Annotated in this window: 45 protein-coding genes and 4 tRNA genes (1 of these 49 cut by a window edge); 11 read left to right on the forward strand and 38 right to left on the reverse strand. The window is 65.1% G+C overall.

The genetic code is table 11. The annotated features are described in order from the left end of the window. A protein-coding gene (gene map / locus L286_RS33045; protein ID WP_020819199.1) for a type I methionyl aminopeptidase crosses the window boundary here: on the reverse strand, nucleotides 1-4 show its beginning. The gene continues 827 nt to the left of window position 1, outside the view; the window shows 4 of its 831 coding nt (coding positions 1-4); the start codon lies at nucleotides 2-4; the stop codon falls past the left edge of the window. 80 nt (nucleotides 5-84) lie between these two features. Between map and L286_RS33050 the strand changes: the two genes are divergently transcribed. The 3 genes from L286_RS33050 to L286_RS33060 all read left to right on the forward strand — a co-directional run bounded on the left by L286_RS33050 (nucleotide 85) and on the right by L286_RS33060 (nucleotide 4,203). Beyond that, nucleotides 85-846, forward strand: coding sequence for a competence/damage-inducible protein A (locus L286_RS33050; RefSeq protein WP_020819198.1), 762 nt, complete (start codon nucleotides 85-87; stop codon nucleotides 844-846). Nucleotides 847-1,204: 358 nt separating this feature from the next. After that, a complete protein-coding gene (locus L286_RS33055) occupies nucleotides 1,205-2,548 on the forward strand; it encodes a UDP-glucose dehydrogenase family protein (protein WP_013040238.1) in 1,344 nt (447 codons plus the stop codon). A 305-nt stretch (nucleotides 2,549-2,853) separates the two neighbouring features. Then, nucleotides 2,854-4,203 (forward strand): glycoside hydrolase family 16 protein, encoded by a 1,350-nt coding sequence (locus tag L286_RS33060; RefSeq protein ID WP_021223313.1) that lies wholly within the window; start codon nucleotides 2,854-2,856, stop codon nucleotides 4,201-4,203. Here the strand turns inward: L286_RS33060 and L286_RS33065 are convergent. From L286_RS33065 to L286_RS33140, 18 genes are all read right to left on the reverse strand, one after another. Next, the gene (locus L286_RS33065) at nucleotides 4,188-5,108 is read right to left on the reverse strand and encodes a glycosyltransferase family 2 protein (protein ID WP_020819195.1); all 921 of its coding nucleotides are present in this window, start codon (nucleotides 5,106-5,108) and stop codon (nucleotides 4,188-4,190) included. The two genes, L286_RS33060 and L286_RS33065, sit on opposite strands and share 16 nt — an antisense overlap. Next, entirely contained in the window at nucleotides 5,108-6,193 is a 1,086-nt protein-coding gene (locus L286_RS33070; RefSeq protein ID WP_020819194.1) for an acyltransferase family protein, read from the reverse strand. The genes L286_RS33065 and L286_RS33070 overlap by 1 nt, the downstream gene beginning before the upstream one ends. Then, nucleotides 6,190-7,317 carry an endo-1,4-beta-xylanase gene (locus L286_RS33075; RefSeq protein WP_020819193.1) on the reverse strand — a complete coding sequence of 376 codons (1,128 nt, stop codon included), beginning with the start codon at nucleotides 7,315-7,317 and terminating at the stop codon, nucleotides 6,190-6,192. The genes L286_RS33070 and L286_RS33075 overlap by 4 nt, the downstream gene beginning before the upstream one ends. Beyond that, nucleotides 7,314-8,282: a glycosyltransferase family 2 protein gene (locus L286_RS33080; RefSeq protein ID WP_020819192.1), complete on the reverse strand. Its 969-nt coding sequence runs from the start codon at nucleotides 8,280-8,282 to the stop codon at nucleotides 7,314-7,316. The genes L286_RS33075 and L286_RS33080 overlap by 4 nt, the downstream gene beginning before the upstream one ends. Then, entirely contained in the window at nucleotides 8,282-9,238 is a 957-nt protein-coding gene (locus L286_RS33085) for a glycosyltransferase family 2 protein (protein WP_007685656.1), read from the reverse strand. The genes L286_RS33080 and L286_RS33085 overlap by 1 nt, the downstream gene beginning before the upstream one ends. Further along, nucleotides 9,235-10,164, reverse strand: coding sequence for a glycosyltransferase family 2 protein (locus tag L286_RS33090; protein ID WP_020819191.1), 930 nt, complete (start codon nucleotides 10,162-10,164; stop codon nucleotides 9,235-9,237). The genes L286_RS33085 and L286_RS33090 overlap by 4 nt, the downstream gene beginning before the upstream one ends. Next, on the reverse strand, nucleotides 10,157-11,554 hold the full coding sequence (locus L286_RS33095) for an O-antigen ligase family protein (protein ID WP_020819190.1): 1,398 nt from the start codon (nucleotides 11,552-11,554) through the stop codon (nucleotides 10,157-10,159). Before L286_RS33095 ends, L286_RS33090 begins: the two co-directional genes overlap by 8 nt. Further along, nucleotides 11,524-12,813: a polysaccharide biosynthesis protein gene (locus L286_RS33100; protein WP_020819189.1), complete on the reverse strand. Its 1,290-nt coding sequence runs from the start codon at nucleotides 12,811-12,813 to the stop codon at nucleotides 11,524-11,526. Before L286_RS33100 ends, L286_RS33095 begins: the two co-directional genes overlap by 31 nt. Continuing rightward, nucleotides 12,806-13,630 carry a WecB/TagA/CpsF family glycosyltransferase gene (locus L286_RS33105; RefSeq protein ID WP_020819188.1) on the reverse strand — a complete coding sequence of 275 codons (825 nt, stop codon included), beginning with the start codon at nucleotides 13,628-13,630 and terminating at the stop codon, nucleotides 12,806-12,808. The genes L286_RS33100 and L286_RS33105 overlap by 8 nt, the downstream gene beginning before the upstream one ends. Continuing rightward, a complete protein-coding gene (locus L286_RS33110) occupies nucleotides 13,627-14,544 on the reverse strand; it encodes a capsular polysaccharide biosynthesis protein (protein ID WP_013040228.1) in 918 nt (305 codons plus the stop codon). The genes L286_RS33105 and L286_RS33110 overlap by 4 nt, the downstream gene beginning before the upstream one ends. Beyond that, the gene (locus L286_RS33115; RefSeq protein WP_013040227.1) at nucleotides 14,541-15,899 is read right to left on the reverse strand and encodes a GNVR domain-containing protein; all 1,359 of its coding nucleotides are present in this window, start codon (nucleotides 15,897-15,899) and stop codon (nucleotides 14,541-14,543) included. Before L286_RS33115 ends, L286_RS33110 begins: the two co-directional genes overlap by 4 nt. Further along, complete coding sequence (locus L286_RS33120; protein WP_013040226.1) at nucleotides 15,896-17,323, reverse strand: ATP-binding protein; 1,428 nt, start codon at nucleotides 17,321-17,323, stop codon at nucleotides 15,896-15,898. The genes L286_RS33115 and L286_RS33120 overlap by 4 nt, the downstream gene beginning before the upstream one ends. Further along, entirely contained in the window at nucleotides 17,320-18,144 is an 825-nt protein-coding gene (locus L286_RS33125) for a polysaccharide biosynthesis/export family protein (protein WP_020819187.1), read from the reverse strand. Before L286_RS33125 ends, L286_RS33120 begins: the two co-directional genes overlap by 4 nt. Nucleotides 18,145-18,171: 27 nt before the next feature. Then, nucleotides 18,172-19,347 (reverse strand): hypothetical protein, encoded by a 1,176-nt coding sequence (locus L286_RS33130; RefSeq protein WP_020819186.1) that lies wholly within the window; start codon nucleotides 19,345-19,347, stop codon nucleotides 18,172-18,174. Between the two features lie 301 nt (nucleotides 19,348-19,648). After that, nucleotides 19,649-19,846 (reverse strand): hypothetical protein, encoded by a 198-nt coding sequence (locus L286_RS48445; RefSeq protein WP_125445785.1) that lies wholly within the window; start codon nucleotides 19,844-19,846, stop codon nucleotides 19,649-19,651. 288 nt (nucleotides 19,847-20,134) lie between these two features. After that, on the reverse strand, nucleotides 20,135-21,526 hold the full coding sequence (locus tag L286_RS49260; protein WP_025160733.1) for a sugar transferase: 1,392 nt from the start codon (nucleotides 21,524-21,526) through the stop codon (nucleotides 20,135-20,137). 12 nt (nucleotides 21,527-21,538) lie between these two features. After that, the gene (locus tag L286_RS48450; RefSeq protein ID WP_013040222.1) at nucleotides 21,539-21,799 is read right to left on the reverse strand and encodes a hypothetical protein; all 261 of its coding nucleotides are present in this window, start codon (nucleotides 21,797-21,799) and stop codon (nucleotides 21,539-21,541) included. Nucleotides 21,800-21,807: 8 nt separating this feature from the next. Beyond that, on the reverse strand, nucleotides 21,808-22,041 hold the full coding sequence (locus L286_RS33140) for a hypothetical protein (RefSeq protein WP_013040221.1): 234 nt from the start codon (nucleotides 22,039-22,041) through the stop codon (nucleotides 21,808-21,810). Nucleotides 22,042-22,199: 158 nt separating this feature from the next. On the opposite strand from L286_RS33140, the gene L286_RS33145 reads away from it, so the two are divergent. Further along, nucleotides 22,200-22,670: an Lrp/AsnC family transcriptional regulator gene (locus L286_RS33145; protein WP_007685689.1), complete on the forward strand. Its 471-nt coding sequence runs from the start codon at nucleotides 22,200-22,202 to the stop codon at nucleotides 22,668-22,670. A 136-nt stretch (nucleotides 22,671-22,806) separates the two neighbouring features. Here the strand turns inward: L286_RS33145 and L286_RS33150 are convergent. From L286_RS33150 to L286_RS33180, 7 genes are all read right to left on the reverse strand, one after another. Beyond that, nucleotides 22,807-22,882: transfer RNA gene (locus L286_RS33150), tRNA-Lys, on the reverse strand. 37 nt (nucleotides 22,883-22,919) lie between these two features. Then, nucleotides 22,920-22,995: transfer RNA gene (locus L286_RS33155), tRNA-Lys, on the reverse strand. 125 nt (nucleotides 22,996-23,120) lie between these two features. After that, on the reverse strand, nucleotides 23,121-24,233 hold the full coding sequence (rodA, locus tag L286_RS33160) for a rod shape-determining protein RodA (RefSeq protein ID WP_007685691.1): 1,113 nt from the start codon (nucleotides 24,231-24,233) through the stop codon (nucleotides 23,121-23,123). Then, nucleotides 24,230-26,299, reverse strand: coding sequence for a penicillin-binding protein 2 (mrdA, locus tag L286_RS33165; protein WP_013040114.1), 2,070 nt, complete (start codon nucleotides 26,297-26,299; stop codon nucleotides 24,230-24,232). Before mrdA ends, rodA begins: the two co-directional genes overlap by 4 nt. Beyond that, nucleotides 26,296-26,823, reverse strand: a complete 528-nt coding sequence (locus tag L286_RS33170; RefSeq protein ID WP_007685696.1) for a hypothetical protein — start codon at nucleotides 26,821-26,823, stop codon at nucleotides 26,296-26,298. The genes mrdA and L286_RS33170 overlap by 4 nt, the downstream gene beginning before the upstream one ends. Then, entirely contained in the window at nucleotides 26,820-27,737 is a 918-nt protein-coding gene (gene mreC, locus L286_RS33175; RefSeq protein WP_020820703.1) for a rod shape-determining protein MreC, read from the reverse strand. Before mreC ends, L286_RS33170 begins: the two co-directional genes overlap by 4 nt. 12 nt (nucleotides 27,738-27,749) lie before the next feature. Continuing rightward, a complete protein-coding gene (locus L286_RS33180) occupies nucleotides 27,750-28,796 on the reverse strand; it encodes a rod shape-determining protein (protein ID WP_007685698.1) in 1,047 nt (348 codons plus the stop codon). Nucleotides 28,797-28,945: 149 nt separating this feature from the next. Between L286_RS33180 and mutL the strand changes: the two genes are divergently transcribed. Then, nucleotides 28,946-30,718, forward strand: a complete 1,773-nt coding sequence (gene mutL, locus L286_RS33185) for a DNA mismatch repair endonuclease MutL (protein WP_020820704.1) — start codon at nucleotides 28,946-28,948, stop codon at nucleotides 30,716-30,718. An 82-nt stretch (nucleotides 30,719-30,800) separates the two neighbouring features. Next, a complete protein-coding gene (locus tag L286_RS33190; RefSeq protein WP_020820705.1) occupies nucleotides 30,801-31,313 on the forward strand; it encodes a hypothetical protein in 513 nt (170 codons plus the stop codon). Nucleotides 31,314-31,315: 2 nt separating this feature from the next. On the opposite strand, the gene L286_RS33195 is transcribed toward L286_RS33190, so the two are convergent. From L286_RS33195 to L286_RS33240, 10 genes are all read right to left on the reverse strand, one after another. Beyond that, complete coding sequence (locus L286_RS33195; RefSeq protein WP_020820706.1) at nucleotides 31,316-31,780, reverse strand: MaoC family dehydratase; 465 nt, start codon at nucleotides 31,778-31,780, stop codon at nucleotides 31,316-31,318. 51 nt (nucleotides 31,781-31,831) lie between these two features. Continuing rightward, nucleotides 31,832-33,103 carry an alkaline phosphatase family protein gene (locus L286_RS33200; protein WP_020820707.1) on the reverse strand — a complete coding sequence of 424 codons (1,272 nt, stop codon included), beginning with the start codon at nucleotides 33,101-33,103 and terminating at the stop codon, nucleotides 31,832-31,834. Between the two features lie 46 nt (nucleotides 33,104-33,149). Continuing rightward, nucleotides 33,150-33,674 (reverse strand): DNA-deoxyinosine glycosylase, encoded by a 525-nt coding sequence (locus L286_RS33205; RefSeq protein ID WP_020820708.1) that lies wholly within the window; start codon nucleotides 33,672-33,674, stop codon nucleotides 33,150-33,152. 6 nt (nucleotides 33,675-33,680) lie between these two features. After that, on the reverse strand, nucleotides 33,681-34,781 hold the full coding sequence (gene ychF, locus L286_RS33210; protein WP_007685704.1) for a redox-regulated ATPase YchF: 1,101 nt from the start codon (nucleotides 34,779-34,781) through the stop codon (nucleotides 33,681-33,683). Between the two features lie 77 nt (nucleotides 34,782-34,858). After that, nucleotides 34,859-35,536: a DUF2490 domain-containing protein gene (locus L286_RS33215; protein ID WP_020820709.1), complete on the reverse strand. Its 678-nt coding sequence runs from the start codon at nucleotides 35,534-35,536 to the stop codon at nucleotides 34,859-34,861. A gap of 203 nt (nucleotides 35,537-35,739) precedes the next feature. Next, nucleotides 35,740-37,368 (reverse strand): alpha-D-glucose phosphate-specific phosphoglucomutase, encoded by a 1,629-nt coding sequence (locus L286_RS33220; protein ID WP_020820711.1) that lies wholly within the window; start codon nucleotides 37,366-37,368, stop codon nucleotides 35,740-35,742. A 335-nt stretch (nucleotides 37,369-37,703) separates the two neighbouring features. After that, nucleotides 37,704-38,273: an aminoacyl-tRNA hydrolase gene (gene pth, locus L286_RS33225; RefSeq protein ID WP_020820712.1), complete on the reverse strand. Its 570-nt coding sequence runs from the start codon at nucleotides 38,271-38,273 to the stop codon at nucleotides 37,704-37,706. 143 nt (nucleotides 38,274-38,416) lie between these two features. Further along, the gene (locus L286_RS33230; RefSeq protein WP_007685708.1) at nucleotides 38,417-39,031 is read right to left on the reverse strand and encodes a 50S ribosomal protein L25/general stress protein Ctc; all 615 of its coding nucleotides are present in this window, start codon (nucleotides 39,029-39,031) and stop codon (nucleotides 38,417-38,419) included. Nucleotides 39,032-39,153: 122 nt separating this feature from the next. Then, complete coding sequence (locus tag L286_RS33235) at nucleotides 39,154-40,038, reverse strand: TraB/GumN family protein (RefSeq protein WP_021223314.1); 885 nt, start codon at nucleotides 40,036-40,038, stop codon at nucleotides 39,154-39,156. A 1-nt stretch (nucleotide 40,039) separates the two neighbouring features. Next, complete coding sequence (locus L286_RS33240; protein ID WP_007685712.1) at nucleotides 40,040-40,954, reverse strand: TraB/GumN family protein; 915 nt, start codon at nucleotides 40,952-40,954, stop codon at nucleotides 40,040-40,042. Between the two features lie 175 nt (nucleotides 40,955-41,129). On the opposite strand from L286_RS33240, the gene L286_RS33245 reads away from it, so the two are divergent. The 3 genes from L286_RS33245 to ppdK all read left to right on the forward strand — a co-directional run bounded on the left by L286_RS33245 (nucleotide 41,130) and on the right by ppdK (nucleotide 47,071). Further along, nucleotides 41,130-42,017 carry a glycine--tRNA ligase subunit alpha gene (locus L286_RS33245; protein ID WP_020820714.1) on the forward strand — a complete coding sequence of 296 codons (888 nt, stop codon included), beginning with the start codon at nucleotides 41,130-41,132 and terminating at the stop codon, nucleotides 42,015-42,017. A 130-nt stretch (nucleotides 42,018-42,147) separates the two neighbouring features. Next, complete coding sequence (glyS, locus tag L286_RS33250; protein WP_020820716.1) at nucleotides 42,148-44,226, forward strand: glycine--tRNA ligase subunit beta; 2,079 nt, start codon at nucleotides 42,148-42,150, stop codon at nucleotides 44,224-44,226. A gap of 142 nt (nucleotides 44,227-44,368) precedes the next feature. Then, nucleotides 44,369-47,071, forward strand: a complete 2,703-nt coding sequence (gene ppdK, locus L286_RS33255) for a pyruvate, phosphate dikinase (protein WP_025160734.1) — start codon at nucleotides 44,369-44,371, stop codon at nucleotides 47,069-47,071. A gap of 34 nt (nucleotides 47,072-47,105) precedes the next feature. On the opposite strand, the gene L286_RS33260 is transcribed toward ppdK, so the two are convergent. Further along, on the reverse strand, nucleotides 47,106-47,606 hold the full coding sequence (locus L286_RS33260; RefSeq protein ID WP_020820719.1) for a hypothetical protein: 501 nt from the start codon (nucleotides 47,604-47,606) through the stop codon (nucleotides 47,106-47,108). 139 nt (nucleotides 47,607-47,745) lie between these two features. Between L286_RS33260 and L286_RS33265 the strand changes: the two genes are divergently transcribed. Further along, nucleotides 47,746-47,822, forward strand: a tRNA-Arg gene (locus L286_RS33265). A gap of 143 nt (nucleotides 47,823-47,965) precedes the next feature. Then, nucleotides 47,966-48,042: transfer RNA gene (locus L286_RS33270), tRNA-Arg, on the forward strand. A 28-nt stretch (nucleotides 48,043-48,070) separates the two neighbouring features. Here the strand turns inward: L286_RS33270 and L286_RS33275 are convergent. Beyond that, on the reverse strand, nucleotides 48,071-48,813 hold a 743-nt coding region (locus L286_RS33275; protein ID WP_052033846.1), incomplete at its 5' end, for an endo alpha-1,4 polygalactosaminidase.

Consider the following 48,813-nt stretch of genomic DNA (forward strand, 5'->3'; position numbering starts at 1 on the left):
TCATGGACGTGATTATAGGCGGGGATGCCGCATAATGCGAGGGGGCGGCTAGGCAGGGGGCGCGGCAGAGGCTATGGCCAGCCCATGGCCGACCCGACCCGCATATGGACCGCAGCGCTGATCGTGATCGGCGACGAGATTCTTTCGGGCAGGACGCAGGACAGGAATGTGTCGCAGATTGCGACATGGCTGAACGTGCAGGGCATCCGCCTGCGCGAAGTCCGGGTGGTCGCGGACGACAGCGACGCCATCGCAGAAGCGGTGAACGCCCTTCGGGCGCGGAACGACTATCTGTTCACCACCGGCGGCATCGGGCCGACGCATGACGACATCACCGTGGACGCCATTGCCGCGGCGCTGGGCGTTGCCGTGGAAATCCACCCAGAAGCGCGGGCCATGCTCCTCGCCTATTACGAGACGCGGGGCGGCTTGACCGAGGCGCGGCTGCGCATGGCCCGCGCGCCTGCGGGATCGAGCCTGATCGAAAACCGCATGTCGGGCGCTCCCGGCCTGCGGCACGGCAATGTCTTCATCATGGCCGGCGTGCCGCATATCACCGCCGGAATGCTGGACAGCCTGACGGGAAAGCTGGAAGGCGGCCTCCCGGTGCTGTCAGCCACCATCGGTTGCTGGGTGGCGGAAAGCGAGATTGCGGACCTGCTCGGCGCGACAGAGCGGGCGCATGACGGGTGCCAGATCGGCAGCTATCCCTTCTTTCGCGAGGGGAAGACCGGCGCGAATTTCGTGATCCGCTCGGTCGATGCGGAGGCGCTGGATCGCTGCGTTGCGGATCTGAGCGCCGGACTGGAACGGGGCGGCTGGCCGGTGGTGGCTGGAGGGATCTGAGACGGTCCCATCGATTGGGTCGGTGGGAACGGACATCGGTCCCCTGGTCGGACGGCCCGGTGAAGTGCCGGAGCTTTCGCAAAACTTCAGCCGCACGATGCTCTAAGCGCCTGATCCGCGCCCATATGTGTCCGTAGAGCGGCGGGCTGCGTTGCATCCATGCCGCGCAGGGCGGTATGCTGCGCTGCGTCAATCGCCGGCTGGTTCCGGCCAAGGGGCATCGGGCTCGCTCGCCCGGCGCCCAACCCATGATGAGGGATGAGGGTCCGTGCATCCGGGGTTTCCCGGAATGGATTCGCGCGTCCTTTCATGATCGGTTGGCTGTCGGTCGAAAGCCGTTTGAAGAAGGAGAATAGTGATGCGGATCGTTATGACCGGCTCTGGCTATGTCGGCCTGGTATCCGGCGCGTGTCTCGCGGATTTCGGCCATGATGTCATCTGCGTGGACAAGGATGCGCGCAAGATCGAGTTGTTGCAGGGCGGCGGCGTGCCGATCTACGAGCCCGGCCTTGCCGACCTGATCGCCCGCAACGTGAAGGCGGGGCGCCTGACATTCACCACCGACCTGGCCGGATCGGTCAGCCAGGCCGATGTGGTGTTCATCGCCGTCGGCACGCCCGCGCGGCGAGGCGACGGTCATGCCGACCTCAGCTATGTCTATGCCGCCGCGCAGGAGATCGCATCCAACCTCAGCGGCTTCACCGTCATCGTCACCAAGTCCACCGTCCCGGTCGGCACGGGAGACGAGGTCGACCGCATTGTCCGCGAAACCAATCCCGACGCGCAGTTCGCCGTCGCCTCCAACCCCGAATTCCTGCGCGAAGGCGCGGCCATCCAGGATTTCAAGCGGCCCGACCGCATCGTTGTCGGCATAGAGGACGAACGCGCCCGCCCGGTGATGGAGGAGGTCTATCGTCCCCTCTACCTCAACCAGGCGCCGATCCAGTTCACGGGCCGCCGGACCAGCGAACTCATCAAATATGCCGCCAACGCCTTCCTGGCGATGAAGATCACCTATATCAACGAGATGGCCGACCTGTGCGAGAATGTCGGCGCCGACGTTCAGCAGGTGGCGCGCGGCATCGGCCTGGATAATCGCATCGGTTCGAAATTCCTTCATGCCGGGCCGGGCTATGGCGGCTCCTGCTTCCCCAAGGACACGCTGGCGCTGGTCAAGACGGCGGAGGATGCGGGAGCGCCGATCCGCCTCATCGAAACCACCGTGGCCATCAACGAAAGCCGCAAGCGGGCCATGGCACGCAAGGTGGTCGCGGTCTGCAACGGGTCGGTGCGCGGCAAGACGATCGCCGTGCTGGGCCTGACCTTCAAGCCCAATACCGACGACATGCGCGACGCGCCGTCGATCGCCATCATCCAGGCCCTGCAGGATGGCGGCGCGCAAGTGCGGGCCTATGATCCGGAGGGGATGGACGCCGCCCGCGCCATGATGAGCGGCGTGGAATTCTGCGACAATCCCTATGTCGCGGCGCAAGGAGCCGCCGCGGTCGTCATCGTCACGGAATGGGACGCGCTGCGGGCGCTCGATCTGCCGCGCCTCAAGGGGATCATGAGCGGCGATGGCCTGGTCGACCTGCGCAACATCTATCGCCCGGCTGATGCGGAGGCTGCCGGCTTCGTCTATGTCAGCGTGGGCCGCGGCGCCGCGCCGGAGATCGAGGAACTGGTGCAGGCGGCGGAGTAGGCCGCGACCCAAATCCCATCTCGCGTGCGGGATGGGATTGAGCAGGGCGCTCCCGGCCTTGGGTCGGGGGCGCCCTTTCATTTCCGGCGCAGTCCCTTTCGCGATCATATCGATTCTGAAAACATGGCCGGGTTGAGCCAGTTCCGGCGCGCCCAGCAACAACTCGTCGCAAATTCCCAAAGGATACGACGAGTCGTCGTTGACCCCAGCTTTTTGTTAACCTTCTTGGAAGACCCTACAGGGGATAACTTCGGGGGTCGCAAACCATGTCTGTCAAAATGACTGGCTCCATTTTTGGAGCCGGAATGCTTTGTATTTTCGCGGCGGGAGCCGCAACGATCATGACCAGCCTGTCGACATCAAGCATGATGTCGACCGCAACAACGACCGGATCGCAGCTTGTTTCCGCCACGACTTCGACCACGATAACGTCGTCGACGACCAGCGGTTCCGCGACGACGAGCACAGTATCCGATTTTTCCGACTTCGACTTCGCCAATGGGACGAAGCTGCCGGCAAAGGCGACTCTGTCGCTGGGCAATGCCAGCTTTCGTCCGGGCAGCAGCGTGGCCCATGTGCCCGTGACGCTGGACCGGCCGACGCCCAATACGGTGATTGCGCGGATCATCACGGTCAACGGATCGGGCATCTATCGCGCGCTGTCGGGCTATAATTACCAGACGGTCGACACGGTGGTGATCTTCCGCCCCGGCGATCCGCTGGTGCAGACCGTCGCGGTGCCGATCATCGGCGCCACGGAAGGGCAGCAGTTCCAGGTCAAGCTGCGGGAGGCGCCCTGGGGTGGCCTCCAGGGGCAATCGACCGCGACGATCACGGCCAGCAGCACGGCCATGGCGACGGCCAGGGCGACGGGCACGTTCCGCGTCCCGCGCAGCTTCGCGGCGACCGGCACGCTTCAGTTCGAACTGCGCAAGGACACCCATAGGCGGTCACCCGACGGCGGCTGGGACCGCTGGGCGACTTCGCTTGCCCATGGGCGGACGCAGGTCGCCAATGGGGAAACCGGGCTCTACCTCGATTCCAGCATTTTCCCCGGCATCGAAGGGCCGGTCTATTGGGGCGCAAACGGGCTCGTCCTGCATACGCAGAAGCTGAAGACGCCGATCAGCTATGACGGCCAGAGCTGGTATTACGGTTCGTCGGTGCTGGACGGCCGCAATTTCCTGGCGACGCAGATCGGTTATGGCCAATATGAATGGGAAGCGAAAATGCCCAGCCGGCGCGGGTCATGGCCCGCCTTCTGGCTGGTGTCGACCAGCGGCTGGCCGCCCGAAATCGATATTTACGAGGGGTTCGGCTATCAGAGCTATTGGGATTTCGACCGTCATGTCGCCCATACCCTGCATATCGGCGCCAACAGCACCCGCTACGATCAGCGGGGAGTCACGATCCAGACGCAGCAGGCCTATGGCCTCAGCGGCTATTCCCAGGGCTTTCACCGCTTCGCCGTCGACATCCAGCGGGATTACATCACCTGGTTCGTGGATGGCGTGGAAACCTATCAGTCGGTCAACCCCTTCCGGGGCTTCCGCTTCTATCCGATCATGGACGTCGCGGTGAAGACCAACGGCGCCTATGACGACGGGTCGGGCGACATGGTCATCAAGAGCTTCAAAATCTACAGCGCGCCATAATGATCCTGGGCGCCCCCCGCCAGGGCATAGAGGCGCCCCCAGCTCTTGACCCACTGCCCGGCGATGTCCACCCGACGCGCGCCGGGCAGCAGCAGGGCCGCCAGGCCGGCCGTCCGCAATCCCAATATGGCGACAGACCGGACCAGCAGCTTCGCGGCGCCGATGCGGCCGGGCAGGGCCTTGCGCCGCGCCATGGTCTCGGTGCAGCCGATGCGCCACATGCGTTTCAGCACCCATGAAAGGCGCGCCCGCTCAGCCGAAACCCATTCGCCGACCCGCGCATCGGGCGACCAGCCGAAGCGGGCACCCGCATCATGCAGCCGGGCCAGGAAGTCCAGATCCTCCCCGCCGCTGCGGTTGAAGCGCGGATCGAAGAAGGGCTCTCCGATCATGGCAAAGGCGCGTCGGCTGACCAGCAGATTGTTGCTCGCCCATAGCATGCCGGTCGCGCCCCATGGCCGTTCCTCGGCGCGGAAGACCAGCGTTTTGCGCGCCCATCGCGGCGGCTGCCCCACGAAGCGGCTATCCACCGGGCCGGCGACCACGTCCGCGCCCACCTGCGCCTGGCAAATCAGCAGCGCGTCGAGCCAGCCGGGCTGGGGCCATTCGTCATCGTCGATCATCGCCACGAAACGCATCGCCGGATCGTCCAGCGCTGCGGCGGCGATGGCATTGCGGACCGCGCAAAGCCCCGGCTGGGCCACCGACAGCAGCGTCACGGGCAGGCCATAACCCTCCACCAGCATGGCGCGGACCACGGCTGCCCCCTCCTGCCTGACGGGATCGTTGTCGGCCACCAGCACCTTCACGTCATGGCGGCCGGTCACGCCCGGCAGCGTCTCCAGCAGGTGACGGAGCTGATCGGGCCGGCGGAAGGTGGGAATGGCGATCCAGACCGCGGGCATCAGACGGCGGCCTCCACCACCGGCTTGCGGCTGCGTCCGCCGCGCTGGAGCCATTTTATGAGCCGATGCCCGCGCACTTCCACCAGCGCATAGCTTGCCCAGCAGAGCAGCCAGGTCGCCGCCAGCATGGCGAGGACGATCAACCCGTCGAAGCCGTTGACGCCATGCCTGTGCGCCACGCTCATGCCGCGGGCGAACACGTCCCGCACCAGCGGATGCCAGAGATAGATGGAATAGCTGATGAGACCCAGATGGAAGCTGACCGGATTGGCCATCACCGCCCGCGCCGCCGCGCCGTTATAATAGCAGCTCAGCACCAGCGCCGGCATCAGGCAGACCACCAGCAGGTCGACCTTTCCCGGTAGCAGCAGCGCGAGCGCGATGAGCCCGCAGATCATTACGAATGCGCCCGTCCGGTCGATCAGCCGGCGGCACCACGCCTTTTCTGCGCAGCGATAGCTGAGAACGCCCAGCGAGAAACCGGCGAGGCAGCGCAGCAGCGTCAGCACGCTGTCGCTGTCATTGACGTCCAGCGGTCCGCTGGAACCCCGGCCGGACAGCGCCACCAGGCCCAAAATGCCGACGCACAGCAAGGCCTGCGCCCATGCCCATCGCGAAAAGGCGATGATGGCGATCAAGGGATAGATGAGATAGGCCGCGACCTCCGTGCTGACGGACCAGCTATTGCCCGCGATCGGCTCCGTTCCCCAACCCCAGCTCTGCACCATCAGCAGGTTGGTGACGATGTTCGGCGCGTCGAGCGCAATCGCCTGGCTGCCGGAGATGTTGAGGACGATGCGCGCCATGAACACCAGCGTCACGATCAGGTGCAGCGGCCATACCCGCGCCATGCGGTTGACGAGGAAGTCGACATAGCTCGCCCGCCCCAGATGGTTCACCACCCGGTCGTGATAGCCGAAGGAGATGACGAAGCCGCTCAGGATGAAGAACAGGTCGACCGCCAGATAGGCGCGGGAGAAAAGCGGCAGGCGAAACGCCTCGAACGCCGGGTTGTGCGGGATGTGGTACAGCAGCACCGACACCGCCGCCACGCCGCGAAGGCCGGTCAGCGAGGAAATTCTCATGCGCCTGCGCTCCTTATGGCGGGGGCCGCGTCGAAGGCGGCGGCTATGGCGTCCCACAACGGCTTGCGGCGCATCCCGCCGTCAAGCGGCAGGCCGCGCGACAACTGGCCGTCGGGCCACTTGTAATCCTTGAAATTGGACAGCCAGCTATAGCGGTCCGACAGCCCCCAGCAGAGCACCGACCGCATGGCCGGATTGTCCAGCGCCACGTCCAGAAAGGCCTTGGCGACGGAGGCGATCTCCTTGTCCCGCTTTTCCGGATTGGGCGGCCCGCCCCGGTCCGCGACGTCGAACTCCGTGATGGAAAGGGCCAGCCCATAGCCGCTGAGCTGATCCAGAAAGCGCGCGAACCGGGCCTGGTTGAATCCCTCCCTATAGGGCTTCAAATGCCCCTGTATGCCGATGGCGTCCACCGGCACGTTGCGCGCCATCAGCCGGTCGAGCAGCTTCAGCATGGCGGTGCGGCGACGCTCGCAGCGGGGGGAGTCATGCTCTATCCCGAAATCGGTCAGGAACCGCATGGGCCGGGGGTCGACCTCCCGCGCGCGGTGGAAGGCGATGTCGACATAATCCTCTCCCAGCGCGTCCATCCACATGCTTTTGGCGCGCATGCCGTCGGCGCGGCCGTCATTCGGCTCGATGGCTTCGTTGACGACGTCCCATTCGCGGATTTTGCCCGCGTAACGGCGCATGGCGGTGTCGATATAGCTGGTCATCAGCGTTTCGCGTTCGGCACGGCCGGCGGCCTTCAGCGCTGGCTCCAGCCAGGGCGGCTGCGCGGCATACCATACCAGCGCATGGCCCCTTGCGCGCATGCCGTGCCGCTGCGCGAAGGCGATGATCTGGTCCGCGCCGCTGAAATCATATCGGCCGGGCTTCGGCTCCGTCGTGCCGCGCTTCAGTTCATATTCCTGGACGACCATGTCGCATTCGCGGGCGACGGCGGCCGTGAAATCGGGGTCTTCGCGCAACTGGCGCGACTTGATCGCGGCGCCGAAATAGCGGCCAGACTTGCGGGCATGGGCGGCAAGGCCCGCCGTGCCGCCGACCTGCGCGGCGCTCGGCTGGATGGGGGAGCATGCGGAAAGCGCCGCCGCGCCCGCCAGGAATTCGCGCCGTCTCACAGCCTTTGCCCCTTGCCGGCGAACATGTGGGACAGGTCGATCCAGCGGTCGGAAATGCGGCGATAGACCGGATCAGGCATCACGATCTGCAACAGCACCGTCGCCGCCAGCCGCGGCCCGAACGCCCCCCGGCAGACCGCGCCCAGATAATAGCGCATCGCCCTCCGCCTGCTGGTCGGCCAGATGCTTTTCGCGGCGTGCCAGCCCATATAGGCGGAAAAGGCGCGCGGGCTGATATGGGGGCGCAGGTCCCGCAGCCAGGTCAGGCTGCCGATGCTGCCGCGCACCTGGGAAAGCCGGTCGTCGGCATCCCGGTCCGCCCATATGGTGCCGGGCCGCTCCGTCATCAGGAAGCGCGCGCCGGCCAGCGACAGGCGCAGGGCGAAATCGGTATCGTCGCCGAACCTCACATCCTCGCGGTAGCGGACCTTCCCCGCCAGCGTACGGCTGAGCGCCATGCTGCTGGTCTGGATGAAGCCGCGGTCGCACATCAGATAGCGGTCCATGGTCTCGCCATGCGCGATGGCGCGCGGCGGCTTCAGGAAATTGCGTCCCGCGCCCCGGTCGGCCAGCACCTGGCCATAGGCGACGATGTCCTCGCTCTCCTGCAACAGCGGCAGCAGGTCGGCGAGGTGATGGGGCAGGAAGCGGTCGTCGCAGTCGAGAAAGGCGATATAGCGTCCGCGGGCATGGTCTATGCCCTTGTTGCGCGCCGCCGCCGCGCCGCGATTTTCCTGCACGATGACCTTGAGGCGCGGATCGTTGATCGCGCCCAGAGCAACCTCCGTCCCGTCGGTCGACCCGTCCACCACCACGATCACCTCGATGATCGCGACGGTCTGTTCCAGGGCGGACATGACGGCAGCGACCGCCGCGTCGCGCCGCTGATAGGTCGGGATCACCACGGAAAACAGCGGCGCGGCGGCCGCCGCCTTCAGGCTGGATGGAGGTTGCCAGGCGGTCATCACGAACCGGCTCCACTTGTCGCGGGCTCGGCCTTGCCGAAGCGCAGGACGAAGCCGTTGACCAGCGAACGGTAGAGCGGCTTGGGCAGGTAGGACCGCAGCACCTGCCGCGCGATCACGCGGGGAGGAACGCCGCCGGCCACCATGCCGACCGCCAGATCCTTGATCGCCGCCACCGGCCTGATCGGCGCCATGTGATAGGCGAGCACGGTCGCGCGATAGCCCCGCCGCGCCCGGTTGGTGAGCATGTGGCCGCAGCGGTCCAGCCAGTCGAGCGAGGTCTCATACCCCTTAACATAGGAAGTCCGCCCGGCCTCGGTCGCGTCGAGCCATATGGTCAGCGGCTGGTCGATCATCCGGAACCGCGCCCCTGCGCCCTGGAGCCGGACGCAGAAGTCCAGATCCTGCCCCTTCTTCAGCGCCGGGTCGAACAGCACATGCTGCGCCATGCCGGTCGGCACGACCATGGTGCTGGTCTGCATGAACTGGTTGGCGCAGAACAGATATTCCCCGACATCCTCGCCCTCGCGAATGCCCCGGTCGGGCCTGATCCAGTAGCGGTCGACGCCCCGGTCCACCTTCATCCGGGAATAGAGCACCGTTCGCCCGTCGTCTCCCGCCAGCGCCTTCGCCATGATGGAAAGCTTGCCGGGCAGGAACAGGTCGTCGGAGTCCAGAAAGGCGATATAGCGCCCGTCCGACGCCATGATCCCGGCATTGCGCGCCGCGCCGCCGCCGGCATTGTCCTGTCGGATATAACGGACGCGAGGATCGCCTATCGCGTCGATGACCGGGCCGGGATTGTCCCGCGACCCGTCGTCGATCACGACGATCTCGAAATCCCGCCAGTCCTGCGCCAGCACGGACCGGATGGTGTCCCCGACGATTTCCGCCCGGTTGTAGAGCGGGATGACGACGGAGAAAAAGGGTTGCTTGCCCAGCGCGGCATCGCTCATGCGCCATGCACCTTTCGATATTCTTCATAGTGGAATCCGGCGAGGCCGGCGATCTTGCCGGCCGCGCGATACAGCTTGCCCAGCCGCTCGACCCGCTTCCCCTGGTCGAGCGTGGCGACCGCGCCCAGCGATCCGACGAGGAAGCCCGCGGCGATGCGCGGCGCCTCCCCCAGGGAGGCGCGCAGCCTGCCCTTGTGGAACCGCTCCACCATCATGTCGGTCATGCCGACGCGATAGCCGCGCATCAGCAGCCATCGGGCGGTGACGCGGCTGGCGGGGATGAGTTCGGTCACGACCGCCTCCTCCGACCAGGCGAAGCGGAAACCGGCACGCTGCATGCGGGTGAAAAGCTGCTTGTCCGACCCGCCGGTCAGCGCCATGCGCTCGTCGAAGGGGCGCTCCCCCATGGCGCGCAGGGCCGTGGCGGCGATCAGCACATTGGCGGTGCTGTCCACCAGCGCAACCGGGCCGGACTGCCCGCGCCGCTTGGGGGCGAGCAGGGGATGGCGGGCAGCCCAGGGGGCGACGGCGCTGTCCATTTCCCGCAGCACGGCGCCGCCGACCACGTCCGCGTCCCAGCGTTGCGCCGTATCGGCCATGGCGTCGATCCAGCCGGGGGAGGCGGCCTCGTCATCGTCCAGCATGGCGACATGGGTCGCGCCGGGCCGCGCCAGCGCGGCGGCGACGAGCGCGTTGCGCACCAGCGGAATGCCGCGCTCCGCCACCAGCACGGCTTCGATCGGCCAGCGATAGCCCTTGGAAGCAAGCTGCTCGACCACCGCCAGCCCTTCCTGCCGGGCGGCGTCATTGTCGGCCACCAGCACTTCCAGATTGTGCCGCGTTTGCTGCGCAGCAAGGGATTCCAGGGTCCGCCGCAATCCCTGCGGACGGTTGCAGGTGGCGATGCAGACGATGATATTAGCCATGGACGCTCTCCTGCCGGAGGTGATGGCGCCGGGTCCATTGCGGGCGCGGCTTGGCCTTGAAGGTGGCGTGCGCGGCCGCGATGGCCGCGAGGAAGATCACCCAGACTTGGCGATCCTTGTCGAAGAAGCTGGTTTCCAGCAGATTCTGGTACATGACGAACACCCAGATCGCGAAGGCCGGCACCATCAGCGCCTGGTTCTCCCTGGTCGAGCCGGTCAGGAACCAGTAGGCGGGCAAGGCAAGAAAGCTGACCAGCAGCATGGCGAGGCCCAGCGGCCCGGTCGTCACCAGGATTTCCAGATAGCCGTCATGCGAATGGGCGGTCAGCATCTGGAATTGCTGGTTGAGATAGTCATGCGCCGGGCTGTTCACGCCGACCTGCCAGAAGCCGCCGAAGCCCGCGCCCAGATAGGGATGATCGGCCAGATAGTCGAACACCACCTGCCAGATCGACACGCGGCCGGTGAAGCTGGTCGGATCGGCGAACAGCCGCTCGATGGTCGGCTGGTAAGCGATGTAGAGCGCCAGGAAGCCGACCATGCCGAACCCCAGCATCAGCAGCAATATCGCGCGTTTCTGCGTGTTGTCGCTCAGCGCCCGATAGATGTTGCTGATCGCCAGCATGCCGACGCACAGCGCGAGTGAGGTCTTGCTCTTGGTTCCGATCACGAAGACGAAGGCCATGACCGCGAACAGCGCATAATACCATTTGCGTCGGTCGATCCATGCATTGCCGCAGACGATGAAGGTCAGCGCCATGACGGCGCCCGCGATATTCTTGTGGAAGAAGAAGCCGCGCCACGCGCCGATCAGCGCCTTGTCGCTTTCGGTCGGCGGATGGACGGCGGCGGGCGTCAGCGGCAGCGACGCCCAGCAGATGATCAGCGAGAGGATCAGCGCCGCGCGCAGCGCGTCGAACAGCCGCTGCGGCCCCATCAGGGAGAGCGCGCAGAAGGTGATGTAGATCACGATGAGCTGCTGCATCGCCCGCTTGAAGGACACGAACGGGTCCACGCCCCAGGTGCAGGAAATGAAGAACCAGGCCAGCATGATCGCCAGCGGCCAGAAGGTGAACCTGTATTGCAGCGGATGCTTGCGGATGATCTGCACGCCGGTCAGCAGCAGGGCGAAGCCGATGAACAGCATCTGCTTGAACAGGTCCGACCCGTCATTTTCCTGCGCCATCGCCACCAGTTCGTCCTGGGTGCGGGAGGCGAAGGGCTGCTGCCCGATGAAGACCATCATCAGGAAGACGAAATAGAAGATCTGGGTGATCCAGATCATGCGCATGCTCTGGCCGCCGCCGGTCTGGGCGGGGAGGGCGGCCGCGCCGCCGCGATGCCAGCTTGTCGCCATGGTCAGGCGGCTCCCTGCCGGTCGCGCCGCCATTTGCGGTCGAGTTGCCATATGCCGAGCATCATGACGAGCTGCGACAGCACGACCCCGCCGATGGAGAAGACGGGTGCGGTGCCCAGCACCAACAGCGTCACGGCGACCAGCCCGACGCCGCAACTGCGCATGCTCTGCGCCGCGAGCGGGCGGAAGGCCTTTCGCGCCTGGGTCATCACGCTCATCGGCGTCTGCACGCACTGGACGAGGGAGAGGAGGGCGCACAGGCCCACGGCGATCATCACCAGCCGATGGTCCAGCGTGGGCTTCAGGATCAGGCCGGGAAAGGCATGGAGGGCAATCGCCGCCACGACGCAGGTCGCCAGCCACAGCATGACCAGCGCGGCCATGAAGACCCGTTCCGACCTGATCGCCGAGTCATGATCGCCCCGCGCCACGGCGCGCGTCATGCGGGGACGCTCTAACTGGGTGAGGGCGGTGATGCAGACATTGACCGGGCGGAAGAACAGCATCCCTACCGCAATCGGCGCGAAGGCGGTCGGTCCGGCGAGCAGCGTCACGATATAGCTGTGCGAGTTGGAGGTGGCCTCCGTCGACAGTACGCCGACCAGCGTCCAGGCCGACTGCTCCTTCCAGATCGGGCGATAGGCGCCCAGCGCCCGGCCGGGTGCCATGGCGAAGTGCCGCCGCAGATAGGCGATGCCGAAGGGCAGCAGTCCAACCAGGCTGGCGGCCACCAGCATGCCGCCGATGGCAGGCAGGTCAGCCCCGGTCCGCATCGCGATCAGCAGGCCCGCCAGGATCGTTCCGGCATAGGCGAGGTCGGACCGCGCCGCGCTGGCCGGGGCGTGATGCGCATAGGCATTGGAGCGCCCGAACCAGCGGATCAGCGACAGCATGCCCGCCAGCCCGAACAGCGAAGCGGCTGCCGGAGAGGCGGTCGCCCAGGCGATGGCGGCGCAGATCAGCCCCTGGCTGGCCGCCAGCATCAGGTTGACCGGGAAAAAGAAGTCGAAGCTTCGGGCATCGGCATCGTCCCCCTGGTTCACCGCGATGGTGTAGGGCGTCGACACCAGCGCATTGGACAGGCCATAGCCGAACTGGATGATCACCAGCAGGAAGGCCAGCGTGCCGATGGCCGCCGTTTCCAGATGATGGATGGAAAAGAGCTGGACCAGCAGATGGCTGACCGAGACGATGGCCGACGACAGGCTTGCCAGGCCGAAGCGGCCGAACAGGCTGCCAAGGCGCTGGACCCGGCCTGCGGGGAGATTTTCAGCCGCCTGGGCCTCAGCCATGGCGATGTTTCCAGATCAGCCAGAGCGCGTGCGGATTGGTGGTGATGTAGCGCCAGGCCAGTTCCTTGGGCCGCGTCGCCATGCGGTGCAGCCATTCGAAACCGGACTTCTGCATCCAGAGCGGGGCGCGCGGATAGTCGCCGGTGATATAGTTGAACAGGCCCCCGCAGGTAACGATCCAGCCCGCCTTGATCCGGTCGCGATTGCGCACGCAAAAGGCCTGTTCGCGGGGCTTGCCGGTGCCGACCCAAAGGACGTCGGGCGCGGCCGCGTTGATCGCGTCGATCACCGCATCCTCCTCCTCCGGCTTCCAGAAGCCGTTGCGCCGTCCGGCGAGCTGAAGGCCCGGCGCGAGCGCGAGAATCTCCTTCGCGCAGGCGGCGTTCACCTTCTCCTCTCCGCCGAGCAGATAATAGCTGACCTGGGCATCCGCCGCCGGTTTCAGGCTGTCGATGAACATGTCCGTCGTGCTGGAACGGTCCGCGATGGGCGGTCCGCCGAACCAGCGGGATGCCGCCACGACGATCTGTCCGTCGGCATGGATCAGGTCCGCCTGCGCCAGATTGGCCCGGAATTCGGGATCGGTGGCGTTCATCGACAGGCCCTGGCCGTTGGCGTCGAACACCAGGAGGGGACGTTGGTCCAGGCCCTTGCGCAGCGGCGCTTCCACCAGCATCTTGGCGATCAGCGCATCCAGCGACAGGGTGGACACCGGCAGGCCGCCGACATGCGCCACGGGGGCTTCATTCCCTATGCCCGGACCGATGCCGGGCGAAGGAAGGGGCTGGCGATGCGCCAGCGCTTGTTCGACGCTCATGCAATCACCGTCCCGGCGATGGGCACGCCATGGCGGTCGAGATCGTCGATGACCCGGCGCATGTCGGCAATGGCGGTATCCCCGCGCCGGGCCACGATCACCACCGCGTCGAAGCCCGCCAATATGCTGCCATAGGGCGTCTGGTCGCCCTTGCGCTCCGCGAGGTAGAACAGCATCGACGTGTCGCGCAGGCCCCAGCCATTGGCCGTTTCCGCCAGAGGACCACGCGTCACCAGGCTCGCCGCGCTGCCCGATGCGCGGCCGGCGGTCATCAGCCAGAGGCCCTCCACCGCCGTCTTGGCCGCAGGCAGCAGCGCCGCGCTGCCCATCAGTTGTTCGGCCAGCCCGGCCTTGTTGGCGATGCGGAACAGCCGGTCGAGCGAGGGCCGGCCCATGTCGACGTCGATCAGCATCGTCTGCCCGTCCATCTGCGCCAGCACGACGGCAAGGTTCGCCGCCATGATCGCCGCTTCGTCGCCCGCCTCTATGGCCAGCACCGCCAGCCGCAGGGCGGCAGGGTCGCCCTCCTTGGCGACGGCGCGCATCTTGGCGCGGATCGTCCGCACCTTGGCGGCATAGGCGTCGGCGGGGTCGAAGGCCGCGATCACCAGCGGATCGACCCGCTGGTCGCCCTCCGGCAGCAGGGCGAAGCCGCCCTGCAACGCCGCGAGCATGCCCGCATCTTCCGGGTCCAGCAGCCCCAGGTCGACCGCCGCATCATGCAGCGCCAGCCCCTGGGATCGGGCATGCGCCTCGACCTTGTGCACTTCGGCTTCGGCCAGGAAGCCATGCTCTACCGCCAGCCGGGCGAAATTATGGCTGTCGCGGGCGCGGGGACGCAGCGCGGCGCCGCCGCCTGCCATGCCGCCCGATGCCAGTTGATGCGGGGCGCCCGCCGTGGAACGCAGTCTCATGCGGCCTCCTGCTGCTTGAAGAACTTGGCCTGGCGCGCGGGGACCGGCACCAATTCGGTGATGACGTCGACTTCGGTGGCGCGGGCCACGCCGGCCGCCGAACGAACGCGGGGATGGACGATCTCCATCAGGATGACCGCAGCCACGCCGCCGACCAGGCCAAGCGCGATCCCGCCGATCAGCCACAGCATGATATTGGGTTTGGCCGGCAGCAGGGGCACGGTCGCCTCGTCCAGAGGGCTGGCATTGGGTTGCGAGATCTGGCTCTTGAGGACCGCTTCGTTAAAACGCTGGCGCACCGTGTCATAGGTCTGTCGCGCCGCGTCGACGTCGCGCTGGAGGACCATGAGCTGGTCCTGCACGTCCGACATGCGGATCATGCGATCCTCCTGCCCCGCCATGTTGGACTTGAGGTCGCCCTCGCGCCGGCTGGCCGCCACGCTGTTGGCGCTGACCGCGCCGGCCTGGCTGGCGCGCGCCGCCGCCAGCTTCGATTGAAGCTCGGACAATTGGGCGGTGGCAGCCGCCATGGTCGGATGATTGGGGCCCAGCGTCTTTTGCAGTTCGGACACCCTGGCGGACTGCGCCGCCACCTGTTCCTGCAAATTCTGGACGATCAGCGATCCTTCGATGTCGGAAACGCTGCCCGCACCGGCCTTGGACCGCGCAGCCGCCGCCTCCGCCTGCGCCTGGGTAAGCTGGTAGGACAGATTCTTGAGCTTCTCCGCCTCAAGGTCCATGCGGTTGATGCCGATGATGTCATGCGCCCGCTGGAAATCCGACAGCTTCTTCTGCGCGATCTCGTAGCGACGGCGCACTTCCTCCGTCTGCTCGTCGAACCATTTTGCCGATCCGCGAGCGGGTGAGGCGCGCAGTTCCACTTGTTCGCGCATGTAGATCCTGGCGATCAGATTGGCGACCTTCGCGGCGACCTGCGGATCGGCGTTCAGATACTGGATCTGGAGCACGTTGCTCTGCCGCCCGGTGGTGATGGTCATGTTCTTCGAAAGCATGGCGGCCGCCGCCTGCACCCGCGCGTCGGCGGGCATGTCCGTCGGCATCGCGTCGACGAAACCCGCTTCCCTCGCCACCGCGTTCATCACCTTGCCGCTGCGGATGATGTCCGTCTGCGTGCCCAGGATGGATTCCGTGTCCGGCTTGGTCCCCTGCGCGCTGTTGGTGTCGGTCGGGTCGGTCTGCGACAGGTCGAGCAGCAGCGAGGCCGTGCCCATATATTGCCGCGGTTGCAGAAAGGCGGTGATCGCGACGAGCAGGAACAATATGCCCCCGATCATCGCCGCCGTGCGCCAGCGCGCCTGAAGCGCCGCCAGCAAATCCATCGGGTTCATGGTCATAGCCCGTCCACTCCCTTGAGCAGCGCGCGCATTTCCTCCGCGGGCGATTGCACAGGCGGCGCGCTTTGCACCGGCTGCTTGGCCATCAGCAGCAGGAATTGCGGCGCCAGCGTATCCTCGAACATCCACAGTTCGCCATTGGGCGTTGCCACCAGGGCGGGTTGCAGCCGCACCATGGCGTCGCGCGCCTGGCTTTCGTTGATGGACCCGCCGCCCAGCACCTCATGGCCGAGCTTCACCAGCCGCTCATAGCTGATGGCGGACATTTGGGAGGCCACCACGGCGGCAAGAGCGATCATCCGGCGCGTCGAACCGGCTTCCCAGAGGATGCGGCGGAACAGCGCATGGGTCTGGCCGCTCATCTCCTCCCAGTCCTCCAGCGCGGAAATCAGTCCCTGCTCGACATCGGAAAGCAGCATCCGGTCGCGCGCGGCCGCTTCCGTCACCAGGGCGGCCGACATGCCGAACAGCCGGGCATGATAGGGCGAACCCATGGCCGCGCTCGCCAGCGCGTCCAGCGCATCCTCGTCGATGGAAAGCCGCGCATTGCCCGCGCAGGACAGCAGCAGCCGCTCCAGTTCCGGCTTGGGGATCGGCGCGACCCGCTGCGGCACCAGATGGCGGCGCAGCGAGGGGTGGGCGGCGATCAGCCCGTCAATGTCGCTGGCGATGCCAACCAGCACGACCTGGACCGGCGAGTGGATGTCGGTCAGCAGCTTCAGCAGCGTCGCCACATCCTGCTTGGCCGTTTCGGACTGCACCCGGTCATATTCGTCGATGATCAGGATGGACCGTTCCCGCACCTCCTCCACCAGCAGGGCGGAGAGGCGCGACACGTCCAGCGGCTCGCCCATCATCTTGCGCGCCCGTTCCTGTCCGGCGCTGCTCATCGGCAGTTCCGTCAGGAAGGGGCGGAAGAGGGAGTCGAAATCCGCCTCCCCATTGGCGGAGGCATAGAGCGCGACGCATCCCGCCTCGTCCGCCAGGTCGCCGAACACGCGGGCGAGCGATGTCTTGCCCGATCCCCGCGTGCCGAAGATCACGGCATGCTTGCGCTGCACGACGATCGCCTCGACCAGCTTTTCCAGTTCGCTGTTGCGCCCGGCCAGGCCGTGGCGGTCCGTCACCGGCATGGCGGTGTTGAACGCCGCATAGATGCTGTCGCGGCGCAGGCTGATCGGCTTGATCGGCGCGGCCATGGCGCTCATCGATAGCGGGCGGTGCGACGGTTCCTCCGGCTGCGCTTCGGGCGCCTCATGGCGGAAACCGGGCAAGGCCGGCACGTCGAGGTGCAGCGGCACGTCGTCGGGAATGGTGCGCTCATTGCGCCTCTCACCGTTTCGGGCGAGGGACAGGAAGCGATCGAAAATACCGGATTTCTGGCCGGATCGTGGTTGCGCGAAGCCTTGATCGAGGGTCGTCAAAACAGCTTCTCCCGGATGATGAGGACGTCTTCAGGCTTCACTGGATCGTCCAGCTTGGCCTGTATTTCCTTCCCCTCCCGCCGGACTTTTATCCTTTTCGTGGAACCCGCCAGGGTCGGCCCGCCCGCCAACGCCAATGCCTGCCGGAAGCTTTGCCCCGGCACATAGGAAAAGGCGCCGGGCTGCTGGACCTGGCCATAGACATAGACTTTCTCCGCCGGCGGCACGAACAGCGTGTCGCCTGCCTTCAACGGCCGCATCGCGCCTGCGCCCATGTCGGCCAGCGAAATGCGCACCGGCCCGCTGCCGTCGGCGGGCGTCAGGATGACGGCATTGGCGCCGTCCTTGGTCGATCCGCCCGCCTTGGCGAGCATCGACGCGACCGTATAATCCCGGTCGAGCGGATAATTGCCCGCTTCGGGCACATTGCCGAGCACGGTGACGAACCGGCTGACATAGTTGCTGACCTCCACGCTGACGGACGGCTTGGTGAGATAGCCGCCGCTGGCGTATCCCGCGGCGATGTCCTGCGCCAGTTGAGTGGTCGTCTTGCCCTTGGCCGAAACCGGGCCGACCAGCGCGAGCAGGACGGTGCCGTCCTCCTTGATGCGCGTCGTGGTCGACAGGTCCGGCTGACCGAAGACGGAGATTTTCAGCTCGTCATTGGGACCGAGCTGATAGCCCGCGCTCGCCGTCTGCGCGGCGGGAGCGGCGGTTGCGGTCGCCGCCGCGTTTCCGGCGGCGGTCTGGGCAGTCGCGGTCATCGGACCTGCAATGATGAGCAGGGTCGAGATGGATTTCAGGAGAGTATCGGCTTTCACAGCTCATGCTCCCAATATATTGAGGATCTAGAAATGCAGGGCAGCGCCCAGCGTTACTTGCGTGCCGCTATAGTTCGATATGCTGGTATCTGTTCTGCGGGTGTAATGCTGGGCATCCAGCGTAAGATCGAAACGATCCGAAAGTTTCCTTTTGAGCAGGCCGCCGAACCGACGATTGCGGTCGGCCGTTATCGAATAGGGACGAAGCGCCGCATCCTGCCGGAACTTTCTGCGGTCCCATTCCGCATAAAGGCCCGCGGACGTGAGTTCCGAGATCGAAAATTCACCCTGTATGCGGTAGCTGGTGTCGATGGCGAAGCCGCTCGCGATCAGGCTGTCGTTGATGATGGCCCGCTCGGTCGTCGCGGTCAGCTTCAGGCGCGGAATGGCCTGCGTCGACAGGCTGACCTTCCAGCCCAGCCCGTCATAGCCGCCGACCGCCGCGCTGTCGCTGCTGACGTCCAGCCAGCGGACATCCGCGTCGATCTGCGTGATCGGCGTCACCGCGCGCTGGAACCGCAGGCCATAGCTGTTGATGCGGTTCTCTATGCCCAGCGTGTCGCGCTTGCTGTTCACCCGCTCATAATAAGCGGTCAGCGTGCCCAGGCTGGGCATGGCATAGCCGATCCCGCCCATGAACAAGTCGCTGGTCTGGTCGGCATAGTCGAACTGGTCGGCGTTGCGCGTGGTGTCATGCTCGTAGCTCGCCACCGGGAACAGCCCCGGCCGTTCGCAGGTGAAATCCGCGCCGATGGTGGCGAATTTCTGGAGATTTTCGGTCGCCGAATTGATGTCGCCATAATCGGCGCGCTGCTGGCGATAGGCGGCGCGCGGGGTGATCAGGCAGGTCGCGCCGAAGCGGACATTGGCCTTCGCTTCCGTGTCGAGGCGCAGCTTGCTTCGCTGCCCTTCGGAAACGAAACGGTCATAGCCGATCTTGCCGCGCAGCAATATGTCGTGCCGGCCCACAGGCATGCCGTAGGTCGCCTCCAGGGAGGGCGTGACGATCAGGTCATCGGTCGGGTTTTCGACGCGGTCGTCCACGCGATAGACATTGTCGTCATAAAGTAGATCGAGACCGGCCGTCAGATGAAGGCCGTAATCGTTGATGCGCCTCTGTTCCGTTGCATTGTTGACGCGCTTCGGATCAGTCGATCCGTCATTATCCTGCGCGCGCAAGACTGTGGGCGTGGCCACCAGCATTACGGCACCACTCAGCGCCGCAGCGAAGCAGTTGCGGGACCGGGAAGTCTGTCGATCGAAAGGCGCAAAAATACAGCCCCGCAATCGCGGATTATTATATTCGTTCAAAATCAATCGACCCTTATTGCATTGCAGCAATCAGGGCATGCTAGAAGTATTTTTACGTAAAACCACTGCCCGGAAAGCAGCTTGTCGCGTCAAAACAACGGCTCGGTTCATCGCAAGGAGGGCGCGGCGGGACCAGTCCCGGCGCACCCTGTCGCTGTTAATCTGAGAGAAAGATTGGGCTTTGCGAGTCCGGTCAGAAGATCAACCAGGCAATGGCGGCAACAGTGCCGACAAAGGCCAGGATACCGGCCCAACGCGACAGGATCTGCACGCCGCTTTCGGCGCGATCGGCAAAGGTCTTGCCCTCTACGCGTACGGGGAAATCACGGCGCACCTCCGCCGTTTCGATCAATGATGGTGCCGTCGCAACTGCTGCAAATTCTTCCGCCACGTCGATATTCCCGCCGCCCGATTGGTGATGACGTTAATATCCGATTTTGCGGTTAACAAATAGTTGGGAAGGGGGACGTACTGACATCCATTCGTCGCATATGACGATGATTCAGCGCCTCATTTCTAATCTGGATCAAATTTTTTTGCGATGAAGCGTTTTGCGCAACGCTTCGCCGCAAATTTTATTTTTCTCCCGGAACCTTTTTCGTCCTTTTGCGTGTTGGGCGCTCGCCCGATTCGCCATCCCAATTCAGTCCTCCCCCAGCAGGAAGATGGACGCTGAACCCTAATAAGCGTTCTTGTGGACCAGCACGTTGAGCGTGCCCAACAGGATCGCGATATCGCGCATCAGGCTCCAGCCATGCAGATATTCCAGGTCCGCCTCCACCCGGTTCAATATGTCGCGGCGCGTTTCCGTCGCGCCCCGAAAGCCGCGGATCTGCGCCAGGCCGGTGATCCCCGGCTTCAGCGCATGGCGGTGCCAATATTGCCGGTCGACCTGCCAGAATAGCTGTTCCTCAGCTGTCGATCCCAGGGCGTGGGGGCGCGGCCCCACCAGGCTCATCTCGCCCAGCAGCACGTTGATGAGCTGCGGCAGTTCATCGATGCTGGTCTTGCGGATGAAGGCCCCGACCCGCGTGATGCGATTGTCGTCCCGCTGCGTCGAAGTCGCGCCCGCGCTGTCGCACTGCTCCACCTTCATGCTGCGGAATTTCAGGATGTGAAACAGCATGTTGCCGCGCCCTATCCGTTCCTGCTTGAAGAAGACGGGGCCGGGCGAGTCCAGCTTGATCAGGATCGCCACCACCGCCATCAGCGGGGCGAGAAGGATCAGCACCGGCACCGTCAGAGCGATGTCCAGCAGCCGCTTCTTCGCCCGGTTGGCGAGGTTCAACGGCCCGCGCGACACCACCAGAGTGGGCGTGCCGCGGTAGGACTGCACCGCCAGCGGCGCCATCGGGTCCAGTTCCGGCACGATGATCTCGCCCAATATGTTGCCGCCCTTCAGCATCTGGGCCCAATCGGCCTTGCGTTCGGCCGGGCAGGAGATGACCGCGCGATCATAGTCGCGGAGCAAGGTGCCCAGACGATGCAGCATATAGGGATCGTCCAGGTCGGCCTTCAATCCAATCGCCGCCGCATCGACGATCACCATGCCGCCGACATCGTCGGGAATGGCGCCGTCGTCGATGATCAGGAGCTGCGCGAACAGCCCGTCTGCAAAGTTGCGGCGAACCATGCGCACGATCATCAGCCGTTGCAGAACGAGCAAGGTGCCGCTGCACAATATTCCGGCCGAAATGCCTAGCCGCGACAATTGTCCGGTTGCCTTGAGTGAGAAGACGACCAGCAGGAAGATCAGCAATGTGCCCGCGAAAGCCATGGTCGCGCTGCGGCAGGACTGGGTCATGTGCATCAGGCAATGGGGATTATAGGCCTGATTATGGAAAGCCAGGACCGCGTACACGATCATGCCGCCCGCCAGCGGCTGCCATTGCCCGTCCGCCAGCCATTGCAGGCCGGCGGCGCGCAGCCCGAAGGCAAAGCCCGTCGCAAGCGCCGCCATGTCGGCCACGAGCAGGAGCATGCACAGCCAAAGCCGCGCATTCCGCTGCCCTGCGGCTGTAGAGGGCTGGCGACTGGGAACACCTTTGATCGCCAGATCAATTTTCGACATCTGCAACCCTTTTTATGTCTTGACGTCAAGCCGGCCACCGCCGCGCGGCAGTGTGTTAACCATCAGACATCCGCAGCGTTTTGATTTATGTTGCGCAGCAGCAGGGCATAAATGTTTTGGGCTGACAATCGGGCTTGGGGTGCGCGGACCCGCTTTTCCGATGACCTGTTCGTCCTGGAAGATGCTCCGCCCCAGATTTGCGACGACCTGAAACAGCGCCGCTTTGCCATGTTGGACGTCCGGCCCGGTAAAGGCCGGTCCGATCCGAATCATTATCGGGATCAACCGATGATCCACCACCCCAGCAGAAGCAGCGTCGTCAGCAAGGCAAAGGGGCCTGCCCAGCGCGACAGGCGCTGTATGGCGGCCTCTATTTGCTCTTGCGGAAAATGCCACCGGGAATGCGGGCCTTCGCCATCCATGCTCTCCCGATGCACAGGATCGTGCCGAGGCGCGGAGGGAGCCGTGTTGGCGCTGCTGCCCTTGTCCTGCGGTTGGGGAGAAAGGTCGATCATTTTCCGGTCCTGGTCATCCCGATGCGACCTGCCGACAGGATAGCTCGCTTCGTCGAAAAGGAAAGCGAATTCCGGGCCAGGACTGAGCGAATGCGTCCGCCCTGGATCATTCCACTGAACTCTTGGATGAAATGCAGGCCTCGACTATCCTGTCTTTCATGAAACAGGACCGACAGATCGATGCCGTCGATCGAAAGATCATCGCGGCGTTGCAGGAAGATGCGACGCTCAGCCATGCCGAACTGGCTGAAAGGGTTGGGGCCTCCAGCGCTTCCTGCTGGCGCCGGATCAAGGCGCTGGAGGCTGCGGGCATACTCGCGGCCACAGTCAGGCTGGTCGATCCGGAAAAGGTCGGGCGCGGCGTCAACGTCCTCTGCAACATCCGCATGCGCAGCCACGCGCAGGAAGCCCGTCGTGCGTTCGAGCAGTTCGTGGAAAGCCGACCGGAAATCGTCGAATGCTTTTCGATGTCGGGGGAATGGGACTATCTGATACGTGTCGTGGTGGCGGATGTGGCGGACTATAACCGCTTCCTGATGATGACCTTGCTGGGCCATCCCTCGGTGGCGGGGGCCGCCTCCCACTTCGCGCTGTCCATGACGAAGTTCACCACCGCCCTCCCGGTCTAACCTGTTCCTCCCATCATCGATGGGGAGGGGAACCAGCCAAAGGCTGGCGGAGGGGGCGCCCAAAGGGCGCGGCGACGCCCGCGACCAAAACAGCGCAATCCGTTATGTTGAAGATTATTCGGTGGACGCGCTTTTTTGGTGGACGCACTAGGGCTCGAACCTAGGACCCGCTGATTAAGAGTCAGCTGCTCTACCAACTGAGCTATGCGTCCACGCCCGCTTTCGGCTTGTGCCTTCATGCCGGGAATTTGGTGGACGCACTAGGGCTCGAACCTAGGACCCGCTGATTAAGAGTCAGCTGCTCTACCAACTGAGCTATGCGTCCACATCCGCTTTCGGCTTGTCCCCAATGGGCCGTCGCCTTGGCGTGGGCGGGCTGTTAGCAGTCGCATCGGACTTTGCAAACAGGAAATCGCGCCCGCCGGCAAATTTTTGCGGGCAGGCGCCCTTTCATCCCCAGCTTCCCGGACGGCTGCGCCGCCGGCCCGATCGTTCGATGGCCATGATGATGCCGACGCACAGCATCACCGTCAGCATCGACGATCCGCCATAGGACATGAAGGGCAGGGGAATGCCCACCACGGGCGCCAAGCCCATCACCATCATCAGGTTGATCGCGACATAGAAGAAGATCGTCGTGGTCAGCCCCGCCGCCACCAGCCGCGCATATTTGTCCTGCGCGCGGAGCGATACGCCGATCCCCCAGCGGAACAGCAGCATGAAGGCGCCGATCAGCAGCACGCCGCCCATCAGACCCCATTCCTCCGCCATGGTGGCGAAAACGAAGTCGGTATGCCCCTCCGGCAGATAATCCAGATGGCTCTGCGTGCCCTTGAGGAAGCCCTTGCCGAAAATTCCTCCGGATCCGATGGCGATCTTCGACTGGCTGATGTGATAGCCAGCGCCCAGCGGATCGCTTTCAGGGTCGAGGAAGATGAGGACGCGGTTCTTCTGGTAATCGTGCAGGAAGCTGAAGGCGATGGGGACGATGGCGGCCAGCGTCAGACCCGACCCCACGAACAGCCGCAGCGGCAGGCCGGCGAGGAACATCACCGTCACCCCGCCCGCCGCGATCATGGTCGCGGTGCCGAGGTCGGGTTGCACCAGCACCAGCGCCCAGGGCACGCCGATCAGCACCAGCGCGGGCCAGATGGCGTTCCAGCGCCTGATCTCGCCCACGGGCAGCAGCGCGTAGAAGCGCGCCACGGCGAGCACGATTACCGGCTTCATGAATTCGGAGGGCTGCAATTGCATGAAGCCCAGGTTGATCCATCGCTGGCTGCCTCCCGCCACCCCGCCGATCAGTTCGACCAGGAACAGGGCTGTCAGCACGACGCCATAGGCCGGGAAGGCGAAGCGGGCGAAGGTTTCCAGCGGTATCCTGCTCAGCACCAGGGCCATGCCCGAAAAGATGGCGAAGCGAACGGCCTGGTTTATCGCCCAGGGCGTGATGCTGCCTCCCGCCGCGCTGTAGAGCACCAATGTCCCGAAGCCGGCGATGGCGAGCAATATGCCCAGCACGCGCCAGGGGAATTGGGTCAGGGGCTCTGGGACGATGCTCATGGCGCGCTGTCCGCCGGAGGAGGGGCGTCGTCCGCTTCCGGAGCCGGTGCCGTGGCGGCGGCGGTCGCCGCGGTCGCGCTATTGCCCTCGGCCGCGTTCATCGCATTGGCGGCTTCGGGCGGCGGGACTTCGCCCTTCTCTATGGCCTTTGCCAGCCTGTAGGCCGCCATCTGCCGCGCCATCCGTTCGGCGGGCGGGCCGCCCCAGTCCTTTTCGATGGTCTCCAGCTTCTCCATCGCCTTGGCCTGGTCGAACAGATAGGTCATGGTGTCCGCCGCGATCATCGGCGCGTCCTCGATCCGGTTGACGTGGCCGCCATGCTCAATGATGCAGGCAATGGCATAGCGCGGATTGTCGAACGGCGCGAAACCCTGGAACAGCGCGTGGTCGCGCAGCTTGAAGGGCAGGGATGCGTTGCTGCGCACGCCGCCGCCGCGTTCCGCCATGGTGATGCGGCGAACCTGCGCCGTGCCGGTCTTGCCCGCCATCATCACGCCGGGCAGCGGGATGCGCGCCGCGCCGCCCGTGCCGCCGCCGTTCACCACCGCGCTCATGGCGTCGCGGATGGTCACCAGATGCTCCTCATTCACGCCCACGGATGCAGGCGCGGGTCGCTGCGCGCCGAAGATGAAGTTGGGCATCAACTGCCGGCCAGTCGCCAGCCGCGCCGCCATCACCGCCATCTGCAACGGGTTGATGAGCATATAGCCCTGACCGATAGTCGCGTTGACCGTGTCGTAGACCTGCCATTTCTGGTTGTATTTCTTCAGCTTCCACGCCGGGTCCGGCACCGTGCCGAAACTCTGGCTGGGGAAGGGCAGGGCGAATTTCTGTCCCATGCCCACGCGCCGGGCCATGCTGGCGATGCGATCCATGCCGATCCGCTGCGCCATCTGGTAGAAATAGATGTCGCAACTCTGCGCGATGGCGCCGCGCATGTTGAGCGAGCCATGGCCGCGCCGCTTGTGGCAGTGGAACAGCGTGTTCCCGACCCGGATCGCGCCCGCGCAGCTCACCGTCTCCATCGGCGAGACGCCCGCCTCCAGCAGCGCGAGCGCCACCATGGGCTTCACCGTCGAACCCGGCGGGTAAAGCCCCTGCAACGTCTTGTTGCGCAACGGCACATGGTCGTCCTTCGACAGCATGTCCCATTCCAGATGGCTGATGCCGTCGGAAAAGCTGTTGGGATCGAAACTGGGCATCGACGCCATGGTCAGCACATCGCCATTATGGCAGTCGATCACCACCACCGACCCGCTCTGCGTCGCCAGCCGCCGCCCGGCATATTCCTGAAGGCCCGCGTCGATGGTCAGCTTGATCGCATTGCCCGGCGTGTCGGGCCGGGTGGTGAGTTCCCGCACGATCTTGCCCCGCGCCGTCACCTCCACGCGCTTCGCGCCCGGCTTGCCGGTAAGTTCCCTGTCGAAGGACCGCTCCAGCCCGTCCTTGCCGACCTTGAAGCCGGGCGTGATCAGCAGCGGGTCTTTCCGCTCCTCATAATCCTTGGCCGACGCCGCGCCGACATAGCCCAGCAGATGCCCGACCGTCGCCCCGGCGGGATAGTTGCGCGAAAAGCCCTGGCTGGGCGCCACGCCCGGCAGGTCGGGCAGCCGCACGCTCACCGCCGCAAATTGGTCGTAGGTCAGCTTCTCCGCCACCTGCACCGGGCGAAATCCCGCCGACTTGTCCAGCTCCTCCCTGATCCGCTCCACCTCGTCATCGCCCAGCGCCAGCAGATGGGCCAGGCTGCGGATGGTATTTTCCGCATCCGTCACCCGCTCCGGGATCAGGTCGACGCGGAAATCGGTGCGGTTGTTCGCCAGCGGCCGCCCGTTGCGGTCGATGATCCACCCCCGCCGCGGCGGAATCAGCGTCAGATTGACCCGATTGCTTTCCGACAGGAGGTTGTATTTCTCATTCTCCGCCACGCTGATCCAGCCCATCCGCCCGACCAGCAGCGCCCCGATCGCCCCCTGCAACCCGCCCACCACCATCGCCCGGCGCGTGAAGGTGAAGGACAGGGATGCTTCGGTGACGGTCTTCTTCTTGAGCAGGGGCAGCTTCATGCCATCACGCGCCAGCGGTCAATCCGGGCGCATTGCCGGACGACGAAGGGAAAGAGCAGGACCGTCCAGACCATTTGCGGCGCGACCAACAGCAGCTTGATGTCTCCTCCGCCGGTGATCCGCGCGAAGAAGACGCCGCCGGCGATGCAGAAGATAATCGCGAAGGTCGCGATTAACCAGTCCTGCCGATAGCTGCGCCAGACCATGCGATGTTCGACGGCGTCGATGCCGATCAGCGTGACGGTCCACAGGCACATGGCCGAACCGATGGGCTGGCCGCTGGCGATGTCGTCGAACAGGCCGAGCGGCACGCCGATCCAGGTGCGCCACAATTCCGGGCGCAGCAGCCGCCAGGACAGCAGCAGCAGCAGGCCGAAGGGCGGCATCACCGGCGATTGCGCGATCACCGGCAGCGTCGTCGCCAGCGATCCCAGCATCACCGTGATGACCGGCGTTCCCGCCAGCCGAAATCGCGAAGGATGACGGCCAAGGCGCGGCACATGCTGCAAATGGGGATCGATCATGGCGTGGCCGAATTCTGCGCGGCATCGGGTTCGACCGGAGCGAGTTGGCCATTGCCCTCCGGCCGGGTCACGGCCTCCTCGAAGGAGCGCTCCACCACCACCGCATCGACCCTCGACGGGTTGGCCAGCGGCACGCCATAGGCGATTTCGCCCGCGATGCGCACGATCACCGCCACGGGAATATTCGGCTGATAGACCCCGCCGACGCCGGAGGTGACGAGCAGGTCGCCAGGCTTGAACGGATTGCGCCCCGCCGCCAGAGCGCGGATCTCCAGCGTGCCGTCGCCAAGGCCCGTCGAAATGGCGGGCACGCTGTCATTGGCCCGTCGCACCGGCACGATATTGCTGGTGTCGGTCAGCAGCAGCACCTCCGCGGTATTGGGCGTGGTCGTATGGATGCGCCCGATCAGCCCTTCCGGAGCGCGCACCGGCATGCCCGGCCGCACCCCCTGCCAGCGCCCCGCATTCAGCCGCGCCAGCCGTCGCGTGCTGGTGGAGGAGGAGGCGATCAGCCGCGCCGTCAGCAATTCGCTGCCGTCATCCTCGACCAGCTTGAGCAGCTTCTTCAGGCGCAGATTTTCCTGCGCCACCGCCTTCGCCTCTATGATGCGGTTGCGGTCCGCCTCGACCTGCCGCCGCAGCGCCACATTCTGCGACCCGGCGCGCCAATAGCTGGCCAGCACCTCGTCGATGGAGGCGACCCCGCTCACCATATTCTTCATCGTGACGGAGGCCGGGCGCGTGATTTCCGCCGTCGCGATGCGGATCGCGGCGAATCCGGTCGGATCGAAAATGGCGACAACCACCAGAAGCAGGCCGACGGCGGCGCCCGTCATCGCCACCACATAGCTGGCGAAGAGGCTATATTGCGCCTTCCGGTTGTGTCCGGGACGTCGGCTGGGTGGCCGCGCCATCCACTTGCCCCCTTAAGCGGTCTGGAGAACGCCCCGGAATATCGGGTCTTCCATCGCCCGGCCGGTGCCGATGGCGACGCAGGTCAGCGGATCTTCGGCGATGGTGACGGGCAGGCCGGTCTCGTCGCGCAGCTCGTCGTCCAGCCCCTTCAGCAGCGCGCCGCCGCCGGTCAGGACGATGCCCTGATCGACAATGTCCGCCGCCAGTTCCGGCGCGGTATTCTCCAGCGCGATGCGAACGCCCTCCACGATGGTGCTGATCGGCTCCGCGAGAGCGTCGGCGATCTGGCCCTGATTGATGGAGATTTCCTTGGGCACCCCGTTCACCAGGTCGCGGCCCTTGATATGGATCGTCTCGCCCACGCCGTCTTCGGGCGGCTGGGCGACGCCGAACTGCTTCTTGATCCGCTCGGCGGTCGCTTCGCCGATCAGCAGATTATGATGACGGCGCACGAAGGAGACGATGGCCTCGTCCATCTTGTCGCCGCCGACGCGCACCGAAGTGGTATAGGCCAGCCCGCGCAGCGAAAGCACCGCGACCTCGGTCGTGCCGCCGCCGATATCGACCACCATCGACCCGATCGGCTCCGTCACCGGCATGTCGGCGCCAATCGCGGCGGCCATCGGCTCCTCGATCAGAAAGACCTGCGAAGCGCCCGCATTGCTGGCCGCATCGCGAATCGCGCGGCGCTCCACGCTGGTCGACCCCGAAGGCACGCAGATCACGATTTCCGGGAAGCGCCAGGGCCGCGACTTGCCGCCATGCACCTTGGTGATGAAATGCTTGATCATCTGCTCCGCGACGTCGATGTCCGCGATCACGCCGTCGCGCAGCGGCCGGATGGCTTCGATCGAATCGGGCGTCTTGCCCATCATCAGCTTGGCGTCGTCGCCGACCGCCTTCACCCGCTTCACGCCGTTCAGCGTCTCGACCGCCACCACCGAAGGTTCGTTGAGCACGATGCCGCGCCCCCGCACATAGACCACGGTGTTCGCCGTGCCGAGGTCGATGGCCATGTCCTGGGAGGAGAGTTTGAAAAGTCGCGAGAAGATCGACATGCCTGTTCCTGTTCAGCCCACCCCCCCGGCGAAGCGAACCGGGACAGTCGGAAAGTTCGCCCCACGTTCCACCCGCCCCCTGGGTCAACCGAAATTTTCTTGAGGCTTGTGTCTCGCGGAAAGCGCTCGCTTGGGCTAGTCACTAATCAATGTCAATACGCCGTCTGCCCGAACATCTGGTCAATCGCATCGCCGCGGGCGAAGTGGTCGAAAGGCCCGCCAGCGCGCTCAAGGAAATCGTTGAAAATGCGGTGGATGCCGGATCGCGCCGGATCGCCATCCGCATTTCCAACGGGGGCCTCGACCGGATCGAAGTCAGCGACGACGGCTGCGGCATGGATTCATCAGAAATCGCGCTGGCGCTGGAACGCCACGCCACCTCCAAACTGCCCGACGACGCCATCGAAAATGTTGCCACTCTCGGCTTCCGGGGCGAAGCCTTGCCCTCCATCGCCAGCGTGGCGCGCCTTTCCATCGACAGCCGCCCGGCGGGAAGCGACGGCTGGAACCGCACCGTCGACAATGGCGTGACGGTCAGCGAAGGCCCCGCCGCCCTGCCGCCCGGCACGCGGGTGACGGTGGAGCAACTGTTCGGGAAAGTCCCCGCCCGCCGCAAATTCCTGCGCTCGTCCAAGGCGGAATATGCCGCCTGCCTCGACGTCGTCCGCCGCCTCGCCATGGCGCATCCCGCCATCGCCTTCAGCATGGAACATGACGGCCGCCGGGTGCTGGGCGTGCAGGCGGGCGAAGCGCGGGAGGATCGCGTCGCCGCGCTGACCGACCGGGCGCTGGCGGACAATCACGTCATCGTCGCGCTGGAGCGGGAAGGGGTGCGCCTGTCCGGCGTGGCCTCGCTCCCCACCTATCATCGCGGCGTTGGCGACCACCAGTTCCTGTTCGTGAACGGCCGCCCGGTGCGCGACCGGCTGCTGGTCGGCGCGGTGCGCGGCGCCTATGCCGACATGCTGGCGCGGGACCGGCACCCGGTCGTCGCCCTGTTCCTGGACGTCCCGCCGCTGGAGGTCGACGTCAATGTCCACCCCGCCAAGACCGAGGTGCGCTTCCGCGATCCCGCGCTGATCCGGGGCATGATCGTGTCCGGCCTGCGCCGCGCCCTGGATGCGGAGGGTTTCCGCGCCGTCCAGCATGCCGACCCTGCCGGTCTCTCGGCATGGCGGTCCGAGCCCGTCTCCCCCACGCCCATCGGCGCCATGCCGATCTTCGAAGCCGCGGGCGCGCCCGTTCCCACCCATTCGATGGCCGAGCGCCGCTCGACCTTCCTCACCCCTCCGCCCCAGGCCCGCGCCGAACCCGCCGCCGCGCCCGCTCCTGAGGGAACCAGCTTCCCGCTGGGCGTCGCCAGGGGCCAGGTCGCCCGCACCTATATCGTTGCGGAGGCGGAGGACGGCCTCGTCATCGTCGACCAGCATGCCGCCCATGAACGGCTGACGCTGGAGAGGATGCGCCGCGCCATGGAAGGGCAGGGGGTCGCCGCCCAGGCGCTGCTGCTCCCCGAAGTGGTCGAACTGGACGAACCCGCCTGCGACCGCCTCGAAGCGCGGATCGCGGAACTCAAGGATTTCGGGCTGGAACTGGAACGCTTCGGCCCCGCCGCCATGCTGGTCCGCGCAACCCCGGCGATGCTGGGGCAGGGCGACGTGCAGGGATTGGTCTCCGACCTTGCCGACGACCTCGCCGCCTATGACAGCGCCCTTTCCCTTAAGGAGCGCCTCGATCTCGTCGCCGCCACCATGGCCTGCCACGGCTCCGTCCGCGCAGGCCGGATATTGAGCGTCGCGGAAATGAACGCCCTGCTCCGCGAAATGGAGATCACCCCCCGCAGCGGCCAATGCAACCACGGCCGCCCCACCTGGGTGAAGCTGGGCCATGGCGACATAGAAAAGCTGTTCGGAAGGAAATAGGATGACGCGCTTGGCCGTTCGGAGCATCGCGCCGAAAAGCGGGGACCGGCTTTCCGCTCACCCTTGCTCCAGGAGGGCATCGATGAAGCGGCTCCTTTTCCTGCTGGCCTTCCTTCCCTCAGGCGCCGTGGCCGCTCCCGACCCGTGCGCCAGCGCGCCACCCCTGGCCGAACCCTGGACAAGCTGGACCCAAAGCGGCTCCGTCATGGCGGGCGCCACCCTTTCCTCCGCGCCCCGCATCATCCTCGGTAAGCCCGTCACCGCAACGCTGCGGCCGACTCCGCAGGTCCAGTTCGCCGTTCCGCCCGGCAAGTCCGTCCCCAAAAGCCATGCCGGCCTCTTCACCCTGGCCGTCAAGGATGCGGCGCGCATCGGCATAGCGCTGTCCGCCGCCGCCTGGGTGGATGCCGCCACCGGCGCCACCGCCCTGGCCTCCGCAGCCCATGAACATGGCCCGCGCTGCTCCGGCATCCGGAAGATCGTGTGGTTCGACCTGCCGCCCGGCCTTCATGCCATACAAATTGCCGGAGCGCTCAATCCCTCGATCCGGATCATGGCGGCCGACGCCCGCGCCAATCAGCCGCTGCCGCGCTGAATTCAGGCCGGTCGCGTCCGGAACATCACGATGGGGACCATCGACAGCACCTTTTCGTTGTGCTGGTTCCACATGATGACCTGCGACTTGACGATGCCCATTTCGGGCCTGCTGCGGGATGCCTTCTTCTCGATCACCTTCGAAGTCCCACGCAGCGTATCCCCGGCATGCACCGGATTGAGCCAGCGCAGTTCATCCACGCCAATGGCCCCCAGGGCCGCCGGACGAGGGCCAGGCCTTGTCTCCCAAGCCGCGAGCATCATCTTCATCGATAGGGCCGTGGTATGCCAGCCGCTGGAGGAAAGCGTGCCGAAATGAGTGGCCGCCGCTCCCTCGTCCGAAAGGTGGAAGGGCTGGGGGTCGAATTCGCGGGCGAAGGCGATGATTTCCTCCCGGCTGATGGTGAGCGGGCCGAACTCGATCCCGTTTCCCACCGCCATGTCTTCGAAATAGATGACCTCGCTCATAGCCGTTCCTTCTTCCAATGAGCAGGAACCTAGTTTCCGTTTACGAAAACGTCAACGCTTGACCAACCCCGCCAGCATGGCCGGATCGCCATCGCCGGGCAAAGGAGGGACACCCAGCAGCCGCGCCAGCAATGGATATACGTCGACATTGGCCAAGTCCGCTGGAGGCTGAAATCCCGTGTCGAAGGCTGGGCCGTTCGCGATGAACAGCGCCTGCATCTCCGCAGCCCGGTCGTCCCAGCCATGATCGCCGCCGAAGAACGGCCTGGCGGGGGCGCTGGGCTGGATGAGCCAGCCGGTTTCGGCAAGGCAGAAATAGGGCGGGATGCGCCTGTGCGCGCCATAATGGAAGCGGGTCGGAATGGCGCCCTTCCGCCAGCATTGCATATGGGGGTGGGGTTTGAGCAGCGCGGATTCCAGCGCCGCCTCACGCCCCGGCTGCGCGGCCAGGCTGGCGTAGGGGCCGCTCTCTGCAATGCGGTAATCGGCCGGGCTTGCCATCTGGTCCAGCGCTATCACTCGCTCGCTCGATTTCTCCGCCATGCCGTGGTCGGACAGGATGATGAGGTTCGCCGGCTGCTTCATTGCCCTCAGCCCCTCGACCAGCAGGCCGATCTCGCCATCGACCTGCGCCACCGCCCGTGTCGTTTCCGCCGCGTCCGGCCCGGCGGCATGGCCCGCCATGTCCACCGCGTCGAAATAGAGCGTCAGGAAGCGCGGGCGGATCGCCGCCGGCCGCCGCAGCAGGTCCAGCACGCCATTCACCCGCTGCGTTCCGGAAATGGCCTGGTTGAACTGCGCCCAGTCGCTGGGCCGCGTGCCGCCGCTGATCCTGTGCGGCCACTCCGCCGCTTCCGTCCCGCCCCAGGCGACGTTCGATCCCGGCCAGAACAATGTGCCGGTCCGCACGCCCGCTTTCTCCGCCGTCACCCAGATCGGCTCGGCCTCGTTCCACCAGAAGGGGTCGTCGGTCGCCATGGCGAAGGTTTCGCCGGGTCTGGCTCCATCCTCCATCCTGTTCGCGACGATGCCGCTGCGGTCGGGACGGGCTCCGGTCACGATGGCCCAATGATTGGGGAAGGTCTTGGTCGGGAAGGAAGGGCGCATCGACGCTTCGACCCCGGCGGCGGCCAGCCCGGACAGATGGGGCGTCACGCCCCGTTTCAGATAGTCCGGGCGAAAACCGTCGATGGATACCAATATCGTGACCGGCTCCCGTTGCTCGGCCAGTGCGGAAGTGAACGCCGGTCGCTCGTCCGATCGCGCGCAGCCGCCAAGCACCAGAAGGAGAAGGCCCAAGAAGGAAAAGCGACGGAAAAACATGCGCCTGCCTTAGCAGACCGACCATGACGGTAAAGTGACGAGCGGCCTATGCCCCGCCGACATAGGGCGCCATCGCCATCCAGGCGCTCCGTTTCGCCTCCCGCGACATGCTGGCGAAAGCGCCGCTGGAGGAGGGAAGGTCGATCAGCGTCAGGCCCGGTCGCATTCCGATCTGCCTTCGCCCGTGCAAAGCCGCCGTCTTGCCGTTGAAGGCCACCGCCTCCAGCGCGGGCAGCCGATCCACGAAGGCCGACAGGTTGCGCAACTCCGCGCCGCGGATCGCGCTGTCCAGGCTGCCTTCCCGATCCGCGCTCTCGATCACGTCCCACAGGCCCACGGCCCTCGCCTTCAGCCGCTTCAACCGCATCGCATAGGGCCGGCCGCGCAGATCCTCGCCCAGGACATCGCCCATCAGCGCCCAGAAGGCGTTGCCGCGATGCGCATAATATTCGCCCTGCCTGATCGATGCGTCGCCCGGCAGGCTGCCCAGAATCAGCAGCCGCGTCCCTTCATCGACGCTGGGAGGAAAGGCGGCCTTGCGCCGCGCGGGCATCTGTCCCGGTCGCAGCATCAGCCCTCAGACGTTGAACCGGAACAGCATGATGTCGCCATCCTGCGTCACATATTCCTTGCCTTCGGAACGCCACTTGCCTGCTTCCTTGGCCCCGGCCTCTCCATTATATTGGACATAATCGGCATAGGCCATGGTTTCCGCCCGGATGAAGCCCTTTTCGAAATCGGTATGGATCGCGCCCGCCGCCTGGGGCGCCTTCGAACCCTTGGCCACGGTCCAGGCGCGCGCCTCCTTCGGTCCGACGGTGAAGAAGGTGATGAGGCCCAGCAGCTCGTATCCGGCGCGGATGATGCGGGCGAGGCCCGCTTCCTCCAGTCCGAGAGCCTCCAGATATTCCGCCCGCTCTTCGACCGGCATGGTGATGAGTTCGGCTTCGATGGCGGCCGAAACGATCACCGCCTTCGCGCCCTCCGCCGCCGCCTTTTCGAACACGCGGGCCGAATGGGCGTTGCCCTCCGCCGCGCTTTCCTCCTCGACATTGCAGACATAGAGGACGGGCTTTGCCGTCAGCAATTGCGCCTGGCGGAAGATGCGCTCCTCCTCGTCGTCGCCCGGCCGGGTCAGCCGCGCCGGCTTGCCCTCGCGCAGCAGGTCCAGCGCCTTGCCCAGCACGGATGCTGCGGCCTTCGCCTCCTTGTCGCCCTGCGCCGCCTTCTTGGCGAAGTTCGGCACGCGCTTTTCCAGGGATTCGAGGTCCGCCAGCATCAGCTCGGTCTCGACCGTCTCCGCGTCGGCAATGGGATCGACCTTGCCCTCGACATGGGTGATGTCGTCATCCTCGAAGCAGCGCAGCACATGGACGATGGCGTCCACTTCGCGGATGTTCGCCAGGAACTGGTTGCCCAGGCCCTCGCCCTTCGACGCGCCGCGCACCAGACCGGCAATGTCGACGAAGGCAAGCTGCGTTTCGATGATCTTGGCCGAACCGCCGATCCTGGCGATGGTCTGAAGGCGCTGGTCGGGCACGGCGACCTGCCCGACATTGGGTTCGATGGTGCAGAAGGGATAGTTCGCCGCCTGCGCCGCCTGCGTTTCCGTCAGCGCATTGAAGAGGGTGGACTTGCCCACATTGGGAAGCCCGACGATACCGCAACGAAAACCCATGATACTGCCTTCACGTCAAATCCGATTGGCCGCGCCGATAGCGCTTTCCCGGCGGCTTGGCCAGAGTCCGTGCGGTCTCAATGACGGAAGAAGAGCGTGATGGAGGCGACATGGTTGACGCGCGCATTGCCGCCGCGCTGGTCTATCCACTGGTTGAGATAGCCGATTTCCGCCGCCGACGCGCCGCCCAGCCCGATCTCCGCCCCGATGAAGCTGCGCAACTGATCGAACCCGCCCTTCGCGCCCCAATCGGTGCTGTTGAGCGCCACGAAGCCCTCGCCATAGACGAGAGCGCTCACCGCCTTGCCGCCCAACGGCTTTTCGTAGCGCAGCATCTCCCGCAGGCGCCAGCCCATGTCGTCGCCGTCGGAACGCCAGCGCTGCTCCAGTCGCGTGCGCGAGGAAAGCTCGCCGCCCCACGGCTTGCCGATGGCCCAATTGACTTGCTGGAAGCCGCGCTCCTCATTCACGTCGCGCCCATCCTTGACCGGCAGCGCGACATGGGCATAGCCTTGGTAGACGGTGACGCTGGAGGACAGCTTCCAGCCCAGGCCGCCGCGCAGAATGGTCTGATCGGCCCGCGACACCCCGTCCCCGATGCGCGGCTGGATCTCCGCGAAATAGACGAGATCGCCGGACACCGGCCCCATGGCGGTGAGGTTCAGCCAGAACTGCTCATCCTCCGTGGTCCGGGCGTGGGCGGGGGCGACGATGGCGATCAGCGCACAGAAGAGAATAGCGAACAGGCGACGCATCACGTCCTCTTAAAAAAAGCGCGCCGCTCTTGATGATGGTGCTCCTCAAGGCAGGGGCCCAGTTCAGACGGTTATTCGTCTTCCAAATGGCCGGACTGGGCTCCTGCCTTCGCAGGAGCGCGAAGGGCGTCGGTCAATCGCCCGCCCTTTAGCGCGCCCTTATTTCCGGTCCATTTCCGCATGGTAAGCTTTGGCAACCAGCCTCAAGTGATCACGCTCGGCCGATCCATCCCGGTAAAGCCGGTAATATCCGCCATTTCCTGCGCAGCCTTGACCAGCGGCGCGAGCGCTTCGCCCGTCTCCAGCCCCAGATCGCCGTCCTTGGCCACATAGCGCTCGATATAGACGCGCAGGGTCGCCCCCTCCGTGCCCGTCCCCGAAAGGCGGAACACCACCCGCGACCCGTCCTCGAACAGCACGCGCACGCCCTGGTTGCGGCTGACGGACTGGTCTGTTGGATCGCTATAGGCGAAATCGTCGGCGGCCTTCACCGCGCCGCCGCTGTTCGTGGTGCCCGGCAGCGCCTCCAGCCCGCCTCGCAGCGCCGCCATCAGCGCATCGGCCCTGTCCTTGGCAATCCCCTCATAATCATGCCGCGCATAATAGTTGCGGCCATAGGTGGCCCAATGTTCGGCCATGACCTGCGCGACGCTCTGCCGCCGGACGGCCAGAATGTTGAGCCACAGCAGCACCGCCCAGATGCCGTCCTTCTCCCGCACATGGTCGGAACCCGTGCCCGCGCTTTCCTCGCCGCAGATGGTGGCCATGCCGGCGTCCAGCAGATTGCCAAAGAATTTCCATCCCGTCGGCGTCTCATGCAGCGGAATGCCCAGCTTCTCCGCCACGCGATCGGCCGCGCCGCTGGTCGGCATCGACCGCGCAATGCCCCTGAGGCCCGCCGCATAGCCCGGCGCCAGATGCGCATTGGCCGCCAGCACCGCCAGCGAATCCGAAGGCGTGACGTAACAATGTCGCCCGATGATCAGGTTGCGGTCGCCATCGCCATCCGAAGCCGCGCCGAAATCCGGCGCGTCCGGCGCCATCATCCGGTCGTACAGTTCCCTGGCGTGAACCAGATTGGGATCGGGGTGATGATGGCCGAAGTCGGGCAGGGGGGTGGCGTTGCGCACGGTGCCCGCAGACGCGCCGAGCCGCTTCTCGAAAATCTCGACCGCATAGGGGCCTGTCACCGCGCTCATCGAATCGAAGGAGAGGGTGAAGCCGTCCGCGATCATCGCCCGGATCGCGGCGAAGTCGAACAGCGTCTCCATCAGTTCGGCATAGCCCGCGACGGGATCGACCACCTCTACGGTCATGCCGCCCAGGGTTGTGCTGCCCAGCGCGTCGATGTCGACATCGCCTGCTTCCAATATGCGATAGCTGTCGATGGAGAGGGTCCGCGCATGAATGGCGTCCGTCACCTTTTCCGGCGCCGGGCCGCCGTTCGAGACATTATATTTTATCCCGAAATCCTCGTCCGGCCCGCCCGGATTGTGGCTGGCCGACAGCACCAGCCCGCCAAAGGCGCCCGACGAACGGATCAGGTGCGATGCGGCGGGGGTGGAGAGGATGCCCCCGCGCCCCACCAGCACCCGGCCGAAGCCGTTGGCCGCCGCCATCTTCAAGACGATCTGGATGACATCGCGGTTGAGATAGCGACCGTCGCCGCCGACCACCAGCGTCTCGCCCTCGAACCCTTCCAGGCTGTCGAACACCGACTGGACGAAATTTTCCGCATAATGGGGCTGCTGGAAGACCCGCACCTTCTTGCGGAGGCCGGACGTGCCTGGCTTCTGGTCGTTGAAAGGCTTTGTCGCGACGGTCTGTATCACCCGGATCCCCTTGGAAAGTGGAAAGTCAGGCCTGCTTTATGGCGTGCGACTGCGACGGTCCGCAATCCACCCTGGCCATTTCACCGCGAGCGCAGGGCGGACGGACGCGCATTCCCGCCTTGCCGGCAGGCGCATGCCCGGAAACGCCGATGACCCTGGAACGCGTGGAATGGAACCGGGAGGAATATGCCGTGCTCCCGCGAAGGCGCATGAGAAGCTGGTTCAGGCGACACGATGACATGCAGATGGGGGACTGTGCTCCTGCCTGCGCAGGAGCATGGTGCGCTTAATGTCCCCCGGTCAATTCCAACACGCCCTGAACCGCTGCGTCGGCCCTAATCCGCCAGCCGTAGGGCCACCTCGTTCATGAACCGCGCGTCGTCTCCCCTGGCGAGCCATTCCGCCTCCGCTCCGATCGCGCCCAGCATGTCGGCCAGCGCGTCCATCTCGCTCTTGTGATAATTGCCCAGCACATAGCCGTGCACCCGGTCCTTGTGCCCCGGATGGCCGATGCCGATCCTCACCCGGCGAAACTCCGCCCCGATATGCGCATCGGTCGAACGAAGGCCGTTATGCCCCGCATTGCCGCCGCCGCGCTTCACCTTGACCTTCATCGGCGCAAGGTCGAGCTCGTCGTGAAAGACCGTCACGTCCTGCGGCGCGAGCTTGTAGAAGCGCATCGCTTCCCCCACCGAGCGGCCGCTTTCGTTCATGAAGGTCGCGGGCTTCAGCAGGACGATCTTCTCCGTCCCGATCCGCCCTTCCTGCACCCAGCCCTGAAACTGCTTCTTCGGCGGAGGGAAGCGATGCATGTCCGCGATCAGGTCGACCGCCATGAAGCCGACATTATGCCGGTTCATCGCATATTGGGTTCCGGGATTGCCCAGGCCCACCCAGATCTGCATCGCGTCAAACTCCCGATAAGCAAACCCCCGTTCGCCCTGAGCCTGTCGAACGCCCCCGCTTCTTCGAAAAGAGCGGGGCTTCGACAAGCTCAGCCCGAACGGGGGTTGAGCGAACCGATAAAAGGGCCAGCCAGACTAAGGGTTTATTCGCCCTGAGCCGGGGTCTCGTTGTCGCCTTCGGCACTCTTCAGGGCCGAAGGGGCGACGATGGTCGCGACGGTGAAGTCGGTCTCGTCATGGGCGGCCTTGGCGCCCTTGGGCAGCTTCACGGCGCCGATGTGGATCGAATCGCCGACGTCCAGCCCGGCCAGGTCGATGACGACATCGTCCGGAATCTCGGCCGCATCGACGATCAGTTCGATCTCATGCGCGACGATGTTGAGCACGCCGCCCTTCTTCAGGCCCGGCGAGGCGTCTTCATTCTTGAAGATCACAGGCACGTTGACATGGACGGTGGCATGTTCCGAAACGCGCAGGAAGTCGGCGTGCAGCGGACGGTCGGTCACGGGGTGGAAAGCCACATCCTTGGCGAGGGTGCGGACCTTCTTTCCGCCCACTTCGACGAAGACGACCGAATTGAAGAAATGGCCGGTGCCGAGCAGCTTGTTGAGGAGCTTTTCCTCGACATGGATCGACTGCGGTTCTTCATTGTTACCATAGATGACGGCGGGTACGCGGCCCTCGCGGCGGAGAGCGCGGGAGGCTCCCTTGCCTGCCCGATCGCGTGCCTCTGCCGACAGCGTAAGCTGCTCGCTCATTGCGTGTCTCCAAAAGCAAATTGATGTAAGCGCCCGCCACGCCTCCAGGGATGACCATGCCGGGACCGCGGCCCAATAGCAGAAAGGGGCGGGAAAGCAAGGGGCGGGAAGCGGGATGGGCGCTATTGCACCCGCGTCACCCTGTACCCGCCGGCCCGCAGCAGGTCGATCAGATTGTCCTTGCCCGCCAGATGCCCCGCGCCCACGGCGATGAGGGGGCGTCCCTTGAGCGCCCCCACCGACTTCACCCAGTCGCGGTTCCGCTCCACCAGCACCGCCTGCTCCACCACCGGATCGGGCGCCTCGCCCAGCCTGTCTTCCTGCGCCAGGGTGGCGACATCGCCCCTGATCCAGGCGGCGAGGATGCGGTCGTAAAGCCGCCGCATCTCCTTGGCCTCCCGCACCGTATCGACCAGCAGCCGCCGCTGCGCATCCGCGGGCAGCGTGTCGAAGGCGCGGAACTGCCGCTCCACCGTTTCCAGCCCGCTTATGGGCTTTCCCGCCTGTTCGAATGCGGCGATCAGCGCCGGTTCGACGCCATGATCCTGGCTGACGTGCAGGGCCTGCTGCGCCGCCGCCGAAAGCAGCATCGCCGCCGCCCAATCCTCATAGGCGGAGAGAGTTTGCGTATTGGCGCCGCCATTCTCGACGATCTCCTCCAGCGCCGCCTTGTCCCCTGCCGGAACGCGCGTCTCCAGCAGGGGCAGCCCCGGACTGCGCCCCATCCTCTCGAACTGCGCCAAAGTCCCGGCCTGGTCCCGTATCTCGGCCGATTCCAGCACCAGCCGGTCCGCCCGCCCGATGGCGTCCCCGATCGGCCCGGTCCGCCACGCCACGCCGTCCGGCAGCACATGGATGGTGCCGAACAGCCATCCGTCCATGCCTTTTCCCTCCACCCGCCAGAGCGCGGGCCCTCCACCGGGCGGGGGGGCAGGGGGGGTCTCCCCGCAAGCGACAATCAGGCATAGGGCGGCCAGCCCCAGCCAGCGCGCCAGGATGAGGATCATCCTATTGCTTCACCCGTGTTGAAGCGACGCCCATCGCCTTCAACTGGTCCTGCACGCTGCCCTTGCCCGCCAGATGCCCGGCGCCCACGGCGATGAACAGCGTGCCCGGCCTTTCGAGCCGCTGCCTGATCCACTTCGCCCAATTGGCGTTGCGCTGGATCAGCAGCACCTGGGCCAGTTCGGGCGTCGCCTCCAGCGACTCGTTCATCTCCGCCGCCAGCTTGTCCGGTTCCCCGCCCTGCCAGTGCGCGACCAGACTGGCGAACTCCCGGTCCATGTCCGGCAGGCCCTCAATGGTCGCGGTCAGGAACTTCACCTGCTGCTCCATCGGCAGGCCCGCGAAATAGCCTAGCTGCTGCTCCACCGTCTCCAGCGCGCCGACCTTCTTGCCCGAAGCCCTCGCCGCGGCGGTCAGCACCTTCTCCGCGCCCAGATCCGACTTGTATCCCAGCGCCTCCAGGGGCTTCACCGACAGCGCCATGCCGGCCATCCAGGGATTGAACATCTCGAACGCCTGCCACGGAAGCCCGTTCGCGCTCATCGCATCCTGATATTTGGCGCGGTCGTCCGCGCCCAGCCGGTCCGACAGCTTCACGCCGTCCCGCGCTAGCGCCGCGCCCGTCATGGTGGACGCCAGTCCATTGGGATCTTCCGGCTCGACGATCTCCAGCACCAGTTCGTCCGACTGCTCGAAGGCCGCCCTGACCCCGCCCTTGAACCAGTCTACCCCCGGCTTCATCACATGGACGGTGCCGAACAGATAGATGGTGGTGTCCGCATCCTTCACTTCCCACAAGGCGGGCGTCACATAGGCGGAACGCGCCGCCGCATCACGGGCTGAGGCGGGCTGCTCCAGCGCGCAGCCGCCAAGCAGCATCATGGCGGGGGCCAGCCAGCGGAAAGAGGGCCATCTCATCTGAATTGCGGGTCCGTTTCCTTAAGGGTTTTCTCTTCCATGCGGGCCACCGACCGTCAGGGCAAGCGGATTTACGGTCAAACGCGCCCTCTTTTCCTTGACCATGCGCCCTCGCTGCGCCAAGGCGCGCCGCAATCGACCGTCATTTTTAAGCCGTGATTTCTGGGGACCATCGGTGGCGACAAGCAAAGCGCTTTCCTTCCAGGATCTGATCCTGACCCTGCATGCCTATTGGGGACGGCAGGGCTGCGTGATCCTGCAACCCTATGACATGGAGGTAGGCGCGGGCACCTTCCACCCGGCGACCACGCTGCGCAGCCTCGGCCCCGACGCCTGGAACGCCGCCTATGTCCAGCCCAGCCGCCGCCCGACCGACGGCCGCTATGGCGAAAACCCCAATCGCCTCCAGCATTATTACCAATATCAGGTGATCATGAAGCCGTCCCCGGCCAACCTCCAGGAACTCTATCTGGGTTCGCTGGTGGAGATCGGCATCGATCCGCTGGTCCACGACATCCGCTTCGTCGAGGACGACTGGGAAAGCCCGACGCTCGGCGCCTGGGGCCTCGGCTGGGAAGTCTGGTGCGACGGCATGGAAGTCACCCAGTTCACCTATTTCCAGCAGATGGGCGGCTTCGACTGCAAGCCCGTCGCGGGCGAACTGACCTATGGCCTGGAACGCCTCGCCATGTATATCCAGGGCGTCGACAGCGTGTACGACCTGAAATTCAACGATGGCGGGCCGGATCGGCCTGCCGTCACCTATGGCGACGTCTTCCTGGAAAATGAGCGGCAGATGTCGAAATGGAATTTCGAGATTGCCGACACCGAAAAGCTGTTCAGCTGGTTCAGGGACGCCGAAGCCGAGTGCAAGGCCTCGCTGGAGGCAGGCGTCCCGCTCGCCGCCTATGACCAGGCGATCAAGGCGAGCCATGTCTTCAACCTGCTCCAGGCGCGCGGCGTCATCTCGGTGCAGGAACGCGCCAGCTATATCGGCCGCGTCCGCGATCTTGCCAAGGGCGCCTGCGAAAAGTGGATGGAAGTGAACGGGTGGGCCGCGTGATGGCGATAGTTTCAATGCCGTTCGCCCTGAGCTTGTCGAAGGGCTCCGCTGAGCCGCAGGCGAAGCGCCTTCACTTCGTTCAGGTCTGGGCTTCGACAGGCTCAGCCCGAACGGACGGGGATGTGATGTGATGACCGATTTCCTCCTCGAACTCCGCTGCGAAGAAATCCCGGCACGGATGCAATTGAAGGCTTCCGAAGACCTCGCCCGCCTCTTCACCGAGGAACTGGCGAAGTCCGGCCTGAAACCCGCAAGCATCGACAGCTTCGTCACGCCCCGCCGCCTGGCGCTGATCGCCCGCAACCTGCCGCTGGAAACCGCCGCCGTCAGCGAGGAGCATAAAGGCCCGCGCACCTCGGCGCCCGCGCAGGCGTTGGAAGGCTTCCTCCGCAAGACCGGCCTGACGCAAGACCAACTCGAAGACCGCGACGGCGTCTGGTTCGCCGTGATCAACAAGCCCGGCCGCGCCACTGCGCAGGTTCTGGCCGAAGCCATCCCGACCGTCATCCGCGCCTTCCCCTGGCCCAAGTCGATGCGCTGGGGCAAGGCATCCCAGACCACGGAAAGCCTCCGCTGGGTCCGCCCGCTGCAGGGGATCGTCGCGATCCTGGGCGAAGAACTGGTCGACATCGAAATCGAAGGCATCAAGTCGGGCTATGCCACGCTCGGCCACCGTTTCCACCATCCGGGCGAAATCACCATAGGCGGCGCGCACGACTATGCCGAAAAGCTGCGCGCCTGCCATGTGATCGCCAGCCACCAGGAACGCCAGTCGATCATAGAGGCGAAGGCCGCCGAAGCCGCCGCCGCCCATGGCTACACCGTGATCGAGGACAAGGGCCTCGTCGCGGAAAATGCGGGCCTGACCGAATGGCCGGTGCCGCTGCTGGGCGATTTCGACCCGGCTTTTCTTGAGGTGCCGCCTGAAGTTATCCAGCTAACCCTCCGTATAAACCAGAAATATTTTGTCCTGCGCGATACAAGCGGCAAGCTCGCCCCCGCCTTCATCTGCACCGCCAATATAGAGGCGAAGGACGGCGGCGCGGCCATCGTCGCGGGCAATCGCAAGGTTCTCGCCGCCCGCCTGTCCGACGCCCGCTTCTTCTGGGAACAGGACCGCAAGACGAAGCTGGAAGACCACGCGAAGAAGCTGGAACGCATCACCTTCCACGAAAAGCTCGGCACTGTGACGCGCAAGGTCAATCGCGTCGCGACAATCGCGGCCGACCGCATCCCCGAGCTGATCGGATGGTCGCAAGAGAAAGCGCGGAAAATGCAGCCGCTTTTGAAGCAGGCTGCTGAACTAGCAAAAGCTGACCTTGTTACTGAAATGGTTGGCGAGTTTCCCGAATTACAGGGAGTTATGGGCGGCTATTATGCCGAGGCCGAGGGGCTATCAGTATCCGCCGCTATTCGCGATCATTACAAGCCTGCCGGACAGAGCGATGATCTCCCCTCCGACGAGATTGGCACAGTTGTTTCGTTGGCTGATAAAGTCGATACTCTTTATTCATTCTTTTTAATTGATCAGAAGCCGACTGGCTCAAAGGATCCGTACGCGCTCCGTCGCGCAGCTTTGGGGCTCATTAGGCTGCTGGTAGACAATAATCTACGCGTATCACTTAGCGCGCTTTATAAAGCTTGCGATTGGGAACGCCTTTATCAATCCGACGGAGTAAACTACGCTGACCCAACGGATGACCTCGTTTCGTTCACCGTCGACCGCCTCAAGGTCCAGCAGAAGGAAGCAGGCGTCCGCCACGATCTGATCGATGCGGTGTTCGCGCTTGGCGGCGAGGACGACCTCGTTCGCCTGCTTGCCCGCGTTAAGGCGCTCCAGTCCTTCATTGCGACCGATGACGGAACCAATCTGCTTGCCGGATACAAGCGCGCCGCCAATATCCTGAAGAAGGAAGGCGTTGAAACCGCCGAGAAGGTCGAAATCTCCTACGCCCCCGAACAGGCGGAGGCCGATCTGATCGCCGCGCTCGATGCAGCCGAGCCTCGCGCCGCCGCCGCCGTCGCGGCGGAGGATTTTGAAGGGGCCATGGCCGCACTTGCAACATTGCGGGCGCCCATCGACGCCTTTTTCGAGACCGTTACCGTCAACGACGCCGATCAGGACAAGCGCGCCGCCCGGCTCGCGCTGTTGTCGCGGGTTCGGGACGCGGTTCACACGGTTGCCGATTTCTCGAAAATTACGGGCTAATACCGAAAGATAGGCCCGGAAAAGGGAAAATCAGTGAAATAGGACATCAATCATCGTAAAAGCGGGTGCGTTTGTCGCCCGCTTGTTGTTAAAGTTTTGTTGCATCGCACAATACACGGCAATCAGCAGGAGAGCCGCGATTATGTTGACAATGGAAGAGGCCAGCATGAGCACGACCGCGACCCGTTATGTCTATCGTTTCGGCGGCGGCGTCGATGATGGCGGCAAGGGCGACAAGAATCTCCTGGGGGGCAAGGGCGCCAATCTGGACGGCATGGCCGCCATCGGCCTGCCCGTGCCCCCTGGTTTCACCATCACGACCGAGATGTGCACCCGCTATTATACCGATGGCGGCGTCTATCCCGAAAGCCTGAAGGCGGAAGTCGCGAACGGCATCGCCCATATCGAGGGCGTCACCGGCAAGAAGTTCGGCGACAAGGCCGACCCGCTGCTGGTCTCCGTCCGTTCCGGCGCGCGCATTTCCATGCCCGGCATGATGGACACGGTCCTGAACCTCGGCCTCAACGATGAAACGGTGATCGGCCTCGCCGCCGCTTCGGGCGACGAGCGTTTCGCCTGGGACAGCTATCGCCGCTTCATCCAGATGTATTCGGACGTGGTGCTGGAACTCGACCATGGCGCGTTCGAGGAAGCGCTGGAAATCGCGAAGGAAGACCAGGGCTACACGCTCGACACGGAAATGACCGCCAACGACTGGAAGGCGCTCGTTACCGAATATAAAGGCCTGGTTTCAAAGCTTTGGAGCAAGCCCTTCCCGCAGGATGTGAACGACCAGCTTTGGGGCGCGATCAGCGCCGTCTTCGGTAGCTGGCAGGCCGACCGCGCCAAGGTCTATCGCCGCCTGAACTCGATCCCGCACGATTGGGGCACCGCCGTCAACGTGCAGGCGATGGTGTTCGGCAATATGGGCGACACGTCGGCCACCGGCGTGGCCTTCACCCGCGACCCCGCCACTGGCGAAAACGCCTATTATGGCGAATATCTGATCAACGCGCAGGGCGAAGACGTGGTGGCGGGCATCCGCACCCCGCAATATCTGACCAAGGCCGCGCGCGAGCGGGCAGGGGCCAAGCCGCTGTCGATGGAAGAGGCGATGCCGGAAACCTATGCCGAACTGGCGCGGGTGTTCCAGATCCTCGAAACCCATTATCGCGACATGCAGGACATCGAATTCACGGTGCAGCAGGGCAAGCTCTGGATGCTCCAGACCCGTTCCGGCAAGCGCACCGCCAAGGCCGCTCTCAAGATCGCGGTCGACATGGCCAATGAAGGCCTGATCACGGAGGAAGAAGCCGTCGCCCGCGTCGATCCCGCTGCGCTCGACCAGCTTCTGCACCCCACGCTCGATCCCAAGGCGCCCCGCGACGTGCTGACCAAGGGCCTGCCCGCCTCGCCGGGCGCGGCTTCGGGCGCCATCGTGTTCGATGCCGACACCGCCGAACGCTGCAACGAACTGGGCGATTCCGTCATCCTCGTCCGCGTTGAGACCAGCCCTGAAGACATTCACGGCATGCACGCGGCCAAGGGCATCCTGACCGCGCGCGGCGGCATGACCAGCCACGCCGCCGTGGTGGCGCGCGGCATGGGCCGCCCCTGCGTTTCCGGCGCGGGCAGCCTGTCCATCGACAATAATGCCAGGACGCTGCGCATCGAAGGCCGCACGCTGAAGGAAGGCGACATCCTCACCATCGACGGCTCGACCGGTGAAGTGATGGCGGGTGAAGTCCCGACCGTGCAGCCCGAACTGGCGGGCGACTTCGGCACGCTGATGGGCTGGGCCGACAAGGTCCGCCGCCTCAAGGTCCGCGCCAACGCCGAAACCCCGCTCGACTGCCAGACCGCCCGTGATTTCGGCGCGGAAGGCGTGGGTCTTTGCCGCACCGAACATATGTTCTTCGACGCGGCCCGCATCACCGCCGTGCGGGAGATGATCCTGGCCGACAGCGAAAAGGGCCGCCGCGTCGCGCTCGAAAAGCTGCTGCCGGAACAACGGGACGATTTCGCGCAGATCTTCATGGTGATGGCGGGCCTGCCCGTCACCATCCGCCTGCTCGACCCGCCGCTGCACGAATTCCTGCCCCATGGCGAAGCGGAGTTCGAGGAAGTGGCCAGGGCCGCGGGCGTCGGCGTGGAGGCGTTGAAGCGCCGCGCCGCCGAACTGCATGAATTCAACCCGATGCTGGGCCATCGCGGTTGCCGCCTGGGCGTCACCTATCCTGAAATCTACGAAATGCAGGCCCGCGCCATCTTCGAAGCCGCGCTGATCATCAAGCAGCGTTCGGGCGAAGCGCCGATCCCCGAAATCATGATCCCGCTCGTCGCGACGAAGAAGGAGCTGGAACTGATGAAGGCCATCGTCGACAGCGTGGCCAAGCAGGTGTTCGAGGAGCAGGGCGCGTCGGTCGACTATCTGGTCGGCACCATGATCGAACTGCCCCGCGCCGCGCTCAAGGCAGGCGAAATCGCCGAAGTCGGCGAATTCTTCTCCTTCGGCACCAACGACCTGACGCAGACGACCATCGGCATCAGCCGCGACGACGCCGGGCGCTTCCTGACGCAATATGTCGACAAGGGCATCTTCGCCCGCGACCCGTTCGTCAGCATCGATGTGGAGGGCGTCGGCGAACTGATCGAACTGGCCGCTGAACGCGGCCGCGCCACCCGCAGCGGCATCAAGCTCGGCATTTGCGGGGAGCATGGCGGCGACCCGGCGTCCATCGCCTTTTGCGAGAAGACGGGCCTCGATTATGTATCGGCATCGCCCTATCGGGTGCCGATTGCGCGCCTTGCCGCGGCTCAGGCGGCGCTGGCGAACCGGAAATGACAGGGCAGGGGCGGGATCATCCCGCCCCTTTTTTTCAGGCTTGCGTGGTGCGGTGCTCGTAGAGCCGCGCATGCTCCTGGTCCTGGCGGGCATCCAGCAGGCGAGCCTGCTCCCGCCATTCCTCCCGCGAAATCACGCCGCGACGCAGGCCAAGTTTCGTTTCCAGCGCTGCCTCCTGCTCGGCGCCGATCGCCGCGATCTGGTCGTAGCGATGATAGCCCGCCTGGTTGAGCGCGATCTCATCCTGCGGAGTGATGCCCCGGATGCGGCTGAAATCGTCCCGCTCATGCGTGCTTCCGGCAGGGCCGTGCATGGCGCCGGGCCGTGGCGGAACCGACTGACGCTCCAGTTCGGCGATCCGCTCCCGCGCGTCGGCAAGGCGCGCGTCCCGATCCTTGACCGCATGGGCGTGGGCAAGCTGCTCGTCACGCCAATAGCGCTTATATTTGCCGCGCCCGCTCAAAATGAGGCCCAGAAGCAGCCCGATCAGCAGCGCGATCACCAACAGCGCGATTTCATTTGGTGTGAAGGTCATCTCAGCATCCTTTCCTGCCCATCGAACGACCGGGACGAAACAAGGTTGCGGTTCGGCGCCTTCCAAGGGGCTGGCCGGCAAAAAAGTGCAAAAAGGGCTTGCTCAAAAGCCTGGGCGCTTCTATCTGCGCCACTCCAACGCACCCGTAGCTCAGCTGGATAGAGCATCAGACTACGAATCTGAGGGTCGGACGTTCGAATCGTTCCGGGTGCGCCATTTCCCACAGTCCCGTTTCATGTCCTCGCATGGGTGCGAAGTCGCTTGCACGAGGGATGCGACCGGCGGCGGTTTTTAAATCAGGATAGTCCAGTTTAGGGGTTGCCAGACTGCCCGCCCCCTTCTATCTGCGCCTCCACCACGCACCCGTAGCTCAGCTGGATAGAGCATCAGACTACGAATCTGAGGGTCGGACGTTCGAATCGTTCCGGGTGCGCCATTTCCCTTAAATCGCTGCAAAACCAGCCTTAAGGAACGCATCGGTCCAGGGCGGGCCTGTCCAGATCCACGACGGTGATGATCGTGGAGACGGCAGCGTTGGCGGATATGCTGCACGTCCTTGCCCGGTCGAAGGTTCCGGCTGGCCATTCCTCCGGATATTCGGCGTTGAACGCGGGCTTGCCCGCCGCGACATAGGGCGCGCTGTCGGCGCAGAAATCGCCCAGCACGCATCCTTCGAACAATATGGCGTCGAACAGCGGCACGAGCTTCGCGGACGAACCGCCGGCGTTCTTCTGCACCGGCTTCAGCCCATAGCCGCGCGCCCGGGCGGAGAGGGCGGTCACATAGGCGATCATGTCCTGTTCCGTCAGGTCGAACCCTGTCGTCGCGGCGCCATCCTCGAACGCGTCCATCACGTCGAATTCGACATGGTCGAAACCCTTGTCCCGGCACATGCGCAGCCGGTCGTCCATGACCTGGATGAATTCGGGATAGCGGCGAATGTCGATGTAACGCTCGCCCGCGAAGCCGGGATAGCTGTTGCCCAATAGTCCCGATATGGCCGAGAGGCTGGCATAGTCTGGCCGGTTGCTTTCCGCCGATCCGACATCGAGATAGCAGATCGTCCTGGTTCCGCGGGATTTGGCCAGCGCCACATAAGCGGCGGCCGTGTCGAACCCGTCGACATCGAGATAGGCGACGGCGGGCGGCGTCGCGGGCAGGCCCTGGTTCTGCAATATCCAGTCCCAACTGAAAAGCGTTGCAGGGG

Origin of the sequence: Sphingobium sp. HDIP04 (assembly GCF_000445085.1) — a bacterium.
In the GTDB taxonomy this organism is placed as follows: Bacteria; Pseudomonadota; Alphaproteobacteria; order Sphingomonadales; family Sphingomonadaceae; genus Sphingobium; species Sphingobium indicum.

Excerpts from the sequence above, each read along its gene's own strand:
- L286_RS33190 (WP_020820705.1), top strand. The coding sequence starts at position 30,801 with ATGAAGCGGCTCCTTTTCCTGCTGGCCTTCCTTCCCTCAGGCGCCGTG.
- L286_RS33060 (WP_021223313.1), top strand. The coding sequence starts at position 2,854 with ATGCTTTGTATTTTCGCGGCGGGAGCCGCAACGATCATGACCAGCCTG.
- L286_RS33050 (WP_020819198.1), top strand. The coding sequence starts at position 85 with ATGGCCGACCCGACCCGCATATGGACCGCAGCGCTGATCGTGATCGGC.
- L286_RS33240 (WP_007685712.1), bottom strand. The coding sequence starts at position 40,954 with ATGAGATGGCCCTCTTTCCGCTGGCTGGCCCCCGCCATGATGCTGCTT.
- L286_RS33200 (WP_020820707.1), bottom strand. The coding sequence starts at position 33,103 with ATGTTTTTCCGTCGCTTTTCCTTCTTGGGCCTTCTCCTTCTGGTGCTT.
- L286_RS33055 (WP_013040238.1), top strand. The coding sequence starts at position 1,205 with ATGCGGATCGTTATGACCGGCTCTGGCTATGTCGGCCTGGTATCCGGC.
- mrdA (WP_013040114.1), bottom strand. The coding sequence starts at position 26,299 with ATGAAGCTGCCCCTGCTCAAGAAGAAGACCGTCACCGAAGCATCCCTG.
- L286_RS33110 (WP_013040228.1), bottom strand. The coding sequence starts at position 14,544 with ATGAGACTGCGTTCCACGGCGGGCGCCCCGCATCAACTGGCATCGGGC.
- L286_RS49260 (WP_025160733.1), bottom strand. The coding sequence starts at position 21,526 with ATGTCGAAAATTGATCTGGCGATCAAAGGTGTTCCCAGTCGCCAGCCC.
- L286_RS33140 (WP_013040221.1), bottom strand. The coding sequence starts at position 22,041 with ATGATCGACCTTTCTCCCCAACCGCAGGACAAGGGCAGCAGCGCCAAC.
- L286_RS33065 (WP_020819195.1), bottom strand. The coding sequence starts at position 5,108 with ATGCCCGCGGTCTGGATCGCCATTCCCACCTTCCGCCGGCCCGATCAG.
- L286_RS33095 (WP_020819190.1), bottom strand. The coding sequence starts at position 11,554 with ATGGCGGCGCGACCGGCAGGGAGCCGCCTGACCATGGCGACAAGCTGG.
- L286_RS33130 (WP_020819186.1), bottom strand. The coding sequence starts at position 19,347 with ATGCTGGTGGCCACGCCCACAGTCTTGCGCGCGCAGGATAATGACGGA.
- ychF (WP_007685704.1), bottom strand. The coding sequence starts at position 34,781 with ATGGGTTTTCGTTGCGGTATCGTCGGGCTTCCCAATGTGGGCAAGTCC.
- L286_RS33230 (WP_007685708.1), bottom strand. The coding sequence starts at position 39,031 with ATGAGCGAGCAGCTTACGCTGTCGGCAGAGGCACGCGATCGGGCAGGC.
- L286_RS33180 (WP_007685698.1), bottom strand. The coding sequence starts at position 28,796 with ATGTCGATCTTCTCGCGACTTTTCAAACTCTCCTCCCAGGACATGGCC.
- L286_RS48450 (WP_013040222.1), bottom strand. The coding sequence starts at position 21,799 with ATGATTCGGATCGGACCGGCCTTTACCGGGCCGGACGTCCAACATGGC.
- L286_RS33235 (WP_021223314.1), bottom strand. The coding sequence starts at position 40,038 with ATGATCCTCATCCTGGCGCGCTGGCTGGGGCTGGCCGCCCTATGCCTG.
- L286_RS33205 (WP_020820708.1), bottom strand. The coding sequence starts at position 33,674 with ATGCTGCGACCGGGACAGATGCCCGCGCGGCGCAAGGCCGCCTTTCCT.
- L286_RS33170 (WP_007685696.1), bottom strand. The coding sequence starts at position 26,823 with ATGATCGATCCCCATTTGCAGCATGTGCCGCGCCTTGGCCGTCATCCT.
- L286_RS33100 (WP_020819189.1), bottom strand. The coding sequence starts at position 12,813 with ATGGCTGAGGCCCAGGCGGCTGAAAATCTCCCCGCAGGCCGGGTCCAG.
- L286_RS33195 (WP_020820706.1), bottom strand. The coding sequence starts at position 31,780 with ATGAGCGAGGTCATCTATTTCGAAGACATGGCGGTGGGAAACGGGATC.
- L286_RS33105 (WP_020819188.1), bottom strand. The coding sequence starts at position 13,630 with ATGAGCGTCGAACAAGCGCTGGCGCATCGCCAGCCCCTTCCTTCGCCC.
- mreC (WP_020820703.1), bottom strand. The coding sequence starts at position 27,737 with ATGGCGCGGCCACCCAGCCGACGTCCCGGACACAACCGGAAGGCGCAA.
- L286_RS33260 (WP_020820719.1), bottom strand. The coding sequence starts at position 47,606 with ATGACCTTCACACCAAATGAAATCGCGCTGTTGGTGATCGCGCTGCTG.
- rodA (WP_007685691.1), bottom strand. The coding sequence starts at position 24,233 with ATGAGCATCGTCCCAGAGCCCCTGACCCAATTCCCCTGGCGCGTGCTG.
- L286_RS33090 (WP_020819191.1), bottom strand. The coding sequence starts at position 10,164 with ATGGCTAATATCATCGTCTGCATCGCCACCTGCAACCGTCCGCAGGGA.
- ppdK (WP_025160734.1), top strand. The coding sequence starts at position 44,369 with ATGTTGACAATGGAAGAGGCCAGCATGAGCACGACCGCGACCCGTTAT.
- L286_RS33145 (WP_007685689.1), top strand. The coding sequence starts at position 22,200 with ATGAAACAGGACCGACAGATCGATGCCGTCGATCGAAAGATCATCGCG.
- L286_RS33215 (WP_020820709.1), bottom strand. The coding sequence starts at position 35,536 with ATGCGTCGCCTGTTCGCTATTCTCTTCTGTGCGCTGATCGCCATCGTC.
- L286_RS33080 (WP_020819192.1), bottom strand. The coding sequence starts at position 8,282 with ATGACCGCCTGGCAACCTCCATCCAGCCTGAAGGCGGCGGCCGCCGCG.
- L286_RS33085 (WP_007685656.1), bottom strand. The coding sequence starts at position 9,238 with ATGAGCGATGCCGCGCTGGGCAAGCAACCCTTTTTCTCCGTCGTCATC.
- glyS (WP_020820716.1), top strand. The coding sequence starts at position 42,148 with ATGACCGATTTCCTCCTCGAACTCCGCTGCGAAGAAATCCCGGCACGG.
- L286_RS33070 (WP_020819194.1), bottom strand. The coding sequence starts at position 6,193 with ATGAGAATTTCCTCGCTGACCGGCCTTCGCGGCGTGGCGGCGGTGTCG.
- pth (WP_020820712.1), bottom strand. The coding sequence starts at position 38,273 with ATGCAGATCTGGGTGGGCCTGGGCAATCCCGGAACCCAATATGCGATG.
- mutL (WP_020820704.1), top strand. The coding sequence starts at position 28,946 with ATGTCAATACGCCGTCTGCCCGAACATCTGGTCAATCGCATCGCCGCG.
- L286_RS33115 (WP_013040227.1), bottom strand. The coding sequence starts at position 15,899 with ATGACCATGAACCCGATGGATTTGCTGGCGGCGCTTCAGGCGCGCTGG.